A 57,671-nucleotide genomic window follows, 5' to 3' on the forward strand; every position below is an offset into this window, starting at 1 on the left:
GCGGAATTGGTAGACGCACTAGGTTCAGGTCCTAGCGCCCGCAAGGGTGTGGAAGTTCGAGTCTTCTCTTGGGCACCAAAACAAAAACACCGTTGAGACATCTCAACGGTGTTTTTGCATTTTCACAGCAAAAACTGCAGCAATCCGTATCGCCCCCTCGCGCCGACCAGCCGGTCACACCCCACACCGCCATCGTTGGCGCCACGCATCACCCACCAAGCCTTGCCTTACCCCCTGCTGCCACGCGGGTAGCCAACCATCAAGCAACACTGCAACGTAGCTGCCGCACCCAAGCCCGGCACTGCGGCCAACCTTTGCTAGTCGCCACACCGTTTGCCGCAGGCGCAAAAAAGCCCGCCGAAGCGGGCTCTTGCATGAAGCATGCAACCTTACAGACCGTAAGGATGGCGCAGCACGATGGTCTCTTCGCGATCCGGGCCGGTCGATACAATGTCCACCGGTGCGCCGCACACTTCGGCGATGCGGGTCAGGTAGGCTTGCGCATTGGCAGGCAGGTCTTCCCAGCGCTTGGTACCGAAGGTGGACTCGCTCCAGCCTGGCAGCGTCTCGTACACCGGCTGGCACTTGGTTACCGCATCGGAGCCGAAGGGCAGGATATCAACCTGCTTGCCATCCAGGGTGTAACCAACACACAGCTTGATCTCTTCCAGCCCGTCCATCACGTCCAGCTTGGTCACGCACAGGCCGGAGACGCCGTTGATCTGGATCGAGCGCTTCAGTGCCGCGGCATCGAACCAGCCACAGCGACGCGGACGGCCAGTGACCGAACCGAACTCGTTACCGCGCTTGGCCAGGAAGGCACCGATCTCGTTGTCCTGCTCGGTCGGGAACGGGCCGGAACCGACACGGGTGGTGTAACCCTTCACGATGCCCAGCACGTAGTTGAGCATCTGCGGTGCCACACCGGCGCCAGGCGCAGCGGCACCAGCCACACAGTTGGACGAGGTCACGAACGGGTAGGTACCGTGGTCGATATCCAGCAGCGTGCCTTGCGCGCCTTCGAACAGCAGTGGCACGTCGGCCTGGTTCAGGTCGTACAGCGTGCGCGACACATCGGCCACCATCGGCTTGATGCGCTCGGCCAGCAGCATGGTCTGCTCCAGGATCGCTTCGTAGCTTACCGGCTCAACCTTGAAGTACTCGGTCAACTGGAAGTTGTAGTAGTCGACGTTTTCCTTCAGCTTGGCGGCAAAGGCTTCGCGATCGAACAGGTCGATCACGCGCAGCGCACGGCGCGCCACCTTGTCTTCGTAAGCCGGGCCGATGCCACGACCGGTGGTACCGATCTTGCCGGCACCCTTGGCCGCTTCGCGTGCCAGATCCAGCGCCACGTGGTATGGCAGGATCAACGGGCAGGCTTCGGCGATCTTCAGGCGGCTGGCGACATTGACACCGGCGGTTTCCAGCTCGTCGATTTCCTTGAGCAGCGCCTCCGGCGACAGCACCACGCCGTTACCGATGAAGCACTCGACGCCGGCACGCAGAATGCCCGACGGGATCAAGCGCAACACGGTCTTCTTGCCATTCACAACCAGAGTATGACCAGCGTTGTGACCACCCTGGAAGCGGACAACACCGCGAGCATGGTCTGTCAGCCAGTCAACAATCTTGCCCTTGCCCTCGTCACCCCACTGGGTGCCGATTACGACGACATTCTTGGACATTGGTAAACCTCTTCTCTTCAGAAATCAAATTACTTAAACGGTACAAGCTGCCAGTTTTCACCAGCCTTGACCAGTTCACGATCACAATTCAGGGCGGCAGCAGACTCGCCCAGATAATCCACAATGACCTTCTCGCCGCGCGCACGCAGTTCGGCCACTTTTATTGTCGCTTGCGGCAACAGGTTGGCCGCAAGCTTGATTCCCTTGGCACTTTCGTTCTGCGGCAGGATACGGATCAGGTCGCGCAGGTCGAGACTAAAACCGGTCGCCGGACGGGCACGGCCGAAGCGGCGGCCAACGTTGTCGTAACGGCCGCCACGCGCCAGCTCTTCCGCCCAGCCAGGGGCGTAGGCGGCAAACATCAGGCCGTTGTGGTAGTGGGTGCCGCGCAATTCGGTGAGGTCAAAGTTGAGCTCGACCTCGCCTTCCAGCGAGTTCGCCACTGCAGCCAGCTGCATCAGGCCGAGCTCGACTTCCGGCAGCGACGGCAAGTGGGTACGCGCCCTGTCCAGCACTGCGCGCGAACCATACAGCTCCGGCAGCGCGAGGAAGGCGCTGCGATACGGTTCGGCAACATCAACCAGCAACTCGCGCAGCGTCGACAGGTCCTTGGCCTGCAGTACCGAGAACACCTCGGCAGACAGTTCGTGGCCAAGACCGGCGGCCTGCACCAGACCGCGGAACAGGCCCATATGGCCGACATCCAGGCGCAGACCTTCAACGCCGATCTGGCGCAGCGAGGTCAGCATCAAGCGGATGATTTCCAGGTCGGCCTCAATGCCGGCATAGCCGTACAGTTCCGCCCCCACCTGCAGCGGCTCGCGCGAGCTCATCAGCCCGTCCGGGCGCGAATGCACCACGCTGCCGGCGTAGCACAGCCGGGTCACGCCGGTGCGCTGCGACAGCAGATGGGCATCGATACGCGCCACCTGTGGCGTGATGTCGGCACGCAGCCCCAGCTGGCGACCGGAGAAATGGTCATCCAGCTTGAAGGTCTTGATCGCCAGCGCGCCGTCTTCCGGGGTCACCAGTGCATCGTAGTATTCAATCAGCGGTGGCAGGACCAGTTCGTAGCCAGAGGTACGAAACAGCTCAAGCATCGATGCCTTGGCAGACTCAACCTGACGGGCGGTGGCCGGCAGGATGTCCGCAACATATTCGGGTAACAGCCAATTACGCATCTATCTCTACACACAATAAAAGGCGGGATTCGCGATCCCGCCTTGTTGATAAGCTTGCCGTCTATCCCCGGCTCGTTGCCCGCGCTTACTTGGCCGCGGGCTTGGTGCTCTTGAAGTACTTGAAGAACTCGGAGCTCGGATCCAGCACCAGCACATCGCTCTTGCTTCGCATCGTCTGCTTGTAGGCATCCATGCTGCGCCAGAAAGCGTAGAACTCCGGATTCTTGCCGTAGGCCTGCGCGTAAATCGCGCCGGCACGGGCATCGCCCTCGCCCTTCATCGTCTGCGCCTTGCGATAGGCCTCGGCCAGCAGCACTTCGCGCTGGCGGTCGGCATCGGCACGGATACGCTCGGCCTCGGCCGCGCCTTCGCTGCGCAACTGGCTGGCCACGGTGCGACGCTCGGAGTTCATCCGTTCAAAAACCGAAGCACTGATTTTATCCGGAAAGTCGACTCTTTTTAAGCGCACATCCAGTATTTCCATACCAATTTTTTGCGCGTCGAGGTTGGCCTTCTTGCGGACATCCTCCATGACTTGGTCGCGCTGGCCGGATACGACATCGGCAACACTCTTCTGGCCGAATTCGGCGCGCAGGCCATCGTTGATAGTTTGCTTCAGACGAGCCACTGCGGCCAGCTCGTTGCCGCCGACGCTCTTGTAAAACTGCTCGACATCACGCACGCGCCACTTGACGAAGCTGTCCACCAGCACGTTTTTCTTTTCGCGGGTGTTGAACAGCTCCGGCTCTTCCGGATCGATCGTCTGGATGCGGCGATCGTAGTAACGCACATTCTGCAACACCGGCACCTTGAACTGGATGCCAGGCTGCTCGATGACCCGCACCACCTCGCCAAACTGGAACACCATCGCGAACTGGCGCTGGTCTACGGTAAACAGCGACGATGAGGCAATCAGCAACAGAACTGCCACACCGATCAAAGAAGGAAGAAGTCGTTCCATGGGGGCTCCTGTTATTAGTTACGCCCGCGAGTCACATCGCGGCTGGTGGAACCGGACGAAGACGGCGCGACGGGGGCCACCACCGGCGGCACCTCGGCAGGCTGTGTAGCGCTGCCGGACTGGAGCGACGGCGCGGCGACACTGGACTGCTGGATCAGCTTGTCCAGCGGCAGGTACAGCAGGTTGTTGCCACCCTTCTGGTCAACCAGCACCTTGGTGGTATTGCTCATCACCTGTTGCATCATGTCGAAGTACAGGCGGTCACGCATCACCTTCGGCGCCTTGGCGTATTCCGACAGCACGCTGTTGAAACGCGCGGCGTCACCCTCGGCGGTGGCCACCACATTCTGGCGATAGCCCTCGGCCTCTTCCAGCAGGCGCGCGGCCATACCCTTGGCCTTCGGCACCACGTCGTTGGCGTAAGCGACACCGTCGTTACGCAGCTTTTCCTTGTCCTGGCCCGCCTTTACCGCGTCATCGAACGCCGCCAGCACCGGCTCCGGCGGTTGCACGCCGTTGATGTTGACCTTGGCCACGCGCACGCCCAGCTTGTAGCGATCCAGAATCGACTGAATGATGCGCTGGGTATCGGCCGCAATCTGGGCTCGGCCCTCGTTGAGCACGAAATCGACCTTGTTGCGGCCAACCACTTCGCGAATCGCCGTTTCCGTCGCCTGCTTCACCACGTCGCGGGCATCCGCCTCGGTAGCCAGGTTGTTGAACAGGAAGTCGCGCGCATCCTTGACGTCGTACTGCACCGACAGCTGCACATCGATGATGTTCTGGTCTTCGGTGAGCATCAGCGACTCTTCATTGATGCGGTTCTTGGCACTGCCACGGTAGCCGACCTCGATGCTGCGCACCTCGGTCAGGTTGACGATCTCCACCGTTTCAAACGGATACGGTGCGCGCCACTGCAGGCCGGAGTCGGTCGTGCGGTTGAAGCTGCCCATGCGCAGCACCACACCCTGTTCGCGGGCATCGACGATGTAGAAACCACTCAGCAGCCACAGGCCGGCCAGTGCCGCCAGTACACCCGCAGCGCCAAAGCGCATGCCGCGTGGCGACTCGCCGCTGCCGTTGCCATTACCAACCGGCGGCTCTTCATCCGGACCACGATTACCCAGCAGGCGCGACAGGCGCTGGTTCAGCTTGCGGAAAATTTCGTCCAGATCCGGCGGGCCATCGTTCGGACGTTTACCACCCCAGTTAGGATCATTCTGTGCCATAGCGGTCTCGATCTTCTATGTTATGGTCATTATTAAAGCCGTGCAGCCGTTCGGCAATCGCCTGCCGCAAGAGTTCCAGCCCTTCGCCGGTCAGCGCCGAAACGCGGACCGCGACCGGCTCGCCATGCTCGCCGCGTTCGATCTGCGGCGGCAAACCGCGCAAGTCGGTCTTGTTCCACACCAGTAACTGAGGCGTGCTGCTGGCACCGATCTCGGCCAGCACCTTGTCCACTTCCTCGATCTGGCGATCCTTGTCCGGCGACGCCGAGTCGACCACATGCAGCAGCATGTCGGCCTGGATCGTCTCCTCCAGCGTGGCACGGAACGCCGCCACCAGCGAGTGCGGCAGGTCGCGGATGAAGCCCACGGTATCGGACAGCACGATGGACAACTCCGGGCTGAGGTAAAGCTTGCGGCTGGTGGTATCCAGTGTCGCAAACAGCTGATCCGCAGCATAGGCCTGCGCCTTGGTCATCGCATTGAACAAGGTGGACTTGCCTGCATTGGTATAGCCGACAATCGATACCGACTGCAATCCGGAGCGCTCGCGGCTGCGGCGCTGTGTCTTGCGCTGACGGGCAACGGCAGCCAGACGATCCTTCAGCATTTTCACGCGCAAGCCGAGCAGGCGGCGGTCGGTTTCCAGCTGCGTCTCGCCCGGTCCGCGCAGGCCGATGCCCCCCTTTTGCCGCTCGAGGTGGGTCCAGCCGCGCACGAGGCGGGTCGACAGGTGGGACAACTGTGCCAGCTCGACCTGCAGCTTGCCTTCATGGCTGCGGGCGCGCTGGGCAAAGATATCCAGTATCAGGGTGACGCGATCGACAACGCGGCACTGCAGCACGCGCTCCAGATTGCGTTCCTGCCCGGGCCCCAGAGCGTGATTGAAGATCACCACGTTGGCCGCCACCGCATTGACCAGGGCGGCGATCTCCTCGACCTTGCCTTTGCCGGCGAACAGCGCGGCATCGGGACGCTGGCGTTTGCCATGGATGGTACCGGCCACGGTGACACCGGCACTGCGCACCAGGTCAACGCATTCCTGTACACCCTCGTCATAGTCGGGCGCACCAAAGTCGAGACAGACCAGTACGGCGATGTCTCCTAGATCCGGGCGATCAAACACGAAAGATCTTTCTGAGGGGGAAAACCGGTCGGCAATCGCTTGCCGGACCGGCATTCAGGCGGAACAGGCAGTGACTCAAGCGTCGGCAGCGTCGGACTTGGCGCCGTGATTGTCATGCGGAATGTTTACCGGGCGCGCTGGCACCACGGTAGAAATGGCATGCTTGTAAACCATCTGGGTTACCGTGTTTTTCAGCAGCACCACATACTGGTCGAACGACTCGATCTGGCCTTGCAACTTGATACCGTTGACGAGGTAGATGGAAACCGGCACATGCTCCTTACGCAGGATATTAAGGAACGGGTCTTGTAACATTTGCCCTTTAGAGCTCATTTTGTTCTCCGATTTCGTGGAATTGTAATTTCGTTACTAGCAAGCGGCGCTAAGACTCTTTTTAGCATAAAAAAAACCGCCGTACTATTTTCGGCCCTTGTGAACCAGCAAACTCGGCTTGGTGCCTGTTGCTTCCTTCTCAAAGGGGTTGGTATTGGACTTGTATTGTACCCGCAGCGGCGTGCCTTGCAGCTGAAAAGCTTTGCGGAACATGTTTTCCAGATAACGGGTGTAGCTGTCCGGAATCTTGCTCAGCGCATTGCCGTGTACCACGATGATCGGCGGGTTCATGCCGCCCTGGTGGGCGTAGCGTAGCTTCGGACGAATCGGGCCGGTCCGCGGTGGCAGCTGGCGCTCGACGGCCAGTTGCAGGATGCGGGTCAGCTTCGGCGTCTGCAGCTTGGTCATGGCCGCGCGGTAGGCGTCGTCGATCGACTTGAACAGGTCGGCAACCCCCTTGCGCTCCAGCGCCGAGATGTAGTGGAACTTGGCGAAATCAAGGAAACCGAGCTTGCGCGCGATCTCGTGCTTGATGGTTTCCTTCTGGTGATTGTCGAGGTTGTCCCACTTGTTCACCGCGACCACCAGCGCCCGGCCGGCCTCCAGCGCAAAACCGGCGATGGTGGCGTCCTGCTCGGAAATGTCGAGCTGCGCGTCCAGCACCAGCACGGCCACGTTGGCGTCTTCGATCGCCTGCATGGTCTTGATCACCGAGAACTTCTCGATCGCCTCGTCCACCTTGCCGCGACGACGCACGCCGGCGGTGTCGATGATGGTGTACTGGCGGCCTTCACGCTCGAAATCGATGTAGATACTGTCGCGGGTGGTGCCGGCCTGGTCAAAGGCGATCACGCGATCTTCCCCCAGCACCGCATTCACCAGCGTCGACTTGCCGACGTTGGGGCGGCCGATGATGACGAACTTGGGATGGTTGACCTTCGGCTCTTCCTCGGCATCCGGGAAGTGCTCCAGCACCATCTCCATCAGTTCGCGCACGCCGTCACCGTGCGAGGCGGAGATCGACAGCGGCTCGCCCAGCGCCAGCTCGTGGAATTCGGCGGTGGCGACTGCGCTGCGCATGCCTTCGGCCTTGTTCACCACCAGGTAAACCGGCTGGTTGCTGCGGCGCAGGCGGTTGGCGATGATCTTGTCCTGCGGCGTGATGCCGGTACGGCCATCCACCAGGAACACGATGGCGTCCGCCTCGTCCACGGCCTGCAGCGTCTGCTTGGCCATTTCGAACAGGATGCCCTCGTCCACCACCGGCTCAAAGCCGCCGGTATCGATCACCAGATACGGCTTGCTGCCGACACGGCCGTGGCCGTAGTGACGGTCACGGGTAAGACCCGGCTGATCCGCTACCAGCGCATCGCGCGAACGGGTCAGACGGTTGAACAGGGTCGATTTGCCCACATTGGGGCGCCCTACCAGGGCAATAGTCGGTTTCATTCAGCACTGCTTTTAGAGTGTGACCGCCGACAAGGTGCCGTTGGTGTCGAGAACGTAGGCAATATTGCCGAGCACGAGCGGGCGTGCAATGGTTCCTTCCACCTTCAGCTGGCTGCGGCCAACGATTTGTCCATCAACAGGCGAGAGCAAATGTGCATAGCCCTCACCATCTACTGCCAGTAAGTTATTACCCAGCTTTACCGGGGCGGTCACGTTGCGATAACGCAGTGCGTCCTGTTTCCACAGATTGCGGCCGGTATCCGGGTCGAACGCCCAGATCGAGCCGTCATCGGCAGTGGAATACACGCCCTTGGCATCCATCGACAGGCCGCGGCTGCTGGCCAGCTCGCGCGCCCACGCCTGCTCGCCGCCACGGGCCTCGAAGCAGCCGATCCGCCCCTGATAGGCCACGGCGCAAACGCGGCGGCCATCAAAAACCGGCTGACTGACCACGTCAGTCACCCGTTCCAGTTCACTGGCGCCACGCGGCGAAGCGACTACCGCCTCCCACAGCATGCGCCCCTGTTCCAGTGCATACACCGCCAGCTTGCCGGAGGCGGAGCCGACCAGCAGCACGTCGTCACCTTCCACCTTCAACTGCGGCGTGGTCTGTTTGACGGTCAGCGCCGGCAATGGTTGCCATTCGGTCCACAACTGACGACCGCTCTGGATGTCAAAAGCGCTGATACGACCGTCGTTGCTGCGCGTCACCACCGCCTTGCCGCCGACCTGCGGCGGCTCGGCCAGCACGCTGGTCAGCGTCTGTTCCCACACGATCTTGCCGGTATCAAGGTTGGCCGCAATCAGCTTGCCCTGGTCGTTGCCGGCAAAAATCAGTTTGTCGGCGATGGCGACACCGGCACTGAGCTTCTGTTCGAAGTCGAACCAGCGGCTCTGGCTGCCGTTCAGCACGTTGATGGCGCTGACCTTGCCATCACCACCGGCCACCCACAGCAGGCCCTGGTCGTAGAACGGCGTGAACAGGCCGCCCTCCGCTGCCGGCACGCTGGCCTGCCACTGCACTTTCAGCGCGCTTTGCTGCGCAACCGGCTGCAACGGCGTCGGCTCGAAACCGACCGAACCTTCAAACCAGCTGGCGCAGCCGCTCAGCAACGGCAAAACAAGGGCGGCACAAATGAGACGTCGCTTCATGATCAATTTCCCAGGGAGTCGAGCTTGGTCTGGATAAAGTCGCGCAAAGTTGCATCCGGCGACGCCTTGGCCAGTGCGGCCTTGTAGCTGTCACGGGCACCGGACACATCGCCGCGCGCCACCAGCACATCACCCTTCAGGTCCAGGAACAACGTGTCAAAGCTGGCCGGATGCGCCTGTGCCAGCTCGGCCAGTGCCGCGTCGTACTGCTTTTCGTCGAGCAGCACGGTCGCCAGACGCAGGCGGGCGACCGCCTGCAACGATTCGTCCTGCTGGCCGCTGGCCAGCAGCCACTTCAGCTGGGCACGGGCAAAGGCGAGATCGCCCTTGTCGAAGGCGGCCTTGGCCGCCAGCAGTGCCGCATTGGCGGCATAGGCGGAGCCGGGATGCGCGCTCTGCAGCGCGGCAGCGGTGGCCTTGACCTTGTCGAGCGTGCCGGCCTGAACCTGCTGTTCCAGCTGCGAATAGATGGTGGCCGCCTTGGCGCTTTCCGCCGCGCGGTACATCTGCCAGCCCTTGTAACCCAGATAGGACAGCAACACCGCCAGCACGACTGTGGAAAGCAGCTTGCCCCACTGTGCCCAGAAGGTCTTGATCCAGTCAATCTGTTCCTGTTCCTGCAAATCGAAAGCCATGCATCCCCCTCGTCAAGACTTGAAGCGGGAAACCGCCGCGGCCACGTCGGCTGCGGCAACGGTTTCCTGCGCGGCGTCGGCACGCAATGGCTTGATCACCACCTGCGCCGTCGCCACTTCGTTTTCACCGATGATCAGCGCCACTGCGGCGCCGCTGCCATCGGCCTTTTTCATTTGCGACTTGAAGCTGGCGTCCCCCATGTGCTGGATCACGCTGTGACCGGCCATGCGCAGCGACTGGGCCAGCTGCATGGCGTAGGCGGTGGCGCCCTGCCCCTGGTTGACGATGAACACGTCGACGCTGCGACGTGCCGGCAACAAACCCTTTTCGGCCAGCAACAGCAGCACGCGCTCCATGCCCATGCCAAAACCGATGCCCGGCGCCGGCTTGCCGCCCAGCTGCTCGATCAGGCCGTCGTAGCGACCGCCGGCACACACCGTGCCCTGCGCGCCCAGCTCGGTGGTCACCCACTCGAAGACCGACTGGTTGTAGTAGTCCAGACCGCGCACCAGGCGCGGGTTTTCCACGTAAGGGATGCCCAGCGCGTCGATCAGCGCCTTCCAGCCCTCGTAGTGCGCGCGGGAGGCGTCACCGAGGTAGTCGCTCAGCCGCGGCGCGGCGTTGGCCATCTCCTGCAATGCCGGATTCTTGGTGTCCAGCACCCGCAGCGGGTTACTGTACAGGCGGCGCTTGCCGTCTTCATCCAGGATGGCGACGTGCTGTTCGAGATAGGCGATCAGCGCCTCGCGATGCGCGGCACGCTCTTCCTTGTTGCCCAGAGTGTTGATTTCCAGCTGCACGCTGTCGGCCAGGCCCAGGCGACGCCACAGCTCGGCGGTCATCGCGATGATCTCGGCATCGATGTCCGGGCCGTTCATGCCCAGCGCCTCGACACCGATCTGGTGGAACTGGCGGTAGCGGCCTTTCTGCGGCCGTTCGTGGCGGAACATCGGGCCCATGTACCACAGCTTCTGCGTGGTGTTGTACAGCAGGTTGTGCTCGACCACCGCGCGCAGGGTGCCAGCGGTGCCTTCCGGGCGCAGCGTCAGCGAATCGCCGTTCAGGCTGTCGGTGAAGGAGTACATCTCCTTCTCGACGATGTCGGTCACTTCGCCGATGGAGCGCACGAACAGTGGCGTGCTTTCCACAATAGGGGTGCGGATATTCTGGTAGCCGTAGTCTGCCAGCCAGCCGCGCAGCGTGTTTTCAAAATACTCCCACTGGTGCGACTCGGCCGGCAGCACATCATTCATGCCGCGAATCGCTTGCAACTTTTGAGCCATTACGATTGTTCTTCCGAAATTCTCTGGATTCGATTCTAAGGTTGGCCGCAAGCCCTACACGGACTTGATCGGGATAGTGCGCGCCACCACTTCGCGGCGCTTGGCACCACCCTCGCCATAACGGGTCTGCACGTACTGATCGACGATGGCCTTGAACTCGGTGGCGATGTGATCGCCCTTCAGCGTCACGTCCTTGTGACCGTCGACGTATACCGGCGCCACCGGCACTTCGCCGGTGCCAGGCAGGCTGATGCCGATGTCGGCGAGCTTGGACTCGCCCGGGCCGTTGACCACACAGCCCATCACCGCCACCTTCATGTCTTCCACCCCCGGATACTGCAGGCGCCAGATCGGCATCTGCTCGCGCAGGTAGGTCTGGATGCTGTCCGCCAGTTCCTGGAAAAAGGTGCTGGTGGTACGGCCACAGCCGGGACAGGCGGTGACCAGCGGCGTGAACGAGCGCAGGCCCATGGTCTGCAGCAGCTCCTGCGCCACCACCACTTCCTTGGTGCGCGCCTCGCCCGGCTGCGGGGTCAGCGAAATACGGATGGTATCGCCGATGCCTTCCTGCAGCAGCACCGCCAGCGCCGCGCTGGAGGCGACGATGCCCTTGCTGCCCATACCGGCCTCGGTCAGGCCCAGATGCAGCGGAAAATCACAGCGACTGCCCAGATCGCGATACACGGTGATCAGGTCCTGCACGTTGCTGACCTTGCACGACAGCAGGATACGGTCGGAGGCCAGCCCCAGTTCCATCGCCTTGTCGGCCGACTCCAGCGCCGACACGATCAGCGCCTCGCGCATCACCACGTCCAGCGCCTTGGGGTTGGCTGCATGATTATTGGCGTCCAGCATCCGCGCCAGCAGCGCCTGGTCCAGGCTGCCCCAGTTGACGCCGATGCGCACCGGCTTGTCGTACTCGATGGCGGTGCGGATCATGAACGCGAACTTGTCGTCGCCCTTGGCCCCCTTGCCGACGTTGCCGGGGTTGATGCGGTACTTGCCAAGCGCACGCGCGCAGTCGGGGTAGTCTTTCAGCAGACGGTCGCCGTTGAAATGGAAGTCGCCGACCAGCGGCACGTCGCAACCGAGGTCGTCCAGCCGCTGGCGGATTTCCGCCACGCGGGCCGCGGCCTCCGGGCTGTTGACGGTAATGCGCACCACCTCGGAGCCGGCCTGCGCCAGCGCCTGCACCTGCTGCACGGTGGCAGCGGCATCGGCGGTGTCGGTATTGGTCATCGACTGCACCATCACCGGGTGCGCGGAACCCACCATCACGTGGCCAATGGCCACCTGCTGGGTTTGACGGCGTTTGATCGTTGCGTCCATCTGCGTGTTAGTTCAGTTCCAGTTTGGCGGTGGTCCCGCGAATCTTGCTGCCAAGGTCGACCGGCTGGCCGTTATAGGCCAGCTCGGCGTTGGCCGCATTGCCGATCACCACGCGGAATGGCGGCCGGCCCTGCAGCTGCCGGCTGTCGTTGGCAGCCAGCGTGGCGTACACCAGTTTCTTGCCGTCGGCATCAGTAATCGACACCCAGGCTTCCTGGCGCACACGCAATTCGATACGGCCCTGCCCGGCGACCGGCGCGGTGGCACTTGGCGCCGAGGCCGCCACGGCGAGCGGCGCCGTCACCGGTGGTGCGGCCGGCTGCGGCGCCGAGGCAGGCACCACCGGCGGTGTGACCGCCACCACGTCGGAGGTGGTCGGCTGCAAGGCGCTGGCGTCGGGATCGGCCACCGTCGGTACCAGTGCCAGCGGCACCGAAGACTGCACTTCCGGCTCCGCCGCGCCCGGCAGCAGGAACCAGCCGCCGGCGATCACCAGCAGCGCACCCAGCGACAACGGCAAGGCCAGCGAGGCCTTGGCCGGCGCGTCGTTGACCGGCACCAGTGCCGCCGGTGGCGTATCCAGCGGCACGCACTGGTCCAGACGCGCCACCAGCGCATCGGCATTCATTTCCATGTAACGGGCATAGCTGCGCACGAAGCCGCGGGCGAAGGTCGCCCCCGGCAGGCTGGCGAAATCGCCGCGCTCGATGGCATTCAACTGCTTGACCGACAATTTCAGGCGATCGGCCACCTCGCCGATGCTCAGGCCCTTGCCCTCGCGGGCAGCACGCAATTCCTGCCCGATTGCCACGGCAGTGCTGTCTTGTTGTTGGTTATCCGCTTCCATGCTTTTTCAGTTTCCGCTAAGCAACATCTGGGCTTCCCCGGTATCGGGAAAACGCGTTTTCAGATAATCGGCCAGGCGTGTCTCCATCGCCCGATCCTGTTTTAAACGTGCCAGACGAATCCCCATCATCAATTCCGCTGGCGACATGCGACGCTCGTCAAACTTCAGGCGTTCGTAATAAAAGGTCGCCAGCGTGACATTTTTATCCAACAAAGACAAGTTCAGCAGTTCGCGCAACGCGGCGCTGTCATTCGGTGCGCGGCGCAGCGCGGCCAGCAGCCACTGGTTGGCCAGCGGGCGCTGGTCCATGCGCACCAGGCAGGCCGCCTTGTTCACCATCGCCGACTGCGGCGACTGGTACAGCGGATCGGCCAGCGCGCGGTCGAAGCGCGCGATCGCCTCTTCGTAGCGGCCGCGGCTGCACAGGTACCAGCCGAAATTATTGTTGACCTCGGGGTTGGCCGCATCCAGCTTCAGCGCACGGTTGAAGGCGGCTTCCGCCTCGGTGTCGACACCCAGTTGCATGTAGATCAGGGCGCGGGCGAGGTAGCCGGCCTGAAAGGTAGGATCAAACTTGATGGACTGATCGGCATTTTCCAGCGCCACGCGCATGTTGCCGATCTTCATGTACTCGATTGCCAACAGGGCCCGTGTCTGTGCCAGCTCGCGCGGGGTGGCGCCGTCGGCAAATGTCAGCGTACTGGCCAGCAGGGTGGCCAACAGGACGACGACACGGGCTAGCTTCATTGGTCTTTTTCCTCGGCGATGCGTATCCACTTTTCCTGGCGCCGGGTCTTGTCCTGCACTTGGCCGGCCAGCTGGCCGCAGGCGGCGTCGATGTCGTCGCCGCGCGTCTTGCGCACGGTGACGATGAAGCCGGCTTCCTGCAGGATTTCGCGGAAATTGCGGATCGCGTTGTTGCTGGAACGCTCGTAACCGGAATTCGGGAACGGGTTGAACGGAATCAGGTTGAACTTGCACGGCACGTCGCGCACCAGCGCGATCAGCTCCCGCGCATGTTCCGGTCTGTCGTTGACCCCGTCAAGCATCACGTACTCGAAGGTGATGAAGTCGCGCGGCGCCTTCACCAGATAGCGCTGGCAGGCCGCCATCAGCTCTTTCAGCGGGTACTTCTTGTTCAGCGGCACGATCTCGTCGCGGATGCGGTCGTTGGAAGCGTGCAGGCTCACCGCCAGCGCCACCGGACAGGCCTCTTTCAGTCTGTCCATCTGCGGCACCATGCCGGAGGTCGACACCGTCACGCGGCGGCGGCTCAGGCCGTAGCCGTGATCGTCGAGCATGATCTGCAGCGCCGACACCACGTTGTCGAAGTTGGCCAGCGGCTCGCCCATGCCCATCATCACCACGTTGGACACCACGCGCTCGTTCTTCGGCGTCACGCCCATCGCCTTGTTCGCCCACCACAGCTGGCCGATGATCTCGGCGGTGCTGAGGTTGCGGTTGAAGCCCTGACGGCCGGTGGAGCAGAAGGTGCACTCCAGCGCACAGCCGACCTGAGATGATATGCACAAGGTGCCGCGGTCATCCTCGGGGATGAACACGGTTTCGACGCCGTTGCCGGTGCCGACGTCGAGCAGCCACTTGCGGGTACCATCTTCCGATTCCTGCGACACCATCAGATCGGGCACACCGACAATGGCGCAGTCGTGCAGCTTGGCACGCAGGCTCTTGGCGATGTCGGTCATGGCGTCGAAGTCGGCTTCGCCCATCTGGTGCATCCAGCGCATGATCTGCTTGGCGCGGAACGGCTTTTCGCCCATCGCGGCAAAGTGGTCGGTGAGCTGGGGAAGGTTGAAGTCGAGCAGGTTGGTCTTCATGTCAATCTCTGGAAATGGCGGCCGCCACAGGCAGCCGCCGGGTACAGCTTAGCGTGCGCAGATCTCGGTTGCAGCGAAGAAGTAGGCTACTTCGATCGCGGCGTTTTCGAGGCTGTCGGAGCCGTGAACGGCGTTGGCATCGATGGAATCAGCGAAATCGGCGCGGATGGTACCGGCTTCGGCTTTCTTCGGATCGGTCGCGCCCATCAGTTCGCGGTTTTTCAGGACGGCGTTTTCGCCTTCCAGCGCTTGGATCATCACCGGACCGGAGATCATGAAGCTCACCAGGTCGTTGAAGAAAGGACGCTCTTTGTGCACGGCGTAGAAGCCTTCGGCTTCGGCGCGCGACAGTTGCTTCAGCTTGGCGGCCACGACTTTCAGGCCGGCGGATTCAAAACGGTCGTAGATCTTGCCGATAACGTTCTTGGCGACTGCGTCTGGCTTGATGATGGACAGCGTACGTTCGATTGCCATATAAATTCTCCCTGTTTACAAGCGAAATGGTTACACTTGCCAAGCTATTTTCAAGCTTGACGGGTTACCCAATTTTGAGGAACCCGGTATTTTACCAGTGTTCACCAGCGTTTGCTGCACAGAATGTAAACCGAGATGAATCCAACGCCACAAGAGCGCGCCCCCGGCGGCGACAGCGGGCTGTCGCCCCAGATCAAGAAACGGATTGCGATTGCCAGCGGCCTGGTTCTGGTGGCACTGGCGGCGATACCGATCATCGACAGTTTCAATCCACCGGCGACACCGCCAACCCCGGCCAGCACCCCGATCAGCTCCGGCCGCATCATCCAGAAAGACAGCAGCGACAGCGCCTCGCTGAGCCTCAGCGCCATCGACAGCAGCGCGCCGCTGGAAGCCAGCGCCGCCGTCAGCGCCAGTGCGCCAGCCGGCAGCTCGCCACTGGCACCAGCGCCCGGCAGCCCGGCCGGCGTCACCCCCCTCACCCCGCCTCAGATCCAGACACCACCGCCGCGCACGCCGGCCGTCGCCAGCAGCAAGGTGCTACCGGACAGCGCCGCCAAGAGCAGCAGCACGACCGCAGCACCGCGCAGCGTGCCGGCACCGGGCGTTATCGCCGCCCCGGCGCCCGCGCCCGCCATCCGCGTGCCGCTGGCCAACACGCCGCCGACCGCGCTGCCGCGCCTGCCGCCCCCCGGCATCGCTCCGCAAGGCAGCTCCTTCGGCTACCAGGTGCAGCTGGGCCTGTTCTCCAGCCCGGACAATGCCGAGAAGCTGGTGGCGGACCTGAAAAAGCGCGGCATCACCGCGCGCACCGAAACCCGCGTCCAGCTGGGCCCGTTCCGCACCCGTGCCGAGGCGGAAGAGGCGATGCAGCGCTTGCGCGCCCTCGGCTACCAGCCACTGCTGATTCCGGCCGGCCAGCGCTAAGCGCTCGCTCGCGAGAGCGTGAACATGCTGTAGACACCGTCCCGCAACGCAAAAAGGTTGGCCGCAACACTGCGGCCAACCTTTTTTCATGGCGCGCGGCAAGCGCGGCTCAGGTCTCGGTAATGCCGTCGGCGATCTTGAAGTCGTCCACCAGGTGCGGCAGCTCCAGATAGGTGCGCGACTGCATCTCGGTGAGGCGGCTGGCGGTGCGGAAAAACTCGCTGGCCTGCGGCCCCTCGGTATAGATCAGCTCCGGCGCCACCGCGCAGGATGCCACCAGCTTGACGCGATGGTCGTAGAACACGTCCACCAGCCAGGTAAAACGCCGCGCCATCGACGCGTCGCGCACCGCCAGCTGCGGAATATCGGACACGAATACGGTGTGGTATTCGCTGGCGATTTCCAGATAGTCGGTCTGCGCCCGCGGCCCGTCGCAGATGGCGTGGAAATCGAACCAGATCACCCCCGGCGCATGGCGCTTGAGCGGGATGTCGCGCCCCAGCACCGTCAGCGAGTGTTCCAGCTCGCCGGAGGCACCGGCCAGCCGCTCGAACATGTCCTGCATCTTCGCCTCGGCGTCGGCATCGGCCGGCACGTGGAACAGCGGCTCGCGCGTCAACTCGCGCAGGCGGTAGTCGTTGCCGCCATCGACGTTGATCACCTCCAGATGCTGCTGCAGCAAGGCGATGGTAGGCAGGAAGTTGCTGCGCATCAGGCCGTTCGGATACAGGTTTTCCGGCGGGTAGTTGGAAGTCATCACGCAGATGATGCCCTGCTCGAACAGCGCAGCGAACAGGCGGCCGAGGATCATCGCATCGGCGATGTCGCTGACGTGGAATTCGTCAAAGCACAGCAGGCGCACGTCGCGGGCGATTCGGGCCGCCACCGTTTTCAGCGGGTCGGCCTCGTTCGACACCGTGCGCAGCTGCTTGTGGATTTCCGCCATGAAGTGGTGGAAGTGCACGCGGCGCTTGCGGTTGTAGGGCACGCAGCCGAAGAAGGCATCCATCAGGAAGCTCTTGCCACGGCCGACGCCACCCCAGAAATACAGGCCGCGCGGCACTTCCGGCTTGCGCAGGCTGCGACCGAGGAAGCGGTTGCGCTTGTCCTTGAATTCCACCAGCGTCTGCCACAGCTCGTCCAGCCGCTCGATGGCGGCGGCCTGGGCTGCGTCGTGGATAAAGCCTGGCTGCTGGCTGGCCGCCTGGTACCAGGTCTTGGGGCTCATCGAGCCGTCGCTCGGCGGCGAAAAAACGTGTTGGGACATAATCGCTTCGGTTCAGGGTTGGCCGCAGCGTGCGGCCAACGTTGGCTCAGGAAAACAGGCCGGTGGACAGGTAGCGGTCACCACGGTCGCAGACGATGGACACGATCACCGCGTTCTCCAGCTGCTGGTTGAGGCGCAGCGCCACCGCCAGCGCGCCGCCGGACGACGGCCCGGCGAGGATGCCCTCTTCGCGCGCCAGCTGGCGCGCGGTGTCTTCCGCGGTCTGCTGGTCGACCAGCAGCAGCTCGTCAATGCGCGAGAAATCGCAGATCTTGGGCAGGTATTCGTCTTCCCACTTGCGGATGCCGGGGATCTGGCTGCCAACCTGCGGCTGCACGCCGATGATGCGGATCACCGGATTCTGCTGCTTGAGGTAGGCACTGGTGCCCATGATGGTGCCGGTGGTGCCCATGCTGGACACGAAGTGGGTGACCGTGCCGGCGGTGTCGCGCCAGATCTCCGGCCCGGTGCCCTCGAGGTGCGCCAGCGGATTGTCCGGGTTGCCGAACTGGTCGAGGATGCGGCCAACCCCGGCCGCCTCCAGGCGCCGCGCCTCGTCGATGGCACCGGGCATCGACGCCGCCTTCGGCGTCAGGATCACCTCGGCGCCGTAGGCGCGCATGGTGTCTATGCGCTCCTGGCTGGAGTTTTCCGGCATCACCAGGATCATCCTGTAGCCCATCATGGTCGCCGCCATCGCCAGCGCGATGCCGGTGTTGCCGCTGGTCGGCTCGATCAGGGTGTCACCGGGCTTGATCTCGCCGCGCGCCTCGGCGTGGCGGATCATCGACAGTGCCGGCCTGTCCTTCACCGAACCGGCCGGGTTGTTACCCTCCAGCTTGACCAGCACCACGTTGCTGCTGTTGCCCGGCATGCGCTTGAGGCGCACTAGCGGGGTGTTACCGACGAAATCTTCGAGATGTTTGAATACGGGCAGGGTCATTGGCGTCTCCTAGTGCGCCGCATTATACCGGCTTGCACCCCGCTGTCGCCGCCCCGCGGCCAAGCCTGCCGCGCCAGCATCAATAATCACGATACGGATCAAGCACTTGCTATCAGCGTGGCTTTTGGAATTTTGGCTACCTTGAATATAACCAGATGCACCATGTCGCCGGCAGCAGCCGCAAAAAAACCCGCACCAGGGGTACGGGTTTTTTGCGTTCACGCCGCGGCGCGCTCAGGGCAGCGCGTGCAGTGGCTTCTGCAGCGTGATCAGCCACAGCTCGGTGGCCTCGCGATTGGGCGCGATGGCGACACGGGCGCCATCCTGGCGCTGGCCCGCCAGATTCTGCAGCTGGCCAGCGGCGACCTGCAGCTGCGCCAGCTTGGCGACACTGCCCTGCACTTCGCTACGCACGCCGAAATCGTTGTCGTTGATCAGCGCCAGCTGGTTGTTCTCCACCAGCGTCAGCCCTTCCGCCTTTTCCGCGGTCCAGCCCAGCGCGCGCAGGTCCAGCGCCAGTGTCCGCCGCGCCAGCTGGATGCCGGCCGCCGCCAGCATCGCGTCGTCGCCATATTCCAGCGCGCGGCCGTCGGCAAGCGTCTTGCCGTCCAGTGCCGTGGCCGTGGCGAGGTCGATCAGCGTGATGTCGTTGTGCATCCGCTTGTCCTGATCCTTGCCCTGCTCGATCACCGCGAAGCGGCTGTCGGACAGTGCCACGATGTCGCCCAGCTTCATGTCGCCGGCCTTGTTGTAGTGCGCCGGTACCGGATAGCCGAACTGGCGCACCGCGCCGCTGACCGGGTCCAGCTCGACGATACGGCTGAAGCGCGCGCCGTGGCGGGTGCGACCATCGACATCCAGCGTGCTCTGCACGATGGCAACCACCTTGCCGGACGGCGTCACGGTGACACCCTCAAAGCCGCGGTTGGGCTGCCGCGCGGCAAGAATGGCCGGCAGGCCGCTGCCCGGCGCATAGCGCTGCCGGATCTCGCCGCTGGCGGCATCGACCCGGGCCAGGAACGGGCCATACTCGTCCACCAGCCACAGGTTGCCCTGCTTGTCGGCGGCGATGCCCTCCGGATCGAAGCCCAGCTTGTCGTAAGGCAGCGGCTGCAGCTTTTCATCGAGGCCGATTTCACCGCTGGCGCCCACCGCCCCCTGCGGCAACGGCAAGCCGCTGATGGTGCGCCCGGCTTCGCGCAGCGGCAGCATGCGGCCAACGGTGGCCGCCTCCGCCAGCGACACACGCAGTTGCACCACCGTCGGCACAAAGGCCGGCACCGGGAACAGCTTGCTGGCGTAGCGCGAGCCGCCGTTCAGCACCTCCGGCGAATCGGCATTCGGGCCGCGATCGGTCACTGCCCAGAATTCCAGCGCCGCACTGCCTTTTTCATAACCCTTGAAGCTCAGCGCCGAACCCACCGCCAGCGGCAGGCTGCCAGCGAAGGCCGCGGCATCGGCACCGCGATAGGCGAGCGCCGGTGCGCTGACCTCGTAGCGCTCCACCGCCGCCACCGCCGGATGCGACACCGGCAACAGGGTGAACGGCGCGGCCAGCGCCGGCATGGCCAGCCCGGCAAACAGCACAGCAAGAGAACGGCGCATAAGGAATCCCATCCGGTATCGTCAGAAAGACGTCACGCTAGCCCAGTGTCGTGACAGCACCGTGACAGCCGCAAATGACAAAGCCCCGTCCGGGGACGGGGCTTGCGGGCGGCAAGGCACAAGACTCAGCCCTGGCGCGCGATCAGCCAGTCCACGTAGCGGTCGACCCCCTGCTCCACGGTCAGCATCGGTGCGTCGTAGCCCGCTTCACGCAGCTTACCGATATCGGCCTGGGTGAAGCTCTGGTACTTGCCCTTCAGCGCTTCCGGGAATTCGATGTATTCCAGGATGCCCTGCTCCACCAGTTCGGCCAGCGTCAGCGCCGGCTTGCCTTCGTGACGGCGGCAGGCGTTGACGGTGGCCACCGCCACGTCGTTGAACGGCTGCGCGCGGCCGGAGCCGAGGTTGAAGATGCCGGACTTGTCCGGATTATCGAGGAAGAACAGGTTGACGTTGACCACGTCCTCCACCGACACGAAGTCGCGGCTCTGGCTGCCGTTGTCCCAGCCGTCGTAGCCGCCGAACAGCTTGACCTTGCCGGATTCGCGGTACTGGTTGAAGTTGTGGAACGCCACCGACGCCATGCGCCCCTTGTGCTGCTCCTGCGGGCCGTAGACGTTGAAGTAGCGGAAGCCGGCCACTTGCGCGGTGAGGCCTTCCTTCATGCGGCGGCGCAGCACCTGGTCGAACAGGAACTTGGAATAGCCGTAGACGTTGAGCGGGCCTTCATGCTGGCGCTCTTCCTTGAACACGCTGCCCTTGCCGTAGGTGGCGGCGCTGGAGGCGTACAGGAACGGGATTTCTTCCGCCTGGCAGAATTCGAACAGCTCCAGCGTGTACTGGTAGTTGTTCTCCATCATGTACTTGCCGTCGTGGTTCATGGTGTCGGAGCAGGCACCCTGGTGCAGGATGGCGCGGATCTCGCCGTCGAAATCGCCACTGCCGATCAGGCTGATGAAGTCCTGCTTGTCGAGGTAGTCGCTGATCTCGCAGTCCACCAGGTTGACGAACTTGTCGCCACGAGTGAGGTTGTCGACGGCGATGATGTCGGTTTCGCCGCGCGCATTGAGCGCCTTGACGATGTTGGAGCCGATAAAGCCGGCAGCGCCGGTCACCACGATGGTCATAGCATTTCCTTTAGGAAGTCAGAACGAGCTGCCCGGCTGCGCCAGAAACTGCAGCTCGTCCGCGGTAGAGGGGCGCCCCAGCGCGGCATTGCGGTGGGGGAAACGGCCAAAGCGGGCGATGATGGCCCGATGCTTTTCGGCGTAGTCGACGACACCGGCGCGGTCGGGACTGTCCGGCGGCAGGCTTTCAAAGCGGCGGACGGATTCATCCTGGTCGGCCAGCGCCTCGCTGTGTTCCAGCGGCAGGTAGAAGAACCAGCGCGCCACTGGCGGCAATTGTTGTTCCAGCCCGCTGGCCAACGCCGACTTCGCCACCGTCCGCGCCGCCGCATCCAGCGCAAACGCCTGCGCCTCGCCGCGGAACAGGTTGCGCGAGAACTGGTCGGCCACGATCAGCCACGCCAGCACCGCGTGCGCGTCGGTCGGGTCCGGCAGCAACTCGCCGGCGGCGACGCGCTGCCACAGCGGCAGGAAGCGCTGGCGGATGGCGTCGTCGAAGGCGGCATCCTTGCGGAACCAAGCGCTGCGGCTCGCAGCCAGCTGCGCGTCCGTGCCGTCAAACCAGAACTGCACTACCTGCGTCGCCCACTCCGTCATCGCCGCCTCACCTCAAGTCACAGTGCAAACAGTTCGCGCTGATGGCACACCGCGGTGCCCAGCTTGGCCACCACGATACCGGCGGCGGCGTTGGCCAGCCGCATCGCCACGGGCAGTTCCAGCCCGGCGGCCAGCATCAGCCCCAGGGTGCCGATCACGGTATCGCCGGCACCGGATACGTCGTATACCTCCTGCGCCAGTGTCGGCTCGTGCACCGCGCCGTCGGCACGGTACAGCGTCATACCCTCTTCGCTGCGTGTCACCAGCAGCGCGGTCAGATCCAGCTCGGCACGCAGCGCCTCGGCCTTGGCCGACAGTTGTGCCTCGGTCTGCCAGCTGCCGGCCACCTGCTTGAATTCGCTGCGGTTCGGCGTCAGCAGCGTGGCGCCGGCGTACTTGCTGTAATCGTCGCCTTTCGGGTCGATCAGCACCGGCTTGCCGGCCTCCCGCGCCAGTTCGATCATGCGCGCGACGTGGGTCAGGCCGCCCTTGCCGTAGTCGGACAGGATCACCACGTCGTGTTCGGCGACGATGGCGGCATACTCGTCCAGCTTGTCGGCGAGGATTTCATGGCTCGGCGCGTCCTCGAAATCGAGGCGGATCAGCTGCTGCTGCCGCGCCACCACCCGCAGTTTCACCGTGGTGGCAATGCCGGCATCGCGCTTGAACGAGGCACGGATGCCGTCATTGGCCAGCAGCCGCTCCAGCGCGGTCGCGGCCTCGTCGTCGCCGACCACCGACAGGATGGTGGCCTGACCGCCAAGGCTGGCGATATTGCGCGCCACGTTGGCCGCACCGCCGGCACGCTCTTCCATGCGGCTGATCTTGGCCACCGGCACCGGCGCCTCCGGCGAGATGCGGCTGACGTCGCCGAACCAGTAACGGTCCAGCATCACGTCGCCGACCACCAGCACCTTGGCTGCGGCCAGCTGTGCGGCCAACGTTGCGGGCGCGAGGCCCAGCGTGTTCAACAGGTTCATGCTCACCTCAACGGCCGATGGCGTGGTATTCGAAGCCCTGCGCGCGCAGCCAGGCCGGATCGTACATATTGCGGCCGTCGAAAATCAGCGGCTGCAGCAGCAGGCGTTTCAGCTCGGCAAAGTCCGGGCTGCGGAACGCCTTCCATTCGGTGGCGATCAGCAGCGCATCGGCACCGTGCAGCGGGCTCATCATGTCGTCGGCAAAGGCAAAGCCGGCGATGTCGACCATGGTGCGCGACGCTTCGTGCATCGCCACCGGATCAAAGGCGAGCACTTGTGCGCCGCGGCGGGTCAGCTCGTCGACGATCACGCGGCTCGGCGCCTCGCGCATGTCGTCGGTGTTGGGCTTGAACGCCAGCCCCCACAGCGCGAAACGGCGACCTCTCAGGTCGGCGCCGAACTTGGCGACCACTTTTTCCACCAGTCGCAGCTTCTGCGCGTCGTTGGCTGCTTCCACCGCCGTCAGCACGCGCATCGCGTGGCCGTTGTCGCGGCCGGTGGCGACCAGCGCCTTCACGTCTTTCGGGAAGCAGGAGCCGCCGTAACCGGTGCCCGGATACAGGAAGTGGTAGCCGATGCGCGGATCGGAGCCGATGCCCTTGCGCACCAGCTCGATGTCGGCGCCCAGCGTTTCCGCGAGGTTAGCCAGCTCGTTCATGAACGAGATGCGGGTCGCCAGCATTGCATTGGCGGCGTACTTGGTCAGCTCGGCGGAGCGCACGTCCATGAACAGGATGCGCTCGTGGTTGCGCTGGAAAGGCTCGTACAGGCGGCGCATCATGTCGATGGCACGCTCGTCCCCGGCGCCGACCACGATGCGATCCGGCTTCATGAAGTCCTCGATCGCGGCACCCTCTTTCAGGAATTCCGGATTGGACACCACGCTGTAGTCGATGCCCACATCGCGTGCGGCCAACGTTGCAGCGATCGCGGCGTTGACCTTGTCGGCGGTGCCGACCGGTACCGTCGACTTGTCGACGATGACCTTGTAACCGTTCATGTGCTGGCCGATATTGCGCGCGGCGGCCAGTACGTACTGTAGGTCGGCAGAGCCGTCCTCATCCGGCGGCGTACCGACGGCGATGAACTGGATGTCACCGAATGCCACCGACGCGGCAACGTCGGTGGTGAAGCTGAGGCGGCCGGCGGCGACGTTGCGCTTGACCATCTCGTCCAGCCCCGGCTCGTAGATCGGGATGCCGCCAGCCTGCAGCATGGCGATCTTGGCCGGATCCACGTCCAGGCACAGCACGTGATTGCCCACTTCGGCAAGGCAGGTGCCGGTGACCAGGCCGACATAGCCCGATCCGATTACGGTAATTTTCATGCTTGTGTCGCCATATAGGATTGAATGTCGGCATTGATCGCCGCCAGCGCGGCTAGCGGATCGGCGGCCTGGGTGATCGGACGGCCGATCACCAAGTAGTCGGCACCGGCCTGCAGCGCGGCCACCGGGGTCATCACCCGGCGCTGGTCGTCGTCGGCGCTGTCGGCTAGGCGGATGCCCGGCGTCACCAGCTTGAAGTCGCGACCCAGCTCGGCCTTCAGCAGCGGTGCTTCCTGCGCCGAGCACACCACGCCGTCCAAGCCGCTGTCGCGCGTCAGCCGTGCCAGGCGCAACACCTGCTCCTGCGGTGGCACGGTGATGCCGATCTCGGCCAGATCGCTGGCCTCCATGCTGGTCAAGACCGTGACCGCGATCAGCAGCGGGCGCTGGCTGTACTGCGCCAGCGCCTCGGCGGCGGCGGTCATCATGCGGCGGCCGCCGGAGGCGTGCACGTTGACCATCCACACCCCAGCTTCGGCCGCCATCTTGCAGGCGTGCGCCACGGTGTTGGGGATGTCGTGGAATTTCAGGTCCAGGAACACCTGGAAGCCGCGCGCCTGCAACTGCTGCAGCAGCTGCGGGCCGGCGGCGGTAAACAGCTCCTTGCCGACCTTCAGCCGGCACTGCAGCGGGTCAAGACGGGAGGCAAAGGCCAGCGCGGCATCGGCGGTGGCAAAATCCAGTGCCACCAGCACCGGCGAGGTAACGTTGGCCGCAAGGCCAGGCGCCATCAAGGGATTCATGTTGTTCCAGTCTTCAATGCTTGAAATCAATGGGTTTCCGAGCGGTTGGGGGTGAAGCTCTCCCACTCGCCGCAGGCCGGGCAGTGCCAGAAGAAGGCCCGCGAGCGGAAATTGCAGCGTTTGCAGCGGTGCACGGTCAGGCGCTGCGCGTGCTTCATGATCAGCGCGCGCGCCACTTCGGCGTCCATGCGCCCTTCCGGACTCAGCTCGTCCATCTGCGCTTCCACCAGGCGGTAGACGCCGAGCAGGTTCGGCCGCGCGTGTACCGCTTCGCGCACCGCCTCCAGCGCCTTGGCCTCGCCTTCGTAGGTGGCTACCTTCTGGTACAGCAGGTCGGTCAGTTCCAGCTGCGAAAAGGTGCGCTGGTAGCCGCGCAACAGCGCAATGCCTTCCGCCGCCTTGCCCAGCGACTCGTAGGCGTCGAACAGGCGCTCGGCGACCATCGCCAGGTATTCGTAGTTCTGCTTCTCGATCGCCTGCCACGCGGCGATGGCGGCTTCCGGCTGGCCGGTGGCGACCTCGATGTCACCCAGCAAAATGCTGGCGCGCACGCACTTGCGGTTGGCGGCAAACGCTTCCTGCACGTAGCGGCGCGCCTTGTCGTAGTCGGACTGGTATAGCGCACCCTGTGCCAGCTCGCAGAAAAACTGCGCCACCTCGTGCTGGAAGGAGTGGGCGTCGCTGCGCAGCTCGCGCGCGGTGGCGACCGCCTTTTCCCAGTCGCGGTCCTGTTGGTAGATGCTCAGCAGCTGTTCGCGCGCGGCACGGCCCATGGTCTGGCTGGGCAGCAGCTTGACCAGGATTTCCTCGGCGCGATCGACCAGCCCGGCCTTGTGAAAGTCCTGCGACAGCTCGAAACGCACCTGCGCCTTTTGCTCGTTGCTGAGATCGGGCAGTTCCAGCACCTGCTGGTGCAGACGGATGGCGCGGTCGTTCTCGCCGCGGCGGCGGTACAGCTTGCCCAGGCTCAGCTGCACTTCCAGTGCCTGCGGATGGGCGCGCGCCACTTCCGCCAGCGAGCGGGCGGCGACGTCGGTCTTGTCATCGACCAGCGCGTCCAACCCCTTGTAAAAACCGGCCGGCACTTCGCGCGCCTGTTTCAGTACTGCGCGCATGTCGACGCGCGCGGCCAGCCAGCCCAGACCGAAAAATGCCGGGAACAGCAACAGCCACCACAGATCAATATCCAAAATCCAACCTCGGTACGGGAATGCCGGCAAACGGCAGAAGCAAATCAGTCAGCCAGTGCGTCGCTCGGGTCTTTGGTCACCCGGCTGCTGGCCTGTCTGGAGCGCAATTCCTTCTTGAGCTGCGACAGCTCGCGACGGACACGCAGGGAATAGGTAAAGGTAGCCAGCATCGCAGTCAGCACACCGGCAACAAAGAACACCAGCAACAGCAGGATCAGCGGCGCATTCCAGCTTTGTCCAAAAAACAGCTTGAACTCGACGATGGCACTGTTCTGCACGGTTACCGCCACCAGCAGCACCAGCAGCACCAGCTCCAGCAAGCGAACGAGGTAACGCATAACGACTCCGGCCTGATCAAAAATTATCGCAAGTTTAAACGAAAGCGTGCGCCCCCCCAAGCCGGAAGCGGAATAAAAAAACGCTGCGGTAAACCGCAGCGTTTTGCAGACAGGCACATCGGAGGCTTACTCGGAAGCCCCCGGGGCAAGATCCACGCGTTCGCGCAGCTCTTTGCCCGCCTTGAAGTGAGGCACGTATTTCTCAGGAACGACAACGCTGGAGCCGGACTTGGGGTTGCGGCCAACCCGCGGCGGACGGTAGTTCAGATCGAAGCTACCGAAGCCGCGAATCTCGATTCGCTGCCCTTTTGCCAGGCTGCCGGCCATCGCATCCAGAATGGTTTTGACGGCCAGTTCAGCATCTTTGGCGACCAACTGAGGATAACGCTCGGCAAGCCTCGCAATAAGCTCAGATTTGGTCATATCCATCACTTATTCGTTGCCGCCGGACAGTTTAGCCTTGAGCAGGGCGCCCAGGCTGGTAGTACCGGCAGACACGTTCGCGCTGGCATCAGCAGAGATCGCGCCCATGGCGGCTTTCTCTTCCTGCATGTCTTTCGCCTTGATCGACAGGCTGATGGAGCGAGCCTTGCGGTCAACAGCGATGATCACGGTTTCAACTTCGTCACCCTCTTTAACGTGGGTGCGGATGTCTTCAACGCGGTCACGCGACACTTCGGAAGCACGCAGGTAACCTTCAACGTCGCTATCCAGCTGGATCACGGCGCCTTTGGCATCAGCAGACTTCACTACGCCCTTAACCAGCGCGCCCTTGTCGTTCATGGCAACGTAGTTGTTGAACGGATCGCCTTCCAGCTGCTTGATGCCGAGGGAGATGCGCTCTTTCTCAACGTCGATGGACATAACCACGGCATCAACTTCGTCGCCCTTCTTGAAGCGGCGAACGGCTTCTTCGCCGGTCTCGTTCCAGGACAGGTCGGACAGGTGAACCAGGCCGTCGATGCCGCCTGGCAGACCAACGAACACGCCGAAGTCGGTGATCGACTTGATGGCGCCCTTGATCTTGTCACCCTTTTTGAAGTCGTCAGCGAAGGCGTTCCATGGGTTGGCCTGGCACTGCTTCATGCCCAGGCTGATACGACGACGGTCTTCGTCGATCTCGAGGATCATGACTTCAACTTCGTCGCCCACCTGAACTACCTTGGATGGGTGTACGTTCTTGTTGGTCCAGTCCATTTCGGACACGTGAACCAGACCTTCGATACCCTGTTCGATTTCAACAAAGCCACCGTAGTCGGTCAGGTTGGTTACCTTGCCGAACAGGCGGGTGCCGGCAGGGTAACGGCGGGACAGGCCCACCCACGGATCTTCGCCCAGCTGCTTGAGACCCAGCGAAACGCGGTTCTTGTCCTGGTCGAACTTGAGAACCTTGGCTTCAACTTCGTCACCAACGGCCAGTACTTCGGACGGGTGCTTGACACGGCGCCATGCCAGGTCGGTGATGTGCAGCAGGCCATCGATACCGCCCAGGTCAACGAACGCACCGTAGTCGGTGATGTTCTTGACGATACCCTTAACCACCAGGCCTTCACGCAGGGTTTCCAGCAGTGCCTTGCGCTCTTCGCCCAGGGTTTCTTCCAGAACCGCACGGCGCGAAACAACCACGTTGTTGCGCTTGCGATCCAGCTTGATAACCTTGAACTCAACTTCCTTACCTTCGTAAGGAGTGGTGTCTTTCACCGGACGTACATCTACCAGCGAACCCGGCAGGAAGGCGCGGATGCCGTTAACCATAACGGTCAGACCACCCTTGACTTTACCGCTGATCACGCCAGACAGGATCTTGCCAGCTTCCAGAGCCTCTTCCAGGTCAATCCACGCAGCCAGACGCTTGGCTTTTTCGCGGGACAGCTTGGTTTCGCCAAAGCCGTTTTCCAGGGAGTCGATGGCAACAGTGACGAAATCGCCAATTGCTACTTCAACCTGGCCATTGTCACCCTTGAATTCTTCAACAGGGATCAGCGACTCGGACTTCAGACCGGCGTTAACGGTAACGAAGTTGGAGTCGATGGACACGACTTCAGCAGTGATTACTTCACCGGCGCGCATTTCTTGCAGAGCCAGGCTCTCTTCAAACAGGGCGGCGAAGCTATCCATTACGAGGTTAGTCATCAGATTTACTCTTGTTGCATGCCTTGCGTCACGCGGGGTTAGGTTTGAGGGCTGCCGGTGCAAGGAAACCGAAGCAGCGTGCTACAAAAATGAACAACCGGGCGCCTTTATCGTTCGCGAAACCACTGCAGCACCTGCTTGACCGCCTGGTCAATGGTGAGCGCGGAGGTATCCAGCAAACGGGCATCCGGTTCTTGTCTCAACGGGGCAACGCTCCGTGCCGCGTCACGCGCGTCACGGTCACAAATATCCTGCTGAATCTGCGGGAGGTTAGCAGATTCCCCTTTTGCGATCAACTGCTTATAGCGTCGCGCGGCACGTTCTTCGGCACTGGCGGTCAGGAAAACCTTGAGCTCGGCGCGCGGAAACACCACCGAACCCATGTCGCGGCCGTCGGCCACCAGCCCCGGTGTCTGCTGGTAGGCACGCTGGCGCTCGAGCAGCGCGGCGCGCACGCTTGGCAGCGCGGCGATTCTGGAGGCGCCCATCCCGATATCCTCGGCGCGGATCGCGGCGCTGACATCGTGGCCATCCAGCCACACCTTGTCGTCGGTAAAGGCCGCCGGCAGCTGTGCGGCCAACCTGGCGACCTGGTTTTCGTCTTCCCAGCTCACGCCTTCGCGCAGCGCGTACAGCGCGGCCAGCCGGTACAGCGCACCGGAATCGAGATAATGGAAGCCCAGCTCGCGGGCAACGAGTGCCGCCACGGTGCCTTTGCCGGAGGCGGACGGGCCATCGATGGTAATAACGGGGCGGAGCATGACCATGGGAAGAAAGCCTGACTGAAAACCCGATATTGTAACGCAGCTGCCGCCGCAGCGGATGTTTGCGCGGCAATGCACAATAACGGTACAGTCGGTACAGAGATCACCCGATGCCGGCGCGCCGCACGCGCGACCGGCGCAGACAGCGGCCAGCGCCGCGCCCCGAACAAAATCAACGAGCAAGACCGCCATGGAACAACTGACGCTACACCCGATTCCCCGCCTTGCCGGCACCGTCAAACTGCCCGGCTCGAAGAGCATTTCCAACCGCACCCTGCTGCTGGCCGCGCTGGCCGACGGCCAGACCCTGGTGCGCGACCTGCTCGATTCCGACGACATCAGCCGCATGCTGGAAGCCCTGGCCACACTCGGCGTCAGCGTCCAGCAGCAAGGCGACAGCCGCGACTTCCTGGTGCACGGCACCGGCGGCATGTTTGCGGTCAAGGAAGCCGACCTGTTCCTCGGCAACGCCGGCACCGCCTTCCGCCCGCTGACCGCGGCACTGGCGCTGATGCAGGGTCACTATCACCTGCACGGCGTGGCGCGTATGCACGAGCGCCCGATCGGTGACCTGGTCGATGCGCTGCGCGTGGCCGGTGCCGATATCGCCTACCTCGGCAACGACGGCTACCCGCCGCTGCAGATCAAGCCGGCCGGCGTCAACAGCGGCAAGGTCATTCCGGTGAAGGGCAACGTCTCCAGCCAGTTCCTCACCGCGCTCCTGATGGCGCTGCCGCTGACCGGCGAGGCAGTCACCATCGAGGTGGTCGGCGAGCTGATCTCCAAGCCCTATATCGAGATCACCCTCAACCTGATGGCGCGCTTCGGCGTGCAGGTGCAGCGTGACGGCTGGCAGCGCTTCAGCATTGCCGCCGGCCAGCGCTACCGCTCGCCGGGCGAGATCCACGTCGAGGGCGATGCCTCCAGCGCCTCCTACTTCCTCGCCGCCGGCGCGCTGGCCGGTGGCCCGGTACGGGTGGAAGGGGTTGGCCGCAGCAGCATCCAGGGCGACGTGAAATTCGCCGACGCGCTGGCGCTGATGGGCGCCGAGATCAGCATCGGCGACAACTGGATCGAAGCGCGCGCGCCGGCCGGTGGCCTGCAGGCCATCGACGTCGACCTCAACCACATCCCGGACGCGGCGATGACCATCGCGGTGGCGGCGCTGGCCGCCAACGGCACCACCACTATCCGCAACGTGGAAAGCTGGCGCGTGAAGGAAACCGACCGCCTGGCGGCGATGGCCACCGAACTGCGCAAGGTCGGTGCCACGGTGGTGGAAACGCAGGACAGCATCAGCGTCACCCCGCCGGCGACGCTGACGCCCAATGCCGAGATCGACACCTACGACGACCACCGCATGGCGATGTGCTTCTCGCTGGTGGCCCTGCTCGGTACCCCGGTAATCATCAACGACCCGAAGTGCGTGGCGAAGACCTTCCCCGACTACTTCGAGGTGCTGGGCCAGCTGGCAAACCGCTGAACGTTGGCCGCAAGCCAAAAGCCGCTGCAAATGCAGCGGCTTTTTTCATGGCCGGCACTTGCCAGCAGCGGGCACAAAACACAAAATATTGCGTCAATAAACCACACTTAACACAAGATGAGCAACCCGTTCACCCTGCGCCGCGATTTCATGGCGCGCTTCGACATGAGCCTGCCGGCCACGCCGCAATTCGACGCCGCCGCCCTCGCGATGTGGCACACCATGCTGCAGGAAGAGTGGCAGGAGTTTTCCGTCGCACTGCAGGACTACCAGCGCATCCAGCAGGCCGAGCCGGCAGAGCAGACGCGGCTGCGCGCCGAGCTGGCGGCGGAAGGCGTGGACGTGCTCAACGTGCTGCTCGGCCTGCTGCTGTCGCAAGGGCTGCCAGTGGAAAAGATGTTCGATGCGATCCACGCGGCCAACCTCGCCAAGTGCGTCGACGGCAAGGTGGAGCGTCGGGCAGACGGCAAGATCCTGAAACCGGCCGGCTGGCAGCCGGCGGACAAGGAAGGGGTGATCCGCCAGCACGGCGGCTAAACGCCGCCCTCCCCTGATGCTGGGTTGTGCCGCCTTGTCGTGAGGCCTGCTGCGGTCCTCGGCGGCGCGCCTTGGTTCAGCTACGCGGTGAGGCTGTGTTCGCACAGGCTGGCCGTGACCGCGGCGATGGATCAGCGGCGGCGTGCGGCCAACTTGTGCAGCAGCTTGTCCAGCTGCGCGGCGAAGTTGGCGCGGTCGCGCTGGCTGAACGCCCCCGGGCCGCCGGTCTGCACCCCGCTGTCGCGCAGCTCGGTCATGAAATTGCGCAGCGTCAGCGCCTCGCGGATGGTGGCGTCGCTGTACAGCTCGCCGCGTGGATTGAGCGCCAGCGCGCCCTTGGCCACCACCTGCGCCGCCAGCGGAATGTCGGCGGTGACCACGATGTCGCCCGGCTGCGCCTGCTGCGCGATGTGGTTGTCGGCAACGTCGAAGCCGGCCGGCACCTGCTGTGCGCGGATGTGTGGCGACGGCGGCACGCGCAGCAGCTGGTTGGCGACCAGTACGGTGCGGGTGGCGGTGCGGTCGGCGGCGCGGAACAGGATGTCCTTGATCACCGCCGGGCAGGCGTCGGCGTCGACCCAGATGGTGGTGGCGTGCGGCGCGCTCATGCATTGCCCCGCAGGAACTTCTGGTGCCAGCCGTGGCGCGCCTCGCGCGCGCGCTCGAAACGCGCGGTCAGCGCCGCGGCATCGCCGCTGGCCAGCTCATCGCGCAGGCTGTCCAGCGCCGCGCGGTAGCCGTCCAGCTCGGCCAGCAGCGCGTCGCGGTTGGCCAGCGCGATATCGCGCCACATCTCCGGATGGCTGCCGGCGATGCGGGTGAAATCGCGAAAACCGGTGGCGGCAAAATCGAAACAGCGCTCACCGTCGGCCTTGCCAACAATCATGTCGACATAGGCGAAGGCCAGCAGATGCGGCAGGTGGCTGACGGTGGCGAACACCGCGTCGTGCTCGGCGGCGCTCATCTCGTAGACCCGCGCGCCGCAGGCCTGCCACAGCTCACGCACCAGAGCGGCGGCGGCCTGCGCCGTTTCCGGCAGCGGCGTCACCACGATGCGGCGGTTGTCGTACAGGCCGTACTGCGCGGCGACGGCGCCGGACAGGTCGGAGCCGGCAATCGGGTGCGCCGGCACGCACTGCGCCAGCTGCCGCGGCAGCTGCGTGCGCATCAGCGCCACCACGTCGCTCTTGGTGCTGCCGCCGTCGGTGACCACGCAGTGTGCCGGCAGCTGCGGTGCAATGTCGGCGAACACGCGCGCCATCTGCCCCACCGGCGTCGCCACCAGCACGATGTCGGCGTGGCGCACCGCGTCGGCGGCGCTGTGGCTGGCCTCGTCGATGACGCCCAGCTCGACGGCGCGCTCCAGGTTGGCCGCCGAGCGGCCGACCCCGATCACGCGGCCAACCTTGCCGGCACGCTTCAGTGCCAGCGCAAACGAACCGCCAATCAGGCCGACGCCGATCACCACCAGGGTCAACTTGCCCTCACCCGCCTGCATGCTACCGTCCCGTTCTGTCGCTATCGAAGCGGCTATCATAACCTTATTTTTGCAGTGCAAAAGGAGTAAACATGGCCGCCGCGCTTTACATCTACTACCGCGTGCAGGACAACATTCTGCCAATCCGGCAACAGGCAGAAACGCTACTGGCAGAAATCGAGAAAACAACCAACATCAAGAGCAGATTATTGCAACGCCGCGACGATGCGCAGACCTGGATGGAGGTGTACGAGCCGGTGGCCGACACCGCCGCGCTGCAGCAGGCGCTGCAAGGTGCGCTGGCGGCACGGCCGTTGCTGGCCGCGCTGGCGCGGCACGAGGAGTGGTTCGTGCCGCTGGCCTGAGGCTGGAGAAGGCCGCCGGACTGCAGGCAGCGAGCGGTGCCGGGCCAGCCGGCACAAGGTTGGCCGCAACGCCAACCGTCAACTACCGCCAGCGGCGCAGCAGCAGCGAGTTGCTGACCACCGACACCGAGCTCAGCGCCATCGCCGCGCCGGCGATCACCGGATTGAGCAGCCCCAGTGCCGCCAGCGGGATGCCGAGCACGTTGTAGATGAAGGCGAAGAACAGGTTCTGGCGGATCTTGCGCAGCGTGGCGCGCGACAGGCGGATGGCGTCGACCAGGTGCAGCAGGTCGCCGGCCATCAGCGTCACGTCGGCGGTGTCGATGGCGACATCGGAGCCGGCGCCCATGGCAAAGCTGACGTTGGCCGCGGCCAGCGCCGGTGCGTCGTTGACGCCGTCGCCAACCATCGCCACCACCTGCCCCTGCGCCTGCCACGCCTTGACCAGTGCCGCCTTGTCCTCCGGCCGCAACGCGGCGTGCACCTCGGCGATGCCGGCCTGCGCGGCGATGTGTTCGGCGCTGGCCAGCTTGTCGCCGGTCAGCATCACCACGCGGATACCCTGCGCCTGCAGCGCGCCCACCGCCTGCGCCGAGCTGGCGCGCAGCTGGTCGGCCAGCGCAATCATCCCCAGCGCCACGCCGTCGCGGCTGACCGCCAGCACCGTCTTGCCCTGCGCGTACCACGGCTGCGCCGCCGCCGGCACGCTGCCCAGCGCCCAGTCCGGCACCCCGACCCGCAGCGTGCTGCCGGCCAGCGTGACGCTGACGCCCTGCCCGACGTGCGCCTGGAAGGCGCTCACCGCCGGCAGGGACAGGCCGCGGGCGCTGGCGGCGGCTACCACCGCACGCCCCAGCGGGTGTTCGGAGCCGGCCTCGGCGGCGGCGGCCAGCGCCAGCAGGCCGTTCTCGTCCACCTCCGCCAGCGGCAGCAGGTCGCTGACCTGCGGCTTGCCTTCGGTGAGGGTACCGGTCTTGTCCACCACCAGCAGCCGGATCGCCGCCGCATGCTCCAGCGCCGCGGCATTGCGGAACAGCACGCCGCGACGTGCGCCGTTGCCCATGCCGACCATCACGGCGGTCGGCGTCGCCAGCCCCAGCGCGCAAGGACAGGCGATCACCAGCACCGCCACCGCGTGGATCAGCGCCTGTTGCCAGTCGCCGGTGAGCAGTCCGGTGGCGGCAAAAGTCAGCGTGGCGATAGCGACCACCACCGGCACGAATACCCCCGAGATACGGTCGGCCAGCTGCTGGATCGGCGCCTTGCTGCCCTGCGCCTCGGCGACGCGGCGCACGATGGCGGCGAGTTGGGTGCGGTTGCCGACCGCGGTGGCGCTCACCTTCAGCATGCCGCCCTGGTTGTGGGTGCCGGCGTAGACGCTGTCGCCCGCGCGGCGCTCCACCGGCAGGCTTTCGCCGGTGAGCAGGCTCTCGTCCAGCACCGCCGCGCCGTCGATCACGGTGCCGTCCACCGCCACCCGTTCGCCGTGCTGCACCAGCACCACGTCGCCGGTTTGCAGTGCCGACAGCGGTTTCTCCAGCACCACGCCACCCTGCTCGACGCGGGCGGTTTTCGGGGTCAGCGCCAGCAGGCTGCGGATGGCGCCGGCGGTGCGGCCCTTGGCACGCGCCTCCAGCAGCTTGCCCAGCAACACCAGCGTGATCACCGCCGCGCTGGCCTCGAAATAGACGTGCTGCTGCGACCAGCCGGCCACCGTCACCCACGCCGACCACGCCCACGCCATGCCGGTACCCAGCGCCACCAGCACGTCCATATTGGCACCGCCGCCGCGCAGCGCGTGCCAGGCGCCGCGGTAGAAACGCCAGCCGGCCAGCCATTGCACCGGGGTAGCCAGCAGCAGCTGCCAGTAGCGCGGCAGATAGCCGTGATGGCTGCCCAGCAGCATCGGCACCATTTCCAGCAGGAAGGGCAGCGTCAGTGCCGCCGCCAGCCAGAACCAGCGCAGCTCCTGCCGGTAGCGCGCAGCGGCGCGCTGCTCACGGCTGTCGCCGCCCTGTTCCTCGGCGATGCGGGCGCCGTAGCCGGCCTGGCTCACCGCCGCCAGCAGCTGCGCGGTGTCGGGTGCGCCCGGCGCCAGCTGCAGCCGTGCCGTCTCGCTGGCGAAATTGACCGTCGCGCTCACCCCCGGCTGGCGGTTGAGTACCTTTTCGATGCGCGTGGCGCAGGCGGCGCAGGTCATGCCCTCAATCTCCAGCTGCAGTATTTGCGGCGGCACGCTGAAGCCGGCCTGCCCGATCGCCGCCACCAGCTGTTCGACATTGCGTTGCTGCGGGTCATAACTGATCTGCGCGCTCTCGCTGGCAAAACTGACGCTGGCGCTGACCCCCGGTTGCCGCGACAGCACTTTTTCGATGCGCAGCGCGCAGGCGGCGCAGGTCATGCCTTCGACAGGCAGGGTGATGCGGGTAGCAGACATGGCACGGCTCCGGGAATGGTCAACGCTAAGCCATCATATACCCCACTAGGGTATATGGCAAGTTCCCGCCGGCACCCCGGTTGCGTGCCGCGACCTACCAAACACTGCGGCCAACCTTGAGACAAGGTTGGCCGCAATGGCGACGACAGAGGCGAGGCTACACGGTGACGGCGGCTAGCCCATCACCCGGTTGCGCCCGCCCTGCTTCGCCAGGTACAGCTGGGTATCGGCGCGGTTGAGCAGGCTCTCCACGTCCTCCCCGCTCTGGAACGCGGCCACCCCCAGGCTGGCGGTGATCTGCACCGTGCGGCCGTCGGCGAGGATCACCGAGGTGCTGATCGCCGCGCGCAGTCGCTCCGCCGTCACCAGCGCCGCGGCAAGATCGGTTTCCGGCAGCACGATGACGAACTCCTCGCCGCCGAAGCGCACCACCCAGTCGATGTCCTGCCGCAGCTGGCTGCCGATGCGCAGCGCGATGGCACGCAGCACCTCGTCGCCGGCGAGGTGGCCGAAACGGTCGTTGACCGGCTTGAAGTGGTCGGCGTCGCAAAACACCACCGCCAGCGGCCGCTGGTAGCGCTGCGCGCGCTCCAGCTCCGACGGCAGCCGCTCGCTGAGCAGCGCGCGGTTGTAGCAGCCGGTCAGCCCGTCGCGGATCGACAGCTCGCGGATGTCGCTGAGCGCGGCATCCAGCTGCCGGGTGCGCTCCTCCACCTGCTGGTCGAGGGTATCGATGTGGCGACTGATCGCCGCCTGCAGCGTGGCAAAACCGCGCGCCACCAGGTCGATCTCGTCGTGATGCGGCCGCGCCGGCCGCGACAGCTGCAGCGGCACGGTCAGCGACGACGGCGCCAGCCGGCCGGCAAACTCGGCCATGCCGCGCAGCGGGTGCTCCACCTCGCGGCGCAGCACGTAGGCGACCAGGCTGCAGATCAGCAGCGTCAGCAGCAGGTAGCCGAGGAAGATGGCGAGCAGCGCCTGCGTCAGCGCCTGGTACAGCAGTGCCGGCTGCACCACGATCAGCAGCGTGCCCAGCGCCTCGCCGCTGCCGCGCGGCGGCGGAATCTCGAAGCGGCGGCCCGGCTGCTGCCGCAGCAGCGCGGCGTCGCCGGCCTCGAACACCTGGCCGGTGGCGACATTCAGCCGCGCATAGCCGATCTCCGGCTTGGCGACGATGGTTTCCACCTGACGGCGCACCGCCTCGGCCTCGATGTCCCAGATGCCCACCGACAGCATCGGCAGGTTGCTGCTGACGATGTCCTGCAGCGTGGCCTCGAAGCGCTGCTGCACCTGGCGGTAGGTCAGCACGCCCTGCACCGCGCTGAGCAGCAGCGCACAGGCGGTCGCCAGCAGCACGATGCGGCGGATCAGCACATGGGCGAGCGGACGGTAGGCAGCGGTCACCATGACTCCTCGTGCATTACAGCAGCTGGCGGAAATCGAAGTTGTAGCGACGCAGCCCGGGGTTGTGCTGCTTGCTGTAACGGCGGAAATCGACGCGACTGAAATCCAGCTTGCCGTAGCGTTGCATGAACTGCGCCGCGCTGCGGTCGTTGAACAGGGTGAACATCGGCCGCACCAGCTCCAGCCCCTCGTCGGCAAAGTCGCGTCCATGATGGTAATCGTAGAGCATCACCAGCGACCAGGCACCGGCAATGAAGTGGCCGCCGGCCAGCACGCTGAGGCTGTCGTCGCGCAGTGCCGCCAGCGCCTGCGCCGAGGTATTGATGCCGCTGAAGAAGGCGTCCTTGCCCGGCTGACCGCCGCGCTGACGCCAGGCATCCATCGCGCCGAAGGCCATCAGGTCGTTGCCGGCCCACAGCAGCCGCGCCTGCGGGTAGCGCCGGAACAGCCAGCCGCCCTGCTCCTCTGCGCGCTGCTGGCTCCAGCCGGCGTACACCTCCTGCAGCAGCACCACGTCGCCGGCCTCGGTCACCGCACGGCGCATGCCTTCGCTGCGCAGCAGGGAACTGGGCGTGGACCGGTCGCCGCCGATAGCCAGCAGCGGCAGCTTGCCATTGATACGCGGCAGGCCGGCGCGGCGGCCGCGCTCGATCAGCGCCCGCGCGGTGAGGTAGCCGGCGTCCTCGGCGCGCGGCTCCAGCGAGCCGAGCCAGTGGCGGAAGTGCATGCGCGGCAGACCGATTGCCGGCTGGCCCGGCTGGTCGTCGCGGCCGCTGAACGCCATGAAACTGTGGATGCCGGCCGCCTCGAACAGGCGCAGCAGCTCCGGCGCGGTGCCGTAGTCGTTGCTGAACACCACGTAATCCGGCCGCTGCGCCGCCGGCTGCGCGATGATCTGCCGTGCCAGCGCCAGCGCGCGCGGGTGCTCGCGCTCGGCGTACAGCACCTGCAGCCGGATGCCGAGATCGCTTGCTGCCGCCTCCATCGCCCGCGTCGCGGTCAGCCAGTACACCTCGTCGTGCTTGCCGGGATTGATGAAGGTCACCGACAGCGCCATCGCGGGCAGGCTGAGGCAACACAGTAGCAGGGCAAGCATTCGGCGCATGGGGGAGGACCTGTGGCGGGACGATGGCGATTGCATTGCCGCCCCGCGACAACGCGGGGACGGCAACGCCGGCGAACCGCCGATTATGGCGCGCACACCGGCCAGCGCCAACCCTGCTACCGACAGGGTTGCCGCCGGCATGGCCTGCGACCAGGCTTGCGTGGCGTTTCAGTCGAGCAAGGCCGTGACCGCTGCCAGCGCGGGCACGTTGGCGCCGGCCAGCAGGCAGGCCGCGCTGCCGCTGGCCACGGCCTGCTGCAGGTGCTGTTGCGCCGTCGCCTGCGGCCGGGTGATCAGGCTGTACAGCAGCCCGGCCATGCTGGCATCGCCGGCGCCCACGGTATCGACCACCCGCAGCGAGGGCGGCACGCAACGCGCCAGGCAGGCACCGCCCTGCCACAGCTCCGCCCCTGTCGCGCCCCGGGTCAGCATGATCAGCGCCTGCGGCTGCCACTGCTGCAGCGTGGCCAGCGCCGCAGCCACGTCGTGGTGACGAAACAGGCCGTGCAGGTCCTCATCCGATACCTTGATCACGTCGGCCAGTCCGGCCATGGTCCGCAACAGCGGATCGTAGCGCTCGTCCATCAGCACCCGGAAATTCGGGTCGTAACACAGGCGCACACCCTGCCGCTTCAGCGCTTGCGCCACCTGCAGCAGTCGCGCGGCCAGCGGCGGCCGCGCCAGGCTGATGCCGCCGAACAGCGCCCACTGCGCGTGTTGCGGCCAACCTTGCGGCAGCAAAGCCGGATCGAAGTACAAATCGGCGCTGTCGTCGCCGACAAAGAAGTAGCGCGGCGGCTGCGTGCCGTAGACCATCGCCAGCAGCGGCGACTGGTCGTACTGCTGCAAGAAGCGCAGGTCCAGGCCGGCGTCGCGGCTGGCCGCGAGGAGGCGCTCGCCGAAGCAGTCGCGGCTGACCGCGCCGGCAAAGGCACTGCCCACGCCCCACTGCGCCATGATGCGCGCCACATTCCACGGCGCCCCGCCGCAGCGCTCCAGCCAGCGGCCATCGCCATCGTCGATCAGGTCGGTCAGCGCCTCGCCCAGCGCGACCAGTTGCGGCCATTCCGTTTTCATCGTGTTGTCCTTCCTGGCCGGACAGGATGCCGGCCGTTGCCAAATGAAAAACGCCTGCCAGCAACGGCAGGCGTTGTTGCCGTACGGCGTCGCTCAAAAGCCGATGTGCACGCCGGCGATCAGGTCGCGATTGCGCGGGCCGCCGTCCAGCTTGTCCGATCTCGCCTCCACGAACAGGCTGGTCTGGAAGCGGCTGTTCTTGGCAGACAGATCGTAGTCCATCCCCAGCAAGGCCGTACGCTGCCGGCTGCCGGCCACGAAGCCGGCGTCGCTGGCGGTCAGGTAACCGGCACGCAGCCCCAGCCGCGCCGGCTTGTATTCCGCATAGGTGGCGCTGGCCAGCTGGCGCTGCCCCGACTCGTTGCGGGCACGATCCAGCTCAAGCGACAGCGTGAGGCCCGGCGTGGGCAGCAGCTTGAAGGCCAGCAGGGTGTCCTGCTTGCTGCGGCCATTGACGCTGCTTTGCCCGGCCTGCGACAGGCGCACGCCGAAGCGGCCCTTTTCGTAGGTGCCGCTGACCGCCCAGGCGTCGGTGGCGCGGGTGCTCTCGGTCTTGTCCTTGCCCGGCGCGTAGCTCAGCGACAGCGCCAGGCCGTCCAGCACCGGCGCTTCGTACTTGAAGGCGCCACGGTTGTCGCCGCCACCGGACGGAATGCCGGCACTGGCCGGGCTGATGTCGTACTTGTAGAAATTGGCCTTGAAGTAGCCGTCGCCGTAGGCATTGATGCCGCGTCCCAGCTTGACGGTGCCGAAGTCGCCGCGCAGGCCGACAAAGGTATCGCCGTTGGCGAAATGGTCGCTGCCCTTGCTGTTGTCGAGCTTGACGTCGGTATTGACCTGCAGCAAGGCGGTCAGGCCGTTGCCAATGTCGGCCTGGCCGACGACATTCAGTTCGGAGCCGGCATCCTGGAATTCGCGTTTCGAGACGCCGTTTTCCTCGAAGGCGTGAAAACCGATTTCCGCCTTGCCGGTCAGTTTAATGAAATCCTCCGCCATCGCGGCAGAAGAAAAGGCGCCCATCATCGCCATTGCGATAAAAGTATGTTTCATGTTGTCTCTCTCTGTTGTGTTTTATTTTGCAGCCTGTCGGCTGAGAGACATTAAAAACAATATAAAACCCGCAGCCAATTCATTACCGTAAAAATTGATTCAATATTAAAAATGAATTGGTTAAACACAACAAAATTTAAATAACAAAATTAACGCCTGATTAATATTTGAAATAAAGCGGATAAAACAAAAGGCGCACTGCGCCTTTTGCCTGTTTGATGCCCTTCATCAGGCTACCGCACTGACCGCCCGCATTGCCGCCGGCGGCAATGCGGCCAACCTTGGCAGCGCCTCGCCATCGGCGACAAAGGCGTGCAGTTGCCCGGCAGGCAGTGCGAAGCGCAGCGTGTCGCCGATCGCCAGTGCCGACTGCATCACCTTCACCACCAGCGGCGCCGGGGACAGCGCGCAGTCGAGATAGGCGTAGCTGTGCTCGCCCAGGTGCTCCAGGTGGGTGACGCGGCCCAGATGCGGGCCTTCGCCGCACAGCACGTGCTCCGGGCGCACGCCCAGCGTCAGCGTGCTGCCGATAGCGCAATGGCGACCGTTCACCGCCGCGTCCAGGACCTGGCCACCGGCGCGGCACTGCACGCCGTCGCCGCTGGCGGCCAGCACCTCGGCATCGAAGACGTTCATCCCCGGGGAGCCGATGAAGCTGGCGACAAAACGGCTGCGCGGATGGTGATACAGCTCCAGCGGATGGCCGACCTGGGCGATGCTGGGCATGCCCTCCTGCCCGGCCAGCGGCTTGAGCAGCACGATCTTGTCGGCCAGCGTCATCGCCTCGGTCTGGTCGTGGGTGACGTAGATCATGCTGACATTGCCCAGCTCGCGGTGCAGGCGGGCGATTTCCACCCGCGTCTTGACCCGCAGCGAGGCGTCGAGGTTGGACAGCGGCTCGTCGAACAGGAACACCTTGGGCTGGCGCACGATGGCGCGGCCGATGGCCACGCGCTGCCGCTGGCCGCCGGACAGCGCGCCGGGCTTGCGCGCGAGCAGCGGCGTGAGGTGCAGCGATTCGGCGGCGACGCGCACGCGGCGCTCGATCTCGGCCTCGCCCAGCTTCAGGTGGCGCAGGCCGAAGGCCAGGTTGTCGTACACCGTCATGTGCGGATACAGCGCGTAGCTCTGGAACACCATGGCCACGTCGCGCCGGGCCGGCGGCAGATCGTTAACGCGCACGCCGTCGATGTGGATGTCGCCGCCGCTGGCGTCGTCCAGCCCGGCGATCAGGCGCAGCAGCGTGGACTTGCCGCAGCCGGAGGGGCCGATGAACACGCAGAACTCGCCGCGTTCAATGGTGAGGTCGATATCGGCGAGGATGGGGTTGTCGCCGAAGCGTTTCTGGATGTGCTGCAAGCGGATCTGGCTCATGCTGCGTACTCCTGTGGCAGGGAAACAAAGACGGCCGACATGGCCGGCAGCGGCTGGCCATCTTCGACCCGGCCGGCGTCCGGATGGCTGGCCGCCAGCACGCGGGCGCCGGCCGGCAGTACAAGGTTGGCCGCAGTGGCGGACAGGTTGAAGACGCAGCGCACGCGTGCCTCCGGCAGCACGCGGTCAAAACACAGGAGCTGCGCATCGGCCGGCTGCAATTGCAGCTCGCCGTGCCGCAGCGCCGGCTGCGTCCCGCGCCAAGCCAGCAGCCGGCGCCAGTAGCTCAGCGTGCTGTCCGCCTCCGCCTGTTGCCGCGCCACAGCCTGCGCGCGGTGCGCGGGCGCCAGCGGCAGCCACGGTGCGGCGCTGCCAAAGCCGCCGTCGGCGCCGTCGTCCCACGCCATCGGCGTGCGGCAGCCGTCGCGGCCCTTGTACTCGGGCCACAGCACCTTGGCGTACGGGTCTTGCAGCTGCTCGTAGCTCACCTCGGCCTCGGGCCAGCCCAATTCCTCGCCCTGGTACAGGCACACCGGCCCCGGCAGGCTCAGCAGCAGCGCGGCAAACACGCGCGCGCGCGCCGCCTCGCTGCCGCCCAGCGCCGCCCAGCGGCTGACCACGCGGCTATTGTCGTGATTGGACAGCGCCCAGCACACGGTGGCGTCGCCGGCCTCGCGCAGGTACTCGGCCAGCACCTCGTGCAGGTAGGGCGGATCGCAGCGCTCGGTCAGCAGGGTGAACACGTAGGCCATGTGCAGCAGCTCGCTGCCGGCGGTGTAGTCGCGCAGGGTCTGGTACTGCTGGTCGTCGCCGATCTCGCCCACGGTGATGGCGCCGAATTCGTCGCACAGCGCGCGCAGGCGGCGGATGAACGGCAGGTTTTCCGGCTGCGTCTTGTCGTACAGGTGGCGCTGGAAGGCGTAGGGATTGCTCCGCGGCACGCCGCCGGCATAGCTGCCCGCCGGCTGCGGCGGGTTGTCGCGCAGCTGCGCGTCGTGGGTGTAGAAGTTGACGGTGTCGAGACGGAAGCCGTCCACACCCAGCTGCAGCCAGAAGCGCGCCACGTCCAGCACCGCATCCTGCACCGCCGGCTGGTGGAAGTTGAGGTCGGGCTGGCTGGTGAGGAAGTTGTGCAGGTAGTACTGGCCGCGGCGCGCATCCCACTGCCAGGCGCTGCCGCCGAAGATGCTGAGCCAGTTATTCGGCGGCGAGCCTTCCGCTTTGGCATCCGCCCACACGTACCAGTCGGCGCGCGCGTTGTCGCGGCTGGTGCGGCTTTCGGCAAACCACGGGTGCTGGTCGGAGGTGTGGCTCAGCACCAGGTCGATCAGCACCTTCAGGCCCAGTTCGTGGGCGCGGCCGACCAGCGTGCGGAAATCGTCCAGCGTGCCGAACATCGGGTCCACGTCGCAGTAGTCGGACACGTCGTAGCCGAAATCGGCCATCGGCGAGGTAAAGAACGGTGAAATCCAGATCGCCTCGGCGCCCAGCTCGGCAATATGCGGCAGGCGGCGGGTAATCCCCGGCAAGTCGCCGATACCGTCGCCATTGCTGTCCTGGAAACTGCGCGGATAAATCTGGTAAATAACGGTATTGCGCCACCAGTCTTTATTTGTTTGCATAGTAAAAACCTTTCGCCACGAAATCCACAAAACCCACGAAATCAGGACACGGCCATTCCAGAGGTGAAACGACCGCTATCCATTACCCAGAAAAAACCACGCAATTCTTAAGAAAATTTATCCCGCTTTTATTCCGTGTTTTTCGTGGGTTTCGTGGCCAATTGAAAATCAGCCCTTCACCGCACCGGCGGTGAGGCCCGACACGATATGACGCTGGAAGATCAGCACCAGCACGATCAGCGGTACGGTCACGATCACCGAGGCGGCCATGATGTTGCCCCACGGCAGCTCGTAGCTGCTGGCGCCGGAAATCAGCGCGATGGCCACCGGCACGGTGCGCTGCTCGCCGGACAGGGTGAAGGTGAGCGCGAACAGGAACTCGTTCCACGCCGCGATGAAGGCCAAGAGCGAGGTGGCCGCCACCGCCGGCCACAGCAGCGGCAGGAAGATGCGGAAGATCACGGTCAGCACCCCGGCACCGTCCATCAGCGCCGCCTCTTCCAGTTCCTTCGGCAGCTCGCGCATGAAGGTCACCAGCACCCACACCGTGAACGGCAGCGTGAAGATCAGGTCGGACAGCACCAGCGCCCACAGGCTGTCGTACAGGCCCAGCCAGGTAATCAGCTCGAACAGGCCGGACAGGATGGCCACCTGCGGAAACATCGACACGCCGAGGATGGTCATCATCAGCAGGCCGCGGCCGCGGAACGTCACCCGCCCCAGCGCGTAGGCGGCCAGCAGCGATACGGAGAGCGACAGCAGCACCACGCCGCCGGCGACCAGCACCGAGTTGAGTAGGTTCTGGCCGAACGGCTGCTCGGCGAACACCGCCACATAGTTGGCCGCACTCCATGTCTGCGGCCAGAAATCGCTGGAGAACAGCGCATTGCCGCGCTTGAACGAGCTGGCGATGGCGTACACAAAGGGAAACAGCGCAAACAGCAACACCAGCGGTAGCGCCAGCCAGTACAGCACGTCGGTCCATGCCATTCTTTTCATTTCAGTGTCCTTCCATGCGGCGGCGCGCCAGCGCCATGTAGGCCAGCGTGATCAGCGCGATGATCAGGAACAGCAGCGTCGCTGCCGCCGAGCCATAGCCGACCAGCTGGAAATCGATCATCTGCTCGCGCACGTAGACCGACATGCTCTTGGTCGTGCGGCTGTTGGAGGTCATCACGTAGATCAGGTCGAACACGCGCAGCGCGTCGAGGGTGCGGAAAATCATCGCCACCAGCACCGCCGGGGTGATCAGCGGCAGGGTGAGATGGAGGAACACCGACCATTTCGGCACGCCGTCCACCCGCGCCGCCTCGTAGCAGTCAGAGGGCACCATCTGCAGCGCGGCCAGGATCAGGAGCGCCATGAAGGGCGTGGTTTTCCACACGTCGACCAGCACGATGGTGACAAAGGCGAGGTCCGGATCGGCGGTCCACGCCAGTGGCTCGCCGATGAGGCCGAGCGCCAGCAGCATGGCGTTGATGACGCCGAACTGGTCGTGCAGCATCCAGCTCCACATCTTGGCCGACACCACGGTGGGAATGGCCCACGGCACCAGCACCGCTGCCCGCAGCAGCGTCTTCAGCCGCGACGGGTGATTGAGCATCAGGGCGATACCGAGTCCGAGCACGGTTTCCATGCCCACCGACATCAGCGCGAACCACAGCGTGTTGCGCACCGCGCCCCACCACTCCGGATCGCTGAGCACACCGCTGTCGCCGATGTAGTTGGCCAGCCCGACAAACTGGCGGCTGGACAAGTCCGCCAGCTGCGCATCGCTGAGGCTCATCCAGAAGGTACGCAGCAGCGGCAGGCCGGCAATCGCCAGCAACACCAGCAGGGACGGCGCCACCAGCAGCCAGGCCATGCGCTGGCGCGAGCGCTGCAGCGAAGAGACCGCCCGGGGCGGCAGGCACAACGGCGGGGCGAGGGTTTCACTCGACATGAGCGTGACTCCAGCAGGTCGCCACGCCGCGGCCAACGTTGGCGGGCAACCGCAAGGTTGGCCGCACGCCGGAACACGGGTTGGACGACAGGTTCAACAGGGGAAGACGTCCCGGCGCTGCCGACGGCAGGCCGGGATGGCGGCTTACTGCGCGCGGCCGAAGCCGGCCGGCGCCAGCCGCTTCAGCGAGGCGTCCAGCCGCGCGAGAGCCGAGGCGGCATCGGACTTGCCGGACAGCACGTCGTGGGTGGCATTCCAGAACTGGTTGCTGACCTGGTTGTAGCGGGTGCCGGTGATCGAGGATGGCCGTCCCACCGCACTGGTGAAGGTGTTGTACAACTCGCCGAAGAAGGGGTTGGCTTTCAGCACCGCCGGATCGCGGTACAGTGCGCCGATGGTCGGGTTGTAGGCGCCGTTGATGGCGCGCTGCTTCTGCACCTCGCTGCCGGTCAGGAACAGCACCAGCTCGGCGGCCAGTTGCGGGTTCTTGGTGTACTTCGACACCGCCAGCTGCCAGCCGCCCAGGGTGGCGGCGTTGCGGCCGTCCGCCCCGCCCCTGGGCAGGGCCATCACGCCGACCTTGCCCCTGACCGCGCTGTCGTCCTTCTGGGTCAGCGCCCAGGCGTAAGGCCAGTTGCGCATGAAAACGGCATTGCCGGCCTGGAACACGCCGCGCGCCTCTTCCTCGCCGTAGTTCAGCACCGCCTTGGGCGTGATGGTGCCCACCCAGCCGGCGGCGGTCTGCAATGCCTTCACCGCTTGCGGATTGTTGATGGTGGGCTTGCCGCTGGCATTGTCGATGATGGTGCCGCCCTTGTAGCTGACCAGCCACTCCAGCGCGTCGCAGCTCAGACCCTCGTAGGCGCGGCCCTGCCACACATAGCCCCACATCCTGTCGTTGCCGGCGGCGCGCTCGCCGTCCTGTATCTTTTTGGCACTGGCGGTCAGCTCTTCCCAGGTTTTCGGTGCCGGCAGCCGGTACTTGGCCAGCAGGTCCTTGCGGTAGTACAGCAGGCCGGCGTCGGTAAACCACGGCATCGCCACCAGGCGGCCGGCCACGGTGTTATTGCTGACGATGCCGGCGAAGTGCTGCTTCTCGGCGCCCCTGGCCAGCGGTTTCAGGTCGGCAAGGTGGTTGGCGAGGATGCCGGGCCAGACCACGTCGATCTGGAAGACGTCGATCTTGTCCGAGCCGCTGCCCAGGATCTGCTGGTACAGCGCCAGCCGTTCGTTGGAGTCGTTGGGGGTGGCCACCACCTGCACATCGTGGCCGGTCTTCTTGCTCCATTGCGCCACCGCCTGCTTGCACAGTTCCAGCTCCTGGCCGACGGCACCACAGGAAATCTTCAGGCTGGCAGCCTGTGCCGAGGCGGCAACACCCAGCAAGACGGCAACACTGATCAGGCTACGTTTCATCACTTTGTCTCTCCTCGTTAGCGTGGCAACAGCGTGGCCCGGCGCTCTCTGTATCGTGGCTCACGTTGTGTTGCTGCCATCTAAACGCGGCGAAGTTAATGACGGATTTCAGATGCGGCACGCGGCGGTTAACAATTGCAACAAGCCCGTCCGCTCAGCGCCTGGCCGCCGGCAGTTGCTGCAACAGCCGGGCAAGGTCTGCCAGGCTGTACGGCTTGGCGAGAAAGATCGCCTGCCCGGGCCAGTCCCGGCGGCTGGCGTGGTGCTCCGGCGGCAGGCCGGAGGCGAGCACCACCGGCAGTTGCGGCCAACCTTGCTGCAGACGGCGGTACAGGTGCACGCCGTCGCCCCCGTCACCGAGCATGATGTCCGACAGCACCATGTCCGCCACGCCGCCGGCCTGCAGCCACTGCAACGCCGCCTCTTCCCCCGCTACCGCGCTGACCTCGGCACCCAGCTGCTGCAGCAGCGCCAGCGAGGTGTCGCGCACGTCGGCGTCGTCCTCCACCAGTAGCACGCGCAGGCCGCGCGGCACCGGGGGGAGCGGTACCGGATCGGCGCCCGCCCCGGCCTGTGCGGCGCAGGCCGGCAGCCAGATGCGGATGGTGGTGCCCTGCCCCTGCCGGCTGCTGATTTCCAGTTCACCGCCGCTCTGGCGCACGAAGCCGTAGACGATGGACAAGCCCAGACCGCTGCCCTTGCCGTGCTCCTTGGTGGTAAAGAACGGCTCCAGCACGTGCGGCAGCACTTCCGGTGGAATGCCGGGGCCGTTGTCGTTCACGCTGAGGCAGATGGCGTCGCCCGCCGGCAAGGGGTGACCGTGCGCACAACGCTCGGCCCGCAGTTGCAGCCGGCCGCGATCGCCCATCGCCTGCGAGCCGTTCAGTGCCAGATTGAGAATGGCGTTTTCCAGCTGGCCGCGATCGACGCACACCGTCAACCCCGGCTCTGCCTCGATCCCGACTTGGATGCCCTCGCTGACGCTGTATTCGATCAGGTCCAGCATCTCGTGCAGCATGTCGCTGCAATCGACCAGCTCGTTGCTCAGCGGCTGGCGGCGGGCAAAGGCCAGCAGTCGTCGCGTCAACGCCGCCGCCTTGTTGGCGGCGGCATGGGCGCGTTCCAGCCGGCGACGGGCCTCCGGCGGCAGGTCGTCGCGCTTTTCCAGCAGCTCCAGGTTGCCGAGGATGGCCACCAGGATATTGTTGAAGTCGTGCGCCACCCCGCCGGTCAGCTGGCCCAGCACCTCCATTTTCTGCATCTGCCGCACCTGGTTTTCCGCGGCGCGACGGGCGGAAACATCGCGGCACACGGCCACCCAGCCCCCTTCCGGCATCGCGCGGCTGAAAAACTCCAGCACCCGGCCATCGGGCAGGTGCAATTCGGCATTGCTGGCAATCCGTTCGCGACCGTCGCCGATATAGGTGACGGCGTCGTTGCCCAGCACCTGCCAGCGCGTGCCCGGCGCCATGCTGCCGCGCAGCGTCGCCAACGGCATGCCCACCGACAGCTGTCCCTCGCTGATGCCCAGCATGGCCGGGAAGCGCGGGTTCCACACCATCAGGCCGCCCTGGGCGTCGTAGACCGACAAGCCGTCATTCATGCTGAGGAAGACCGTCTGCAGCAGCCGCTGCTGCACCTCCATGCCCTGGGCCAGACGCTGCTTTTCCAGCAGCACGTCGCGGAACACCTGGAAGGCACGCGCCAGCTCGCCGATCTCGTCGCGACGCTCGGTGGCCGGTGTCGCCTGGCGCAGGTCACCGGCGGCCAGCTTGCTCATGACCGAGGCGATGGACTGGATCTGCCCGGCTACCCGCCGCACATAGCCGGCAGCCAGCAAGGCAATGACGACCCCCACCGCCGCCAGCAGCATCAGGCCACTGATACCGGAACGGATGGTGGCCTGCACCTGTGCGCTGCGCTGATCGGCGCGTGCCCGCAGCGCCTTGACGTAATGGGCGCTGCGCAGGCTGAGGTGTTCGGCATTGCCGCGATACAGCTGCAGCAAGGCCGCCATGCGGTCATTGATCTCGACGATGCGCCGGCGCTGCTCGAAGATGTTCTGCTCTGAGGCGAGCATCACCTCCAGTTCGATCGCCAGCCACGGCGGCAGCGCCTTCAGCTCCCCGCGCCGCTGCATCGCCAGCATCAGCGCCTCGGCATCGGCCTCCAGCCCCCCCAGCCGGGCGCGATCACGTGCCAGCGGCACCGCCAGCAGTGTCTGCCACAGGGGCAGCAGGGTTGGCGCCTGCTGCGCACGGGCATGGTCGCGGCTGGCCAGCTGCGCCCCCAGCCAATCCAGCCGCTGCAGGTAGATGTCGAGAATGTCCTGATGACGACGCTTGTCGCTGGACAACAGCAGCAACTGCTGCAGGTCCCGCTCGGCGCCCTCCAGCATGGTGCTGACCGCCAGCTCGGCGTCGGCCTGCGCCGGCAGCGTGCGAGACAGGCGGCGAATGTCGCTCATCAGGAATTGCAGCCGGCGAATATCGTTACCCAGCGAACCGGGCGCGTAGGTATCGGCCAGGTTCGGTGCCACGGCCGCCACCTGCGACACCTTTTCGGCCAGCTCCAGCACCTGGGCCAGCTCCGGCATCACTTCTTCGCGAAAGCCCGTCAGCGTGCGCAGGGTGACGCGCATGCCGTCGACCCCGACCACGGTCAGCAGCAGCATCAGCACGAACAGCACCACGAACGCCGCCTGCAGCCGGATACGGATTTGCTGCGCCGGCGGCCACAGGCCAAGCCTGCTTGCAAACGGCATCATCGCCTCAGCTGCGGCTGACGCCGGCCTTGAACTGGTAGCCGAGGCCACGCTCGGTACAGATCAGTTGCGGGCAGCGCGGATTGGGTTCGATCTTGCGCCGCAGGCGCAGGATCAGCACATCGATGGTACGGTCGAACACCTCGGTATCCAGACCGCGGGTGTGCTCCAGCAACTGTTCGCGACTCCAGACGCGGCCAGGGTGCTGCACCAGCGTCGCCAACAGCGAAAACTCGCCCTGCGTCAGCGCACAGTCCTGCCCGTCCGGCTGCTGCAAGGTCCGCGCGGTCATGTCCAGTGTCCAGCCGGCAAAGTGGTAGCACTCGTGCGCCTCGTCCAGCCTGGGCAGGGCCGGGCGCGACAGCTCGGTGGTGCGGCGCAGTGCGGCGCGGACCCGCGCCAGGAACTCGCGTCCGGAGAACGGCTTGGTCAGATAGTCGTCCGCGGCCATTTCCAGCCCGACCACGCGGTCGGTTTCGTCGCCCTTGCCGCTCATCATGATGATGGGAATGGCCGACTTCTGCCGCCACTCGCGCGCCAGTTGCAGGCCGTCCTCGCCACGCAGCCGCAAATCCAGCACCAGCAGCGCATACGCCCGCTCGGCCAGCGCCATGCGCATGGCCTTGCCGTCGGCCACGCCGTCCACGGCAAAGCCCGCATCCTGCAACAGGCTTTGCAACCAGTCGCGCACGTCCGCCTCGTCATCCACCACCAGAATCCGGTGCACCGCCTCCATTGCCTGTCTCCCTGTTTTTTCGACCTTCTTATCAGATAAATCCGGTTTGCGTGTTTCAATTATTACAAAAGGCCACACGCAAACAAAAACGCCCGTACCGGCAGGTACGGGCGTGGCAGCAACAAAACCCCAGGATCAGTGTTCGACTGCGGTACGCATCTTCTCGGCACGGCCGCGCAGCCACTCCAGCGTCAGCAGCAGCGCGATGGAGAACAGGATCAGCACCGTGGCCGCGGCGGCGATCGCCGGGCTGATGTTTTCCTTGATGCCGCCGAACATCTGCCGTGGCAGCGTCGCCTGCTCCGGACCGGCCAGGAACAGGGTGACCACCACTTCGTCGAACGAGGTGGCGAAGGCAAACAGGCCACCGGAGATCACGCCCGGCGCGATCAGCGGGAACACGATGCGGCGGTAGGTGGTCAGCGGGTTGGCGCCGAGGTTGGCGCTGGCCTTGATCAGGTTGGCGTTGAAGTTGCTCAGCGTCGCCGACACGGTAATCACCACGAACGGCACACCCAGCGCGGCGTGCACCAGAATCAGGCCAAGGTAGCTGTTGGTCAGCCCCAGCGGCGCGAAGAACAGGTAGGAACCGACACCGACAATCACCACCGGCACCACCATCGGCGAGATCAGGATGCTCATCAGCAGCGCCTTGCCGGGGAAGTTGCTGGAACTCAGACCGACCGCGGCCAGCGAACCGAGCACCATCGCCAGCAGCGTCGCCGCCGGCGCCACGATGAAGCTGTTCTTCAGCGAGTTCAGCCACACCTCGTTGCCGAAGAACTCCTGATACCAGCGCAGCGAGAAGTTCTCGATCGGGTACAGCAGGAAGGTGTTGTCCGAAAACGAGAGCGGAATAATCACCAGCAGCGGCGACACCAGGAAGATCAGGACCGACACGCACAGGATGCGGAACGTCCAGAACCAGATGCGCTCGATCGGGGAAGCGTAGTTTGGCAGCATGATTTACCCCAGACTCAGTTTGTTAGCACCCACCAGCTTGCTGTACACCGCGTACAGCGTCATGGTGGCAACCAGCAGCAGCGAGCCCAGTGCCGCGGCCATGCCCCAGTTGATGGTGACGTTGGTGTAGAACGCGACGTAGTAGCTGACCATCTGCTCTTGCGGGCCGCCCAGCAGTGCCGGGGTGATGTAGTAGCCCATGCACATGATGAACACCAGCAAGGCACCGGCCGCAACACCGGCCACCGTCTGCGGGAAGTAGATCTTCCAGAACGCCGCGAACGGATGATCACCCAGCGAAATGGCAGCGCGCATATAGGTCGGCGGAATGCTCTTCATCACGCTGTAGGCCGGCAGGATCACGAACGGCAGCAGGATGTGCACCATGGCGATGTAGACGCCGGTGCGGTTGAACGCCAGCTGCAGCGGCTCGCCGATGATGCCCAGCCCCATCAGTGCCGAGTTGATCAGCCCCTCCTGTTGCAGCAGTACGATCCACGACGCCACCCGCACCAGCACCGAGGTCCAGAACGGCAGCAGCACCAGGATCATCAGCAGGTTGCTCTTGCGTGCCGGCAGGTTGGCCAGCCAGTAGGCAATCGGGTAGCCCAGCAACACGCTGATCAGCGTGATCCACATGCTCATCCACAGCGTGCGGCCGAAGATGCTGAGGAAGGCGCGTTCTTCTTCCGGCGCCAGTTCCGGGGTGCCGGCCTTGGTTTCACGCAGGTCCAGCGAACTGTACAGGTAGTACGGTGTCCACGACTTGGCGTTCTTGGCAATCACGTGCCAGTGGTCGGGATCGCCCCAGCGTTCGTCCATCGCGATGAACTGGTCGCGCACCGACTCGCCGGCGGCCACTTCCAGCGGCATCTTGCGCGCGCTGCGCTGGATCAGCGAGCGGAAGCCGCTGATGTCCATGTTCAGGCGCTTGGAGATCTCGGAAACGGTTTTCTGTTCTTTGGCGACGGTCAGGTCGCGTGCCATCGCGGCAAATACCGCTTCCGATGGCAGGCCGCGGCGATCCCAGCTGGCGATTTCCGCCGAGGTCTGCGGCAAATAGGTAATGACTTCCGGGTTATCCACACTGCGCTTGAGCAGCATGGCAATCGGCACCAGGAAGGTCAGCAACAGGAACAGCGCCAGTGGCGCAACCAGCGCGATAGCCTTCAGCTGCTTGTTGCGACGTTCGCGGGCCAGCTTGACTTTCAGGGATTCGCCGTCGGCGGCAGTCAGTGGCGCATTCATGGTCATAGTCTCGGACATGGGCAAACACTTGATGAGTGCAGCCCGGTCAGGACCGGGCCGCATGGCAGCAGACAACGGCAGCCGTCCCCGCTGCGGCCAAGGTTGGCCGCAACGGTGTCAGGCTGCCAGGACAGCGATTAGCGTGCAGCCCAAGCGTTGAAACGCTCTTCCAGCTCTTCGCCGTTCTCAACCCAGAAGTTCACGTCCAGTGGCAGCGCGCTGCGCAGGTTGGCCGGCCAGGTCGGCAGGTTGGTGGCGGACTTCGGATCCACCTTCTGCACCGCCTTGGTATTGGTCGGGCCGTAGGCGATCTTGCTGGAGTAGATGGCCTGGTATTCCGGCTTGCTGGCGTGGGCGATGAAGTCCATCGCTTCCTTCAGCTTTGGCGAGCCCTTAGGAATCGCCCACGAGTCGACGTCGTAGACGCTGCCGGCCCATACCACTTTCAGGTTCTTGCCTTCCTTCTGTGCGGTATCGATACGGCCGTTGTAGGCCGAGCTCATCACCACGTCACCGGAGGCCAGGAACTGTGGCGGCTGCGCGCCGGCTTCCCACCACTGGATGTTCGGCTTCAGCTGATCCAGTTTCTTGAAGGCGCGGTCAACGCCGGCCTTGGTCGACAGCACCTTGTACACGTCGGCCGGCTTCACGCCGTCAGCCTGGATCGCGAATTCCAGGGTGTACTTGGCGCCCTTGCGCAGGCCGCGCTTGCCCGGGAATTTCTTCACGTCCCAGAAATCGGCCCAGCTCTTCGGCGCCACTTTCAGCTTGTCGGCGTTGTAGGCCATCGCGGTGGACCACACGAACATGCCGACACCGCACTCGGTAACCGCCGGTTTCACGAAGTCGGCCTTGTTGCCCACTTTCGCCCAGTTGATCTTCTCGAACATGCCTTCTTCACAGCCACGCAGCAGTTCCGGCGATTCGACTTCTACCAGATCCCAGCTGACTTTCTTGGTATCGACCATGGCCTTGATCTTGGCCATTTCGCCGTTGTAGTCACCGGCGGTGATCTTGTGGCCGGTGGCCTTTTCAAAAGTCTGGTAGTAGGCCGCAACCTGTGCGTCCTTGTTGGCACCACCAAACGAAATCACGGTCAGGTCCTTGGCCATTGCCGGGGCGGCCAGCGCCATGGCAACCGACAACACAGCAACGCGTGGCAGATATTTCTTGGTCATCGTCATTCTCCTCTGGGGGTATTGCTCATTTGCATTACGTGGGGGTTTTTACGCCTGTAGGCAGGCTTGTTTTTTAGTGGCTGACGATGGCGGAATCAAGGGCGCGGATATCGCGCGCCATCCAGCCGACATCGAGCATGTCGCCGGTTTTCCAGCTGCTGTCCAGCTCGCCGACCGGCACCTTGACCATGAAGCCGCTCTGGCCGGCGACATCGAGGCGCAGGCGCACGTGGTCGCCGAAGTAGATGAACTCCGCCAGCTTGGCCTTGAGGCGGTTTTCGCAGGCTTCGGCCAGCTGGTTCAGGCGCACGCGCTCCGGACGGATCGACATCGAGGTCGGCTCTCCGTTGCGGCCAACGCAGATCGCCGAGGCCTTGACCACTTCACCGCTGGCCAGACGCACCGCGCAGTGCTGACCGGCAACATCGACCACTTCGCCGTGCAGGGTGTTGTTCTCGCCGATGAAGTTGGCAACGAAGGAGTTGACCGGTGCCTCGTACAGCACGTTGGCGGCATCGATCTGCTGGATCACGCCGTCCTTGAACACCGCCACGCGGTCGGACATGGTCAGCGCCTCGCCCTGGTCGTGGGTCACGTACACCACGGTGATGCCGAGGTTTTCGTGGATGTGCTTGATTTCCAGCTGCATGTGTTCGCGCAGCTGCTTGTCCAGCGCGCCCAGCGGTTCGTCCATCAGCACCAGCTGCGGTTCGAACACCAGCGCCCGCGCCAGTGCCACGCGCTGCTGCTGGCCGCCGGACATCTGGCCCGGATAGCGGTGCGCCAGTGCGTCGAGCTTGACCATGCCCAGCGCCTTTTTCACGCGTTCGGCGATCTCGCTCTTGTTCATCTTGCGGATGGTCAGCGGGTAGGCGAGGTTTTCCGCCACCGTCATGTGCGGGAACAGCGCGTAGTTCTGGAACACCATGCCGATATTGCGCTTGTGCGGCGGCACGTTGTTGAGCAGCTGGCCGTCAAGACGGATCTCGCCGTGGGTCGGCGTTTCAAAGCCGGCCAGCATCATCAGACAGGTGGTCTTGCCGGAGCCGGAGGGGCCGAGCATGGTAAGGAATTCCCCGCGACGGATGTCGAGGTCGAGATGCTTGACGATCAGTGACTCACCATCGTAGCTCTTCTGCACGCCACGGAAGCTGACCAGCGTGTCACTGGCCGGTGTTGAGATGCCCATCCAGTATTCTCCATTGTAATTCCGCAATGCGGAACTGTGTTTCAGTTTATTCAGATTAACCAGCATCGCTTGGACTGTAAAGCGCTTTTGTTCTGCATACCGGGGCGGTCAATCTGCGCTCAACCAGCGTCTAATAATTTAACCACACCGTTTAATAAAACAAGCAAAAATTATTTGCCCCACTTCCGGACCACATCTCCCTTTCTAAGACATGGGAATGAACAGCACCTTGTTGGTGCGCAAGATCCGGCTGTTATGGCAACAAATCTGCTGATACGCCGAAAAAATGGAATATGGTGCACCGCAACCAGCCCACCCTTGCACCACGCATTCAAACAACTGTTTGTCGTAAAGCGACAACAAAAAAAAGCCGACCTTGCGGTCGGCTTCAAAGGGAGTAGTAAAACGGAAACTTAATCGAGCAGGTGGTTGTTCAGCTCGCGCATCCCGGCAGACAGCATCGCCAGGTCCAGCACGTCGAACGACTGCAGTTCGACGAACATCTGCTGGCAGGCCTCGACATCGGCGGCACGCTGCGCCAGCCAGGCGTTGACGAAGGCGGTCTCGCTGGCCTCGTGCAGTGCCTGACGCGTCAGCTCGCGGTGCTGGCGATACAGGTCGTCGCGCAGCGCGGAGCGCGCCAGCGATTGCCAGCGGTTGTCACGCGGCAGCTGGGTGATGGCGGCACGCAGCCAGTCCAGCTGCAGATCGCGACCCAGTTGCAGGTAGTTGGCCGCAATCGCGTCCAGCGCCAGTTCGCTGCCCTCGGCGATCTCGATGATGTCCATCAGCGGTACCGCGAACTCCAGACGCGCCAGCACGCTGGCCAGTTCGGCCGGTACGTTCGGCTGGTTGAAGCGGCTCTCCAGACGGGCAACCTGCGGGTAAACCTCGGCACTGATCAGCTGCGGCAGTTGCTGCAGCAGCGCCTGCACCTTGGCACCGTACTGGGCGATGACCGCGTTGACCGAACCGGACGGACGACGGTTGCGCAGTACCCAGCGCACCACGCGTTCCACCAGGGTACGCACCATCACCATCATGTCGACTTGCAGGTCGGCCGATACCTTGTTGTCCAGCGCCTCGATCTGCGTCCACAGGCTCTCGGCGTCAAACACGCGGCTGGCGATCCAGAACGCGCGGGTGATGTCGGCAGCGGAGAACGCCGACTCTTCCTGCAGGCGGAACACAAAGGTCACGCCCATGCGGTTGATGATCTGGTTGGCCAGCTGGTTGGCGATGATCTCGCGCTTCAGGTGGTGACGCTGCATCTGCTCGCCGAAGCGCTGTTGCAGCGGCTGCGGGAAGTAGTTGACCAGCACCGGCAGGAAGTCGGCATCGTCCGGCACGTCGGTGGCCAGGATCGCCTGATCCAGCGAGATCTTGCCGTAGGCCAGCAGTACCGCCACTTCCGGCGGCGTCAGGCCCTGGCGCGCCAGGCGACGCTCGTTGATCTGGGTTTCCGACGGCAGGTACTCGATCTCGCGATTGAGTTCGCCGGTCTTCTCCATGTGGTTGATCATGCGCGAGTGGGCGCTGAGCATCGACGCGGCGTGGCTGCGGTTGATCGCCAATACCTGGGTCTGCAGGTAGTTGTTGCGCAGTACCAGATGGCCGACTTCTTCGGTCATCTCCGCCAGCAGGTCATTACGCTGTTTCAGCGTCATGTCGCCGGCCTGCATCACCGCCCCCATCAGGATCTTGATGTTGACTTCGTGGTCGGAGCAGTCGACACCGGCGGAGTTGTCGATGGCGTCGGTGCAGATGCGGCCACCGGACAGCGCGAACTCGACACGACCCAGCTGGGTGCAGGTCAGGTTGCCGCCTTCGGCCACCACGCGCACTTGCAGGTCACGACCGTCGACACGTACCGGATCGCAGGCGCGGTCACGGGCATCGGCGTGGCTCTGCGTCGAGGCCTTGACGTAGGTGCCGATACCGCCGTTGTACAACAGGTCGGCCTTGGCCTTCAGCAGCTCGTGGATCAGCTCGTTCGGCGCCATGCTGTCCTTGTCGGTTTCCAGCCAGGCCTTCACTTCCGGCGACAGCGGGATCGACTTGGCGGAGCGTTCGAAGATGCCGCCGCCCTGCGAGATCAGCTCGCGGTTGTAGTCGCTCCAGCTGGAACGCGGCAGGTTGAACAGGCGCGCACGCTCGGCGAAGCTCGCCGCCGCATTCGGCGTCGGATCCAGGAAGATGTGCAGGTGGTTGAACGCCGCCTTCAGGCAGATGTGCTCGGACAGCAGCATGCCGTTGCCGAACACGTCACCGGCCATGTCGCCGATGCCGATCACGCTGAAATCCTGCTCCTGGGTGTTGATGCCCAGATGGCGGAAGTGGCGTTTCACCGATTCCCACGCGCCGCGGGCGGTAATGCCCATGCCCTTGTGGTCGTAGCCGGCGGAGCCGCCGGAGGCGAACGCGTCGCCGAGCCAGAAGTTGTAGGCTTCGGAGATGCCGTTGGCGATGTCGGAGAAGGTCGCGGTGCCCTTGTCGGCGGCCACCACCAGGTACGGATCATCCGGGTCCAGACGGCGCACGTCTTGCGGCGGAATGATCTGGCCGGTCACCAGGTTGTCGGTAACGTCCAGCAGTGCCGAGATGAAGGTCTTGTAGCAGGCGATGCCTTCGGCCATGAACGCTTCGCGGTCGGATGGCGCCGGCAGTTGCTTGCCGACGAAACCGCCCTTGGAGCCCATCGGCACGATCACCGAGTTCTTCACCATCTGCGCCTTGACCAGACCCAGCACCTCGGTGCGGAAGTCTTCCATGCGGTCGGACCAGCGCAGGCCGCCACGGGCGACTTTCGAACCGCGCAGGTGCACGCCTTCGACACGCGGGCT

51 protein-coding genes (1 of these 51 running past the window's edge) are annotated in these 57,671 nt (G+C 64.6%); 4 read left to right on the plus strand and 47 right to left on the minus strand.

Going from position 1 to position 57,671, the window contains the following annotated elements; genetic code table 11:
- Positions 1-389 precede the first annotated feature (389 nt).
- The 15 genes from NOM55_RS10770 to ndk form a co-directional block, all read right to left on the minus strand.
- Positions 390-1,685: an adenylosuccinate synthase gene (locus NOM55_RS10770; RefSeq protein ID WP_120811934.1), complete on the minus strand. Its 1,296-nt coding sequence runs from the start codon at positions 1,683-1,685 to the stop codon at positions 390-392.
- Between the two features lie 29 nt (positions 1,686-1,714).
- Complete coding sequence (locus tag NOM55_RS10775; RefSeq protein ID WP_255908577.1) at positions 1,715-2,866, minus strand: ATP phosphoribosyltransferase regulatory subunit; 1,152 nt, start codon at positions 2,864-2,866, stop codon at positions 1,715-1,717.
- 85 nt (positions 2,867-2,951) lie between these two features.
- Positions 2,952-3,827 (minus strand): protease modulator HflC, encoded by an 876-nt coding sequence (hflC, locus tag NOM55_RS10780; RefSeq protein ID WP_255908578.1) that lies wholly within the window; start codon positions 3,825-3,827, stop codon positions 2,952-2,954.
- 14 nt (positions 3,828-3,841) lie between these two features.
- Entirely contained in the window at positions 3,842-5,056 is a 1,215-nt protein-coding gene (gene hflK / locus NOM55_RS10785; protein WP_120811937.1) for an FtsH protease activity modulator HflK, read from the minus strand.
- Complete coding sequence (hflX, locus tag NOM55_RS10790; protein ID WP_047966109.1) at positions 5,043-6,179, minus strand: ribosome rescue GTPase HflX; 1,137 nt, start codon at positions 6,177-6,179, stop codon at positions 5,043-5,045. Before hflX ends, hflK begins: the two co-directional genes overlap by 14 nt.
- Before the next feature lie 75 nt (positions 6,180-6,254).
- Positions 6,255-6,512: an RNA chaperone Hfq gene (gene hfq, locus NOM55_RS10795; RefSeq protein ID WP_047966110.1), complete on the minus strand. Its 258-nt coding sequence runs from the start codon at positions 6,510-6,512 to the stop codon at positions 6,255-6,257.
- Between the two features lie 84 nt (positions 6,513-6,596).
- On the minus strand, positions 6,597-7,961 hold the full coding sequence (gene der / locus NOM55_RS10800; protein ID WP_047966111.1) for a ribosome biogenesis GTPase Der: 1,365 nt from the start codon (positions 7,959-7,961) through the stop codon (positions 6,597-6,599).
- A gap of 12 nt (positions 7,962-7,973) precedes the next feature.
- The gene (gene bamB, locus NOM55_RS10805) at positions 7,974-9,113 is read right to left on the minus strand and encodes an outer membrane protein assembly factor BamB (RefSeq protein WP_255908579.1); all 1,140 of its coding nucleotides are present in this window, start codon (positions 9,111-9,113) and stop codon (positions 7,974-7,976) included.
- A 2-nt stretch (positions 9,114-9,115) separates the two neighbouring features.
- Complete coding sequence (locus tag NOM55_RS10810) at positions 9,116-9,748, minus strand: tetratricopeptide repeat protein (RefSeq protein ID WP_255908580.1); 633 nt, start codon at positions 9,746-9,748, stop codon at positions 9,116-9,118.
- Positions 9,749-9,760: 12 nt separating this feature from the next.
- The gene (hisS, locus tag NOM55_RS10815; protein ID WP_255908581.1) at positions 9,761-11,032 is read right to left on the minus strand and encodes a histidine--tRNA ligase; all 1,272 of its coding nucleotides are present in this window, start codon (positions 11,030-11,032) and stop codon (positions 9,761-9,763) included.
- A 54-nt stretch (positions 11,033-11,086) separates the two neighbouring features.
- A complete protein-coding gene (ispG, locus tag NOM55_RS10820; RefSeq protein WP_120811947.1) occupies positions 11,087-12,361 on the minus strand; it encodes a flavodoxin-dependent (E)-4-hydroxy-3-methylbut-2-enyl-diphosphate synthase in 1,275 nt (424 codons plus the stop codon).
- A gap of 7 nt (positions 12,362-12,368) precedes the next feature.
- Entirely contained in the window at positions 12,369-13,208 is an 840-nt protein-coding gene (locus NOM55_RS10825; protein ID WP_255908582.1) for a helix-turn-helix domain-containing protein, read from the minus strand.
- A 6-nt stretch (positions 13,209-13,214) separates the two neighbouring features.
- Positions 13,215-13,955 (minus strand): type IV pilus biogenesis/stability protein PilW, encoded by a 741-nt coding sequence (pilW, locus tag NOM55_RS10830; protein WP_082133641.1) that lies wholly within the window; start codon positions 13,953-13,955, stop codon positions 13,215-13,217.
- Positions 13,952-15,046, minus strand: a complete 1,095-nt coding sequence (gene rlmN / locus NOM55_RS10835; protein WP_047966117.1) for a 23S rRNA (adenine(2503)-C(2))-methyltransferase RlmN — start codon at positions 15,044-15,046, stop codon at positions 13,952-13,954. Before rlmN ends, pilW begins: the two co-directional genes overlap by 4 nt.
- A 48-nt stretch (positions 15,047-15,094) precedes the next feature.
- On the minus strand, positions 15,095-15,520 hold the full coding sequence (gene ndk / locus NOM55_RS10840) for a nucleoside-diphosphate kinase (RefSeq protein ID WP_047966118.1): 426 nt from the start codon (positions 15,518-15,520) through the stop codon (positions 15,095-15,097).
- A 135-nt stretch (positions 15,521-15,655) separates the two neighbouring features.
- On the opposite strand from ndk, the gene NOM55_RS10845 reads away from it, so the two are divergent.
- Entirely contained in the window at positions 15,656-16,447 is a 792-nt protein-coding gene (locus tag NOM55_RS10845; RefSeq protein WP_255908583.1) for an SPOR domain-containing protein, read from the plus strand.
- Between the two features lie 109 nt (positions 16,448-16,556).
- On the opposite strand, the gene zapE is transcribed toward NOM55_RS10845, so the two are convergent.
- The 13 genes from zapE to cmk form a co-directional block, all read right to left on the minus strand.
- A complete protein-coding gene (zapE, locus tag NOM55_RS10850) occupies positions 16,557-17,714 on the minus strand; it encodes a cell division protein ZapE (RefSeq protein WP_238377254.1) in 1,158 nt (385 codons plus the stop codon).
- 46 nt (positions 17,715-17,760) lie between these two features.
- Positions 17,761-18,657 (minus strand): cysteine synthase CysM, encoded by an 897-nt coding sequence (gene cysM, locus NOM55_RS10855; RefSeq protein ID WP_255908584.1) that lies wholly within the window; start codon positions 18,655-18,657, stop codon positions 17,761-17,763.
- Positions 18,658-18,891: 234 nt separating this feature from the next.
- Positions 18,892-20,262: an esterase-like activity of phytase family protein gene (locus tag NOM55_RS10860; protein ID WP_255908585.1), complete on the minus strand. Its 1,371-nt coding sequence runs from the start codon at positions 20,260-20,262 to the stop codon at positions 18,892-18,894.
- A 125-nt stretch (positions 20,263-20,387) separates the two neighbouring features.
- Entirely contained in the window at positions 20,388-21,389 is a 1,002-nt protein-coding gene (gene rfaD, locus NOM55_RS10865) for an ADP-glyceromanno-heptose 6-epimerase (protein ID WP_255908586.1), read from the minus strand.
- A gap of 18 nt (positions 21,390-21,407) precedes the next feature.
- On the minus strand, positions 21,408-21,986 hold the full coding sequence (locus NOM55_RS10870; protein ID WP_255908587.1) for a DUF924 family protein: 579 nt from the start codon (positions 21,984-21,986) through the stop codon (positions 21,408-21,410).
- A gap of 17 nt (positions 21,987-22,003) precedes the next feature.
- The gene (rfaE1, locus tag NOM55_RS10875; protein WP_255908588.1) at positions 22,004-22,966 is read right to left on the minus strand and encodes a D-glycero-beta-D-manno-heptose-7-phosphate kinase; all 963 of its coding nucleotides are present in this window, start codon (positions 22,964-22,966) and stop codon (positions 22,004-22,006) included.
- 7 nt (positions 22,967-22,973) lie between these two features.
- Positions 22,974-24,293 carry a UDP-glucose/GDP-mannose dehydrogenase family protein gene (locus NOM55_RS10880; RefSeq protein WP_255908589.1) on the minus strand — a complete coding sequence of 440 codons (1,320 nt, stop codon included), beginning with the start codon at positions 24,291-24,293 and terminating at the stop codon, positions 22,974-22,976.
- Positions 24,290-25,036, minus strand: a complete 747-nt coding sequence (pyrF, locus tag NOM55_RS10885; RefSeq protein ID WP_047966124.1) for an orotidine-5'-phosphate decarboxylase — start codon at positions 25,034-25,036, stop codon at positions 24,290-24,292. Before pyrF ends, NOM55_RS10880 begins: the two co-directional genes overlap by 4 nt.
- Positions 25,037-25,062: 26 nt before the next feature.
- Entirely contained in the window at positions 25,063-26,226 is a 1,164-nt protein-coding gene (gene lapB / locus NOM55_RS10890; protein WP_255908590.1) for a lipopolysaccharide assembly protein LapB, read from the minus strand.
- A 44-nt stretch (positions 26,227-26,270) separates the two neighbouring features.
- The gene (locus NOM55_RS10895) at positions 26,271-26,564 is read right to left on the minus strand and encodes a lipopolysaccharide assembly protein LapA domain-containing protein (protein WP_255908591.1); all 294 of its coding nucleotides are present in this window, start codon (positions 26,562-26,564) and stop codon (positions 26,271-26,273) included.
- Between the two features lie 126 nt (positions 26,565-26,690).
- Entirely contained in the window at positions 26,691-26,987 is a 297-nt protein-coding gene (locus NOM55_RS10900) for an integration host factor subunit beta (RefSeq protein ID WP_047966245.1), read from the minus strand.
- 9 nt (positions 26,988-26,996) lie between these two features.
- Positions 26,997-28,697 (minus strand): 30S ribosomal protein S1, encoded by a 1,701-nt coding sequence (gene rpsA / locus NOM55_RS10905; protein ID WP_120811973.1) that lies wholly within the window; start codon positions 28,695-28,697, stop codon positions 26,997-26,999.
- A 107-nt stretch (positions 28,698-28,804) separates the two neighbouring features.
- Entirely contained in the window at positions 28,805-29,458 is a 654-nt protein-coding gene (cmk, locus tag NOM55_RS10910) for a (d)CMP kinase (protein WP_255908694.1), read from the minus strand.
- Positions 29,459-29,651: 193 nt separating this feature from the next.
- On the opposite strand from cmk, the gene aroA reads away from it, so the two are divergent.
- Positions 29,652-30,944, plus strand: a complete 1,293-nt coding sequence (aroA, locus tag NOM55_RS10915; protein ID WP_255908592.1) for a 3-phosphoshikimate 1-carboxyvinyltransferase — start codon at positions 29,652-29,654, stop codon at positions 30,942-30,944.
- A 117-nt stretch (positions 30,945-31,061) separates the two neighbouring features.
- Positions 31,062-31,481 carry a phosphoribosyl-ATP pyrophosphohydrolase gene (locus tag NOM55_RS10920; protein WP_255908595.1) on the plus strand — a complete coding sequence of 140 codons (420 nt, stop codon included), beginning with the start codon at positions 31,062-31,064 and terminating at the stop codon, positions 31,479-31,481.
- 131 nt (positions 31,482-31,612) lie between these two features.
- Here the strand turns inward: NOM55_RS10920 and NOM55_RS10925 are convergent, their stop codons facing one another.
- Together NOM55_RS10925 and NOM55_RS10930 are read right to left on the minus strand one after the other, a co-directional pair.
- On the minus strand, positions 31,613-32,089 hold the full coding sequence (locus NOM55_RS10925; RefSeq protein ID WP_255908596.1) for a YaiI/YqxD family protein: 477 nt from the start codon (positions 32,087-32,089) through the stop codon (positions 31,613-31,615).
- On the minus strand, positions 32,086-32,979 hold the full coding sequence (locus NOM55_RS10930; RefSeq protein WP_255908597.1) for a prephenate dehydrogenase/arogenate dehydrogenase family protein: 894 nt from the start codon (positions 32,977-32,979) through the stop codon (positions 32,086-32,088). The genes NOM55_RS10925 and NOM55_RS10930 overlap by 4 nt, the downstream gene beginning before the upstream one ends.
- 71 nt (positions 32,980-33,050) lie before the next feature.
- On the opposite strand from NOM55_RS10930, the gene NOM55_RS10935 reads away from it, so the two are divergent.
- Complete coding sequence (locus NOM55_RS10935; RefSeq protein WP_255908598.1) at positions 33,051-33,323, plus strand: DUF4936 family protein; 273 nt, start codon at positions 33,051-33,053, stop codon at positions 33,321-33,323.
- 82 nt (positions 33,324-33,405) lie between these two features.
- On the opposite strand, the gene NOM55_RS10940 is transcribed toward NOM55_RS10935, so the two are convergent.
- The 17 genes from NOM55_RS10940 to NOM55_RS11020 all read right to left on the minus strand — a co-directional run.
- The gene (locus tag NOM55_RS10940; RefSeq protein ID WP_255908599.1) at positions 33,406-35,760 is read right to left on the minus strand and encodes a heavy metal translocating P-type ATPase; all 2,355 of its coding nucleotides are present in this window, start codon (positions 35,758-35,760) and stop codon (positions 33,406-33,408) included.
- Between the two features lie 174 nt (positions 35,761-35,934).
- Complete coding sequence (locus tag NOM55_RS10945) at positions 35,935-37,167, minus strand: diguanylate cyclase (protein WP_255908601.1); 1,233 nt, start codon at positions 37,165-37,167, stop codon at positions 35,935-35,937.
- Between the two features lie 13 nt (positions 37,168-37,180).
- Positions 37,181-38,269, minus strand: coding sequence for an ABC transporter substrate-binding protein (locus NOM55_RS10950; protein WP_255908602.1), 1,089 nt, complete (start codon positions 38,267-38,269; stop codon positions 37,181-37,183).
- 168 nt (positions 38,270-38,437) lie between these two features.
- On the minus strand, positions 38,438-39,346 hold the full coding sequence (locus tag NOM55_RS10955; RefSeq protein ID WP_255908603.1) for a carbohydrate kinase: 909 nt from the start codon (positions 39,344-39,346) through the stop codon (positions 38,438-38,440).
- Positions 39,347-39,439: 93 nt separating this feature from the next.
- Positions 39,440-40,396 (minus strand): porin, encoded by a 957-nt coding sequence (locus tag NOM55_RS10960; RefSeq protein WP_255908604.1) that lies wholly within the window; start codon positions 40,394-40,396, stop codon positions 39,440-39,442.
- A 228-nt stretch (positions 40,397-40,624) separates the two neighbouring features.
- Positions 40,625-41,770, minus strand: coding sequence for an ABC transporter ATP-binding protein (locus NOM55_RS10965; RefSeq protein ID WP_255908605.1), 1,146 nt, complete (start codon positions 41,768-41,770; stop codon positions 40,625-40,627).
- Positions 41,767-43,392 (minus strand): alpha-amylase family glycosyl hydrolase, encoded by a 1,626-nt coding sequence (locus tag NOM55_RS10970; protein WP_255908606.1) that lies wholly within the window; start codon positions 43,390-43,392, stop codon positions 41,767-41,769. Before NOM55_RS10970 ends, NOM55_RS10965 begins: the two co-directional genes overlap by 4 nt.
- Positions 43,393-43,560: 168 nt before the next feature.
- Complete coding sequence (locus NOM55_RS10975) at positions 43,561-44,391, minus strand: carbohydrate ABC transporter permease (protein WP_255908607.1); 831 nt, start codon at positions 44,389-44,391, stop codon at positions 43,561-43,563.
- Between the two features lies 1 nt (position 44,392).
- A complete protein-coding gene (locus NOM55_RS10980) occupies positions 44,393-45,334 on the minus strand; it encodes a carbohydrate ABC transporter permease (protein ID WP_255908608.1) in 942 nt (313 codons plus the stop codon).
- A gap of 144 nt (positions 45,335-45,478) precedes the next feature.
- Positions 45,479-46,750 carry an ABC transporter substrate-binding protein gene (locus NOM55_RS10985; RefSeq protein ID WP_255908609.1) on the minus strand — a complete coding sequence of 424 codons (1,272 nt, stop codon included), beginning with the start codon at positions 46,748-46,750 and terminating at the stop codon, positions 45,479-45,481.
- Between the two features lie 154 nt (positions 46,751-46,904).
- On the minus strand, positions 46,905-49,517 hold the full coding sequence (locus tag NOM55_RS10990; protein WP_255908610.1) for an ATP-binding protein: 2,613 nt from the start codon (positions 49,515-49,517) through the stop codon (positions 46,905-46,907).
- A gap of 4 nt (positions 49,518-49,521) precedes the next feature.
- Positions 49,522-50,250, minus strand: coding sequence for a response regulator (locus NOM55_RS10995; RefSeq protein ID WP_255908611.1), 729 nt, complete (start codon positions 50,248-50,250; stop codon positions 49,522-49,524).
- A 135-nt stretch (positions 50,251-50,385) separates the two neighbouring features.
- The gene (locus tag NOM55_RS11000) at positions 50,386-51,213 is read right to left on the minus strand and encodes an ABC transporter permease (protein ID WP_255908612.1); all 828 of its coding nucleotides are present in this window, start codon (positions 51,211-51,213) and stop codon (positions 50,386-50,388) included.
- Between the two features lie 3 nt (positions 51,214-51,216).
- Positions 51,217-52,479, minus strand: coding sequence for an ABC transporter permease (locus tag NOM55_RS11005; RefSeq protein ID WP_120811999.1), 1,263 nt, complete (start codon positions 52,477-52,479; stop codon positions 51,217-51,219).
- A gap of 119 nt (positions 52,480-52,598) precedes the next feature.
- Positions 52,599-53,639, minus strand: a complete 1,041-nt coding sequence (locus NOM55_RS11010) for an ABC transporter substrate-binding protein (protein WP_255908613.1) — start codon at positions 53,637-53,639, stop codon at positions 52,599-52,601.
- A gap of 73 nt (positions 53,640-53,712) precedes the next feature.
- Complete coding sequence (locus NOM55_RS11015; RefSeq protein WP_120812001.1) at positions 53,713-54,828, minus strand: ABC transporter ATP-binding protein; 1,116 nt, start codon at positions 54,826-54,828, stop codon at positions 53,713-53,715.
- A gap of 413 nt (positions 54,829-55,241) precedes the next feature.
- Positions 55,242-57,671, minus strand: partial view of an NAD-glutamate dehydrogenase gene (locus tag NOM55_RS11020; protein WP_255908614.1) — the 3' portion only. It continues 2,373 nt past the right edge of the window; 2,430 of the gene's 4,803 nt are visible here — the last part of the coding sequence; its start codon lies off the right edge, out of view — the gene reads right to left on this strand; its stop codon occupies positions 55,242-55,244.

It is taken from the genome of Vogesella sp. AC12 (genome assembly GCF_024437575.1).
Lineage (GTDB): Bacteria > Pseudomonadota > Gammaproteobacteria > Burkholderiales > Chromobacteriaceae > Vogesella > Vogesella indigofera.

Coding starts and splice junctions, on each gene's coding strand:
- NOM55_RS10770 (WP_120811934.1), bottom strand. CDS start 1,685: ATGTCCAAGAATGTCGTCGTAATCGGCACCCAGTGGGGTGACGAGGGC.
- NOM55_RS10775 (WP_255908577.1), bottom strand. CDS start 2,866: ATGCGTAATTGGCTGTTACCCGAATATGTTGCGGACATCCTGCCGGCC.
- hflC (WP_255908578.1), bottom strand. CDS start 3,827: ATGGAACGACTTCTTCCTTCTTTGATCGGTGTGGCAGTTCTGTTGCTG.
- hflK (WP_120811937.1), bottom strand. CDS start 5,056: ATGGCACAGAATGATCCTAACTGGGGTGGTAAACGTCCGAACGATGGC.
- hfq (WP_047966110.1), bottom strand. CDS start 6,512: ATGAGCTCTAAAGGGCAAATGTTACAAGACCCGTTCCTTAATATCCTG.
- der (WP_047966111.1), bottom strand. CDS start 7,961: ATGAAACCGACTATTGCCCTGGTAGGGCGCCCCAATGTGGGCAAATCG.
- bamB (WP_255908579.1), bottom strand. CDS start 9,113: ATGAAGCGACGTCTCATTTGTGCCGCCCTTGTTTTGCCGTTGCTGAGC.
- NOM55_RS10810 (WP_255908580.1), bottom strand. CDS start 9,748: ATGGCTTTCGATTTGCAGGAACAGGAACAGATTGACTGGATCAAGACC.
- hisS (WP_255908581.1), bottom strand. CDS start 11,032: ATGGCTCAAAAGTTGCAAGCGATTCGCGGCATGAATGATGTGCTGCCG.
- ispG (WP_120811947.1), bottom strand. CDS start 12,361: ATGGACGCAACGATCAAACGCCGTCAAACCCAGCAGGTGGCCATTGGC.
- NOM55_RS10825 (WP_255908582.1), bottom strand. CDS start 13,208: ATGGAAGCGGATAACCAACAACAAGACAGCACTGCCGTGGCAATCGGG.
- pilW (WP_082133641.1), bottom strand. CDS start 13,955: ATGAAGCTAGCCCGTGTCGTCGTCCTGTTGGCCACCCTGCTGGCCAGT.
- rlmN (WP_047966117.1), bottom strand. CDS start 15,046: ATGAAGACCAACCTGCTCGACTTCAACCTTCCCCAGCTCACCGACCAC.
- ndk (WP_047966118.1), bottom strand. CDS start 15,520: ATGGCAATCGAACGTACGCTGTCCATCATCAAGCCAGACGCAGTCGCC.
- NOM55_RS10845 (WP_255908583.1), top strand. CDS start 15,656: ATGAATCCAACGCCACAAGAGCGCGCCCCCGGCGGCGACAGCGGGCTG.
- zapE (WP_238377254.1), bottom strand. CDS start 17,714: ATGTCCCAACACGTTTTTTCGCCGCCGAGCGACGGCTCGATGAGCCCC.
- cysM (WP_255908584.1), bottom strand. CDS start 18,657: ATGACCCTGCCCGTATTCAAACATCTCGAAGATTTCGTCGGTAACACC.
- NOM55_RS10860 (WP_255908585.1), bottom strand. CDS start 20,262: ATGCGCCGTTCTCTTGCTGTGCTGTTTGCCGGGCTGGCCATGCCGGCG.
- rfaD (WP_255908586.1), bottom strand. CDS start 21,389: ATGACCATCGTGGTGACCGGCGCTGCCGGCTTTATCGGCTCCAACATC.
- NOM55_RS10870 (WP_255908587.1), bottom strand. CDS start 21,986: ATGACGGAGTGGGCGACGCAGGTAGTGCAGTTCTGGTTTGACGGCACG.
- rfaE1 (WP_255908588.1), bottom strand. CDS start 22,966: ATGAACCTGTTGAACACGCTGGGCCTCGCGCCCGCAACGTTGGCCGCA.
- NOM55_RS10880 (WP_255908589.1), bottom strand. CDS start 24,293: ATGAAAATTACCGTAATCGGATCGGGCTATGTCGGCCTGGTCACCGGC.
- pyrF (WP_047966124.1), bottom strand. CDS start 25,036: ATGAATCCCTTGATGGCGCCTGGCCTTGCGGCCAACGTTACCTCGCCG.
- NOM55_RS10895 (WP_255908591.1), bottom strand. CDS start 26,564: ATGCGTTACCTCGTTCGCTTGCTGGAGCTGGTGCTGCTGGTGCTGCTG.
- NOM55_RS10900 (WP_047966245.1), bottom strand. CDS start 26,987: ATGACCAAATCTGAGCTTATTGCGAGGCTTGCCGAGCGTTATCCTCAG.
- rpsA (WP_120811973.1), bottom strand. CDS start 28,697: ATGACTAACCTCGTAATGGATAGCTTCGCCGCCCTGTTTGAAGAGAGC.
- cmk (WP_255908694.1), bottom strand. CDS start 29,458: ATGCTCCGCCCCGTTATTACCATCGATGGCCCGTCCGCCTCCGGCAAA.
- aroA (WP_255908592.1), top strand. CDS start 29,652: ATGGAACAACTGACGCTACACCCGATTCCCCGCCTTGCCGGCACCGTC.
- NOM55_RS10920 (WP_255908595.1), top strand. CDS start 31,062: ATGAGCAACCCGTTCACCCTGCGCCGCGATTTCATGGCGCGCTTCGAC.
- NOM55_RS10925 (WP_255908596.1), bottom strand. CDS start 32,089: ATGAGCGCGCCGCACGCCACCACCATCTGGGTCGACGCCGACGCCTGC.
- NOM55_RS10930 (WP_255908597.1), bottom strand. CDS start 32,979: ATGCAGGCGGGTGAGGGCAAGTTGACCCTGGTGGTGATCGGCGTCGGC.
- NOM55_RS10935 (WP_255908598.1), top strand. CDS start 33,051: ATGGCCGCCGCGCTTTACATCTACTACCGCGTGCAGGACAACATTCTG.
- NOM55_RS10940 (WP_255908599.1), bottom strand. CDS start 35,760: ATGTCTGCTACCCGCATCACCCTGCCTGTCGAAGGCATGACCTGCGCC.
- NOM55_RS10945 (WP_255908601.1), bottom strand. CDS start 37,167: ATGGTGACCGCTGCCTACCGTCCGCTCGCCCATGTGCTGATCCGCCGC.
- NOM55_RS10950 (WP_255908602.1), bottom strand. CDS start 38,269: ATGCGCCGAATGCTTGCCCTGCTACTGTGTTGCCTCAGCCTGCCCGCG.
- NOM55_RS10955 (WP_255908603.1), bottom strand. CDS start 39,346: ATGAAAACGGAATGGCCGCAACTGGTCGCGCTGGGCGAGGCGCTGACC.
- NOM55_RS10960 (WP_255908604.1), bottom strand. CDS start 40,396: ATGAAACATACTTTTATCGCAATGGCGATGATGGGCGCCTTTTCTTCT.
- NOM55_RS10965 (WP_255908605.1), bottom strand. CDS start 41,770: ATGAGCCAGATCCGCTTGCAGCACATCCAGAAACGCTTCGGCGACAAC.
- NOM55_RS10970 (WP_255908606.1), bottom strand. CDS start 43,392: ATGCAAACAAATAAAGACTGGTGGCGCAATACCGTTATTTACCAGATT.
- NOM55_RS10975 (WP_255908607.1), bottom strand. CDS start 44,391: ATGAAAAGAATGGCATGGACCGACGTGCTGTACTGGCTGGCGCTACCG.
- NOM55_RS10980 (WP_255908608.1), bottom strand. CDS start 45,334: ATGTCGAGTGAAACCCTCGCCCCGCCGTTGTGCCTGCCGCCCCGGGCG.
- NOM55_RS10985 (WP_255908609.1), bottom strand. CDS start 46,750: ATGAAACGTAGCCTGATCAGTGTTGCCGTCTTGCTGGGTGTTGCCGCC.
- NOM55_RS10990 (WP_255908610.1), bottom strand. CDS start 49,517: ATGATGCCGTTTGCAAGCAGGCTTGGCCTGTGGCCGCCGGCGCAGCAA.
- NOM55_RS10995 (WP_255908611.1), bottom strand. CDS start 50,250: ATGGAGGCGGTGCACCGGATTCTGGTGGTGGATGACGAGGCGGACGTG.
- NOM55_RS11000 (WP_255908612.1), bottom strand. CDS start 51,213: ATGCTGCCAAACTACGCTTCCCCGATCGAGCGCATCTGGTTCTGGACG.
- NOM55_RS11005 (WP_120811999.1), bottom strand. CDS start 52,479: ATGTCCGAGACTATGACCATGAATGCGCCACTGACTGCCGCCGACGGC.
- NOM55_RS11010 (WP_255908613.1), bottom strand. CDS start 53,639: ATGACCAAGAAATATCTGCCACGCGTTGCTGTGTTGTCGGTTGCCATG.
- NOM55_RS11015 (WP_120812001.1), bottom strand. CDS start 54,828: ATGGGCATCTCAACACCGGCCAGTGACACGCTGGTCAGCTTCCGTGGC.